Genomic DNA, 56,558 nt, shown 5'->3' with positions numbered 1-56,558 from the left:
CCAATACCAGCCACCATATCCAGCTGGCTGGCGAAACCACGCGCAAGCTCGGGCCGGCGCCGTCAACTTAACGCCAACAGGTCAAACGTCCACTCTCCGTCCTCCTCGCGGCTTCTAGGAACTCGGATCGGGCCGTAGTGCATCGCTTCGGCCCGATCGGCGATCGACAGCAGCAGCGCTTTTTGTATGCCGTCCTTTCCTCTGCCTCGACGCCTCACCCTCAGAAAAAGCGGGAAGACCCTAGGATCGACCTCTGTTGAGCCCTCTTGAGCCACCCGGTCGATGGTCGCGGGATAGTCCAGAAGCACCTGGGCAGCGAGCGCCAACTGTATCGCGGCGACCTCAGCTGACACCGCCGCCTCTTTGTTGTCTGGCGTCAATGACCTGACCAGGATGTGAAGCAACCCTCGGCAAGCAGTCTCGCGCTACTCTTCGAGCCGTTCCGTTATGGGCGACCGGAGCGAACGGTCTCCATCCAACTGGAGACCGCGCACACACTTGTCTTCGACGATCGGGCGCAGATTGATGCGCTGCTCGCCGAGTTCACAACAGCCCATCCGGCGGCAGACGCGCGCCTCTTCGAGAAATACCTCCGGGTCCGAATCCGAATTATTCAAGCGATCGCCGCCTTCGTCGCCGCGCACATCGACTTCAACGCGGCTTCATTTATCGACGACGCGGCGCTGATTTGCTCGAACACGCTTGCATTCCATTTGGCCGACAACGACGAGCGCGCTGCACTTCAAATTCTATTCCGAAACATCGCCACCTATGTTGCCGAGCAAGCGCCGAGCGAAGAGTTGCGCGTTAGTATTCGTCGGTCCGCTCTCTCGCCGATCTCCGTCCGCGCACTGTCTGAGTGGCTAGCCAATAACCTCACGATTGTTCGCCAAGCGTCGCAGGATAACACTCTCTTCGCCGCGTTGTCGGGGCAACTCCTCACTCACACGAGAAGTGACGAGTTGCTCTCCCTCTCGCTCCCCGACGTTGTTGTCCCGCTCGCCGCACTATGGATGGACGCCACGCCCTTCTGGCAGTTGAACGACTACCTGGCTGGCCAAGAAATCAAGATCGGTGCTCGTAACCCTTGGGTCGAGGGCTTGGTCGGGCTCTGCGAGTCGGGCTTTGGCTTTGACGGCGCGATGCTGTTCAGCACCATCGCTGACTTGGTGGAGCCGACAGATGCGGATTTGGCCGGCGATATCGCGCTCGTGGGCAAGCGTCTAAAATATGGCCTGCCAGGTCGAGCGGCGATTACCTTCTACGAAATCGGCTTCGCCGACCGCGTCGTCTCGATGGCACTCGCCGCGCTATTCCCGCACGTGGTTGATCGCTCAACTGCGATCCTTGGATTGCGGGCGCGAGCCGCCGAAACACGCGATGCCCTCGCGGGCTTCCCGAGTTACTTCGCTGGTGTCCTCAATGAACTCATCGCTTAGCGGCCAGCGACATGCTGAATTCTCGCGAATAGATTTCGCCGAACGCCGCTATGCGATCGATTTGCAAAGCTGACAATGCAAACTTGAATCAGGGTCACCTCTAACCTGAACCAACAATTCCGCAGCCCCTTGCCGGCCGTCCAAACCCGCGCCACTCTCTGCCTTAACAACGATAACATTCCAGGGAGGCGACGTCGGAGCCATGGACAGCACGCGCTACGACTACGTCATCATCGGCGCCGGTTCGGCCGGCTGCGTCCTGGCGGCGCGGCTGACCGAAGATCCGGCCGTCAAGGTCCTGCTGCTGGAAGCGGGCGGCAAGAACAGCTCGATCCTGGTGCGGATGCCGGCCGGGGTGGGCGAGCTGATCAAGGCCAAGGGCGAGCAGAACTGGGGGTTCTGGACCGAGGCCGAGCCGCACCTGAACGATCGCAAGCTGTGGTGGCCGCGCGGCAAGGGCCTGGGCGGCAGCTCGGCGATCAATGGCATGATCTATGTTCGCGGCCACGCCCGCGACTACGACCAGTGGCGGCAGATGGGGCTGGCGGGCTGGTCCTATGCCGAGGTCCTGCCCTACTTCAAGCGGTCGGAACGCCATCATGGCGGCGGCGACGCCTATCACGGCGACGCCGGCCCGCTGCACGTGTCGCGCGGCGAGTCCAAGAGCCCGTTCTACGCCGCCCTGATCGAGGCCGGCCGCCAGGCGGGGCACGCGGTGACCCAGGACTTCAACGGCTTTCGCCAGGAGGGCTTTGGCCCCTACGACCTGACGATCCGCGACGGCAAGCGCTGCAGCGCGGCGGCGGCCTATCTGCTGCCGGTGCTGGCCCGGCCGAACCTGACCTGCGTGACCGGGGCCCGCACCACCCGCGTCCTGGTCGAGAACGGCCGGGCGATCGGGGTCGAATATGTCGTGGGGACCAGCCCGGAGCGCCTCGTCGCCCATGCCGACGCCGAGGTGCTGCTCAGCGCCGGAGCCGTGCAGTCGCCGCACGTCCTGCAGCTGTCGGGGATCGGCGATCCGGACGACCTGAAGGCGCAGGGAATCTCGGTGGTCCACGAGTCCAGGGGCGTCGGCGCCAACCTGCAGGACCACCTGGACGTCTGCCTGTCGTGGACGACGCGGAACCTGGTCACCGCCTATTCGGCCAACAAGGGACTGAACAAGCTGGGGGTGGGCCTGTCCTACATGCTGCTGGGCAAGGGGCTGGGACGGCAACAGTTCCTGGAGAGCGGCGCGTTCCTGAAGTCGCGCCCCGACCTCGACCGGCCCGACCTCCAGATCCACGGCGTGCTGGCCATCATGCAGGACCACGGCAAGGTGCAGGTCGAGAAGGACGGCTTCACCCTGCACGTCTGCCAGCTGCGGCCGGAGAGCCGGGGCAAGGTGGGCCTGCGCTCGGCCGATCCGTTCGACGACCCGACCATCCTGGCCAACTACCTGGCGACCGAGGAGGACCGCCGCGCCATCCGCGAAGGGGTGAAGATCGCCCGCGAGGTGGTGGCCCAATCGGCCCTGGATCCCTATCGCGAAGCCGAATACGCGCCCGGCGGCGACGTGAGGACCGACCAGCAGATCGACGCCTGGGTCCGGGCCAAGGCCGAGACCATCTACCACCCGGTCGGAACCTGCCGGATGGGCGCGGCGGGCGACCCGCTGGCGGTGGTCGACGACCAGCTGCGCGTGCAGGGGATCGCCGGCCTGCGGGTGGTCGACGCCTCGGTCATGCCCACCCTGATCGGCGGCAACACCAACGCCCCGACCCTGATGATCGCCGAGCGCGCCGCCGACCTGATCCGCGGCAGGACAGCGCCGGCGGCGTTGGACGTCCCGGTGTTCGAGGACGGACGGGCGGCGGCGGCTTAGCACCTGCGAAACCCTCCCGTGGGGAGAAGGAGGGGCCCATTGCGAAGCAATGGGAGGGTGAGGGCGTAAGATGTCCGACGGCGTGCCGGCACTCCGTTGACGGCGTAACCCCTCACCTTCCCACCGCTTCGCGGCGGGCCCCTTCCTCTCCCTCTGGGAGAGGATATCTAAGGGGCGCCTCAACCGAAGGACCCATGACATGACCCACCGCCCCCTGGGCCGCTCAGGCCTGTCGACCGCCCCGCTGATCTTCGGCGGCAACGTGTTCGGATGGACCGCCGACGAAGCGACGTCGCACCGCCTGCTCGACGCCTTCGTCGACGGCGGCTTCAACGCCATCGACACCGCCGACGTCTATTCCGCCTGGGTCCCCGGCCACGTCGGCGGCGAGTCCGAGAGCGTGATCGGCCGCTGGCTGAAGGCGCGGGGGCGGCGCGACGACGTACTGATCCTGACCAAGGTCGCCATGTGGCCGGCCCAGCCGGGCCTGTCGGCGGCCAATATCGCCGCGGCGGTCGAGGGCTCGCTGAAGCGGCTGCAGACCGACTATATCGACCTCTACCAAGCCCACCAGGACGACGCCGCCACCCCGATCGAGGAGACGCTGGAGGCGTTCGACCGGCTGGTGAAGGCGGGCAAGGTGCGGGCGATCGGGGCGTCGAACTTCTCGCCCGAGCGGCTGTCGGCCTCGCTGAAGGCCTCGCAGGCCCTGGGCCTGGCGCGCTACGAGACCATCCAGCCGAAGTTCAACCTGCATGACCGCGACGAGGTCGAGGGGCCGCTGGCCGAGCTGGCGGCGCGGGAAGGCCTGGGGATCATTCCCTATTATGGCCTGGCCGCCGGCTTCCTGACCGGCAAGTACCGCACCGAGGCGGACCTGGAGGGGCGTTCGCGCGGGCGCACGGTCAAGCCATACCTGACCACGCGCGGCCTGAAGATCCTGGCCGCCCTCGACGCCGCCGCCCAGGCGGTGGGCGCCTCCCCGGCCCAGGTCGCCCTGGCCTGGATCATGGCCCATCCGGCGATCACCGCCCCGCTGGCCAGCGCCACCAGCGTCGAACAGCTGGACGAGCTGATGGCTGCGGCCCGGCTGGCCCTGCCGGCGGCGGTGATCGACGCCCTGAACGCGGCGGGATGATGGGATGTTGAAATGGGGAGGGGTCGCCGTGCGGCGCCCCCTCCCCATCCGCGGCGCGCCCCTGCGCCCCGCGCCGCTCTTTCCGCCCCCCGACGGAAAGCTCGTGATGTTCCTCAGGCGATCCGCCGCCCGTGCAGCGTCGCCAGCCGCAGGCGCGGCGCTTCCTCATTGGCCGGTCCCAGAGCCTGGATCCGGCGCACGCCCAGGTCCGAGGCCGGGCGGCCCATCAGGCGCTGGATCATGGCGATGGGCTGGTAAAGACCCAGGAAACGGTCGGCTTGGCCGTCGGCGCCGGTCATCGGCGCCAGCAGCACCTCCATGCCCACCGACGGCGCCCCGATGGCGCGGATGTCGGCGGTGATCACCACCGGCTCGCCCCGGCGACGGGCGACCTCCAGGGCGGACTTGACCTCCAGGCGGTGCGACAGGGCCCAGAAGCCCAGGGCGTCCTCGCCGCGCAGGTCGCGAGCATGCAGGTCGGCGACGAATCCGCCGGCCAGCCGCACCGGATAGCGGCCCTTGGCGTCGCGGCCGAGGATGAACACCTGCGGCAGGAGATCCAGGAAATCGGCCGGATTGACGGCGGCGCGCGCGGGCATGGCGGCGTTAACGGCCTTGCTACGCCAATAGTCTATCAACCGTTCCGTGCTTGGATGGAACATCGTCGTTCCCCTGGCGGGCTCGCACGCGGTCGTTCTCGACCGCATCGGGCTTGCAGGGAGAACCGGGCCAGCCCCAGGACCGTGCCGTCCTGGGACAGTTTCCCGGTGGAGCGGCGGACATGGCGTGAAACTTGCTTGGCCGTTGGCCGAGCGGCACGCTGGCGTGTTGTGAAGGGAAGAGGCCGATGAAGGCGCCGAAAATGACCTTGCCCAGGCTGTGGCTCAGCCTAGCCGCTGGACTCGGTGGGCTGTTGCTGGGCGGGGTCGCGTACGCCCAGTGCGGCAGCTGCACGCCGCCGCCGCCGCCCTGCTGCGCGCCGCCGCCGGCGCCGCCGCGTCCGCCCACCCCGCCCGGCTGCAACACCTGCGGCGGCGGCGGTCACAACGTCTATGTGCCCGGCATCAACATCCACGTCGGCGGCTCGGTGGTGGTCAACGCCAACGCCTCGGCCACCAGCACGGCCACGGCCGGGTCCAGCGCCGGAGCCGGCGCGGGCGCGGGGGCCTCGGCCGGCTCGACCGTCTATTACGGCGGCGGCACCCACGGCGGCTACTATTCCGGCCCGATGTCGACCGGCTACATCCAGGGCCTGAACGTCGAGGGCGGCGAAGCCCGCCGTCGCGCGTCCTACGAGGCCACCCGCACCAAGTTCAAGCGCGTGGTCATCCGCGCCGTCTGCCTGGACGACCGCGACATCCCCCACCCGGCCTCGCAGGTCACCCCCGACCGCGACATCGACAGCGGCTATGACGGCGAGCTCTATCGCTGCATCGCCGGGTCGCGCATGCAGTACGTGGTCGGCGCCTACGAAGGCTACAGCGCGGCCAATTTCGGCGGCGAGACCTATGTCTGCGGCAAGAACGAAGCCCTCTATTACGGCGGCGGCGGCGGCGGTGGTCGCGGCGGCGCGGGCGGCGGCTACCTGGCCGGCGGTCCCGACGGCGGCCGCGGCGGCGCCCTCTCGTGCCGGCCGCAACGTCCGGCCCGCGACTGCAACGAGCGCTCGCTGCTGCGCCGCTACGGCGCCGGCGTGAAGGTCCTGACCATCCTGACCACCGAGAAATACACCGCCTATCGCGAGGAAACGGTGCGCGAGCAGTCCAGCTCGGGCCTGAGCCTCAGCCTGGACGGCGGCGTCGGCGGGGTGGTGTACTAACCCTGCTCCGGCTTCCGAAACAGAAAGGGCCGCTCCCCGGGGAGCGGCCCTTTTTCTTTAGCGCACTATTCGCATCTACGACTTTATCGCGAAAACTGCCTCGGCGGTTGCTATCCTGGGTTAGGAATCATTCCCGATAGACCCACAGTCAGGAAGACCGATGCTTCGTACGCTTTTCGCCGTCGTCGCCGTTTCAGGATCGCTGCAGGCCGCCGGCGCGGCGGCGGAACCGTTCTACGACGCCGCCCTCTGCAAGCCGGCCTATACGATGGACTCCGCCACGGCGCTGTACGAAGCGGCCGAGAAGCTGGCCAAGCCCGACACCTCGCTGCTGACGGCCTATGTCTACAAGCTGCCGCAAGACCTCGGCCAGGACGGCTTCAAGACCAACGAAGTGGTGTTCGCCGGCACGTCGGTCGGCGTCCTGGTCCAAGGCCAGCAGGCCGAGGCCCTGGCTCAGCGCTACCAGCTGCAACGCGAGCGCTCCAGCCTGATGGGCGCCTCCACCAAGGGCTATGCGCGCGAACTGCCGCCGAGCGAACAGCCGCAGCCCGACGCCGGAACCGTCTCGATCGTCGCCCGCGAGAGCGCCGCCTTGCCCGGCAAGACGCTGCTGGCCTGCGAGTTCGTCACGAAGGAAGACCGGGCGGCCCTGGAAGCCTACGAAAAGTCCAAAAGCCAGTAACGCGCGCACGCGCCCTTCATCGGACGGCCCTCATGGCGCCCCTGTCGGCGATCCTGTACTTCCTCGCCCACCACCCGTTCTGGTCGTGGCCTGTCCTGGTGCTCGTTGGCGCCACGCTGGGACGGGCGATGGCGACGTGGCGGCGTCAGCCCGGCTGGTACGCGCTGATGGCGCCGTTCTTCTTTTTCGGCATCGCCAACTTCTTCACCGGCCACATCTTCAACGCGCTGTTCCTCAACGCCTTCGGGGAAACCGGCGCGGCGGTGGTGACCCATTCACGGGAGACCAGCTCCACGCTCAACGACCAGCCCATATGGGCCTATGACGCGGTGCTGAAGACAGCGGACGGCCGCGACGTGGTGACGAGGTTCACCACCATGTCCGCCAGCATCTATCCGATCACCAACGAGATCCTGATCCCGCCCGAGGGCGAGACCTTCGTCGCCAAGTACATCCCCGGGTTCCCGCGCAACATTGCCATCATGCGCGACCTGTCGCCCTACGGAAAAGTCTACCGGATCGGCATGGACCGCGGGCCGGTCGACAAGGCGGCCAACCAGTTCGCGGCCAGCCCGGGCAACGCCGCGTTCATCGCGGAATATCGCAAGGCCTTGACCGTCTTCCTCGAAAAGCACCGCCACGACGCCGATCCGAACCTGGTCCGGGACTTCGAGGCCAGGCTGGCGGCGCTGCCGCCAGCCGAGTGAGCTTCGCGATCGCTTCGTGCTGGAGGGGATCGACGTTCAGCTCTCGGGGGGCCGAAAACCTCGTCCTTCGACACGCTCAGGATGAGGTTTTCTACAGCCGGGCTTCGTGAATGGTCCTCATCCTGAGCTTGTCGAAGGACGAGGACCACGCACGGCGTTGAACGCCGATCGGCCTCAGATCACGTAGTCATAGACCACGTCGGCCAGCGTGTGGTCCATCGTCCGGGCCGGCTCTTCGCAGGTCGGGCAGTTGACGATGCGGGCCGGCACGCCGGCGGCCGTGCAGTGCGGCGGGATCGGCTTGAGCACCACCGAGCCGGACGCCACCTTGGCGTAGTCGCCGACCGTGATGTTGCCCAGCACCTTGGAGCCCGCGCCCAGCAGCACGCCCTTGCCGATCTTGGGGTGGCGGTCGCCGCGCTCGGCGCCGGTGCCGCCCAGCGTGACGCCATGGAGCATCGAGACGTCGTCCCCGACCACCGCGGTCTCGCCGATGACGATCCCGGTGCCGTGGTCGATGAACACGCCCTGGCCGATGCGGGCGGCGGGGTTGATATCGACCTGGAAGACCTCGCTGGCCCGGCTCTGCAGGTAGAAGGCCAGGGTCTCACGGCCCTGGCTCCACAGCCAGTGCGACACGCGGTGCGTCTGCAGGGCCAGGAAGCCCTTGAAGAACAGGAACGGCTGGACATAGCCCTTGGTGGCCGGGTCGCGCTCGAACACCGCCATCAGGTCGGCCTCGGCGGCGGCGATCAGGGCCGGATCGGAGTTGAAGGCGTCGGCGGCGAACTCGCGCGCCGTCATCGCCCGCATTTCCTGGTCACCCAGCTTGCGGGCCAGCTGGAAGGTCAGGGCGTCGGCGATATTGTCGTGACTGAGGATCACGGCGTTGAGCAGCGAGGCCAGGGCCGGCTCGGCCTTGGCGGCGTGTTCGGCCTGGTTGCGCAGGGCGGCCCAGACGGGCGGCGTCGTTTCCTGCGTCACGACCTCGAGATGTTTGGCCACCGGGATCTCCCTCGCCCACGCCGACACTAGAGCATCTTTTTTGGAAATGCTCCAGGACGGCCTTCGGATCCGACGGCCATGCCGCCGATCCGTTCGCCACTTAAGACCGCGCGTCGGCCAGCACAAGTCGCGCCAGGTCGGCCGGCAACTGGCCCTTCACCGCCATATGGTGCACCCGCAGCAGTAAAGCCACCGTCAAGGAGTCCGGCATGTGGCCGGACACCGCCGCGTCGAGGGCCTGGCCGAACGGCACGCGGGCTATGGCTAGGTCCTCGGTGTCGTCGGGCGCTGTGGCCGTCGGCGTCAGGTCCATCGCCAGGTAGCCGTGGCAGATCTCGTCGGTGATCGAGTTGGACAGCTCCATGGTCAGGATCAGCCGCCAGTCGGCGGCCTGCAGCCCGACCTCCTCGGCCAGTTCGCGCTTGGCGCCGTCCAGCGGATCCTCGTCCAGCGGCGCGCCGCCCTCGGGGATCTCCCAGCTGTAGTTGGCGTGGGGAAAGCGGTTCTGGCCCACCAGGGTGACCGTGCCGTCGGCGTGCAGCGGCACGACGCCGATCGCCCGGTTCTTGAACGTCACCTTGCCGTACAGGGCCGGCCGGCCGGTGGGCGCGACGGCGTCGTACTCGGTCAGGGTGATCCAGGGATTGTCGTAGACGACGGTTTCCCGCGTGACGCCCCACGGCGCTCCGTGCGCTTTGAGCCAAGAGGGTTTTTCAGACATGCGAACGACTCGCGACTTGTGGCGGCCGGGGCTCGGCCATAGGTGTGCTGCTTATCGTGCTTCCCGGAGGTCGTCTTGGCCGGTTCTGTTCCCCCTGCCCCAGAATTCGGCGAAGTGCTGCCGATCGCGCCGTCGCTGGCCGTGCTGGACTTCCTGGCCCGGCGGCGGTCGGCCTCGGCCATGAGCCTGACGGCGCCGGGACCGGACGACGCCCAGCTGGCCGACCTGCTGCGCCTGGCCGCCCGGGTGCCCGACCATGGCAAGCTGGCGCCCTGGCGGTTCGTGATCCTGCGCGGCCCGGCCAAGGACGTCTTCGCCGAGAAGATCACCGCCCTCGCCGACAGCCAGGCCAATCCCGCCAAGGCCAACGCCGCCCTGCGCAAGCTGACCCGCCCGCCGGTCGCCGTCGCGGTCATTTCCCGCCACATCCCCGGCGAGATCCCCGAATGGGAGCAGCGCCAGAGCGCTTCGGCCGTCTGCCAGCAGATGCTGCTGGCCGCCGCCGCCATGGGCTGGGGGGCCAACTGGATCACCGACTGGTACGCCTATGACCCGCGCGCCCAGGCCATTCTCGGCCTGGCGGACGAGGAACGGGTGGCCGGCTTCCTCTATCTGGGAACCTCGACAGAGGCCCCGCAGGAGCGGGTGCGGCCGGACGTGGCGGCGATCACCACCGAATGGTCCGCCGATTGAGCGCCGCGCCGGACGCCTGTGGCGTTTTCGCATCGGTCCGAGGCGTTCGGACAGGAGAGCGCGGCTGGAATAGCGGCCACACGCCATAGAATCGCCACCTGACTAGTCTCAAATCCCAAGGCGTGGGACTTGCGGGGCGCAGGCTTCGCCGTGCATCAGGCGCGACATCTTGTGTAACAGTCCTGCATCAAATCGACCTTAAGCATCGGTAACTTGTGATGTGGCCTTGCGTTGCCTAAGGCCAAGCTCGACGATGTCTGCGTACCTACACGCCGACCAATTTTTTACGGCCGACGGGGTTTATGACGCTCTCTCTCCTGATTCTTGGCATGGCCGCCGCCCTTGACGGCGCGCCCGAAGCCGCGCCCGCGCAGCAGGAACCTGCAACCCAGGTGCAGCAGACGCCGCAACAGGCCGCGCGGGCCGACGCGGACCCGTACGCCGCCGAGGTCGACGCGGTGGAGGTGGTGGCCGGCAAGCCGCGCGGCTCGGTCGAGGGCGACATCAAGCCCGAACTGACCCTGAACCCGGCCCAGATCCGCGCCTACGGGGCCGGCAGCATTTCGGAGCTGATGGCCTTCCTGGAGCCACAGCTGCGCACCAGCCAGAGCCGCGGCGACGGCCAGCCGGTGATGCTGGTCAACGGCCGCCGCATCTCGGGCTTCCAGGAGATCCGCGACATCCCGCCCGAAGCCATCGAGCGCTTCGAGATCCTGCCCGAGGAAGTGTCGCTGACCTATGGCTACCGCGCCGACCAGCGGGTGGTGAACATCGTCCTGCGCCGCCGCTTCCGCGCCCTGACCACCGAGGCGGGGGTCAAGGTCCCGACCGCCGGCGACCGCACCTCGACCGACCTGCAGAGCACCTTCTTCCGGGTCCAGGGCGACAATCGCTGGCTGTTCAACGGCAAGGTCACGCACGACACCGCCCTGTTGGAGGACGACCGGAACATCGTGCGCACGCCGTCGGGCCAGCCCTACGACCTGACCGGCAACGTCACGGGCATGCCCCAGCTCGACCCGTTGACCGGCAAGCCCACCCGGGGCGTGACGCCGATCGACCCGAACCTGACCGCCCTGGTCGGCGCGCCGGTCACCGTCGCGCCCGTGCCGACCTCGGCCCTCGGCGGCCGGCCCACCCTGGCCGATTTCGCGACCGGCGCCGGGACCGCCGCCAGCGACGACCTGACCGCTTGGCGCAGCCTGGCGCCCCGGAGCACCACCGCCAGCCTGACCGGCGCGGTCACCCGCCCGCTGGGCAAGTCCTCCATGGTCACGATCAGCGGCGGCTTCGACGACAGCAGCACACTCAGCTATCTGGGCCTGCCCGGCCTCCGCGGCCTGCCGAAGGACCCCGACGATCCCGACGTCCACGTGGTCGTGCCGGCCGGCAGCCCGTTCTCGCCGTTCAGCCAGAACGTCGAGCTCTATCGCTACGCCGACGACTACGTCTCGATGACCCGCAAGGTCGACACCCAGAAGGCGACGGTGTCGGCCGCGGCCAACGGCCGGATCAAGGACTGGCGCTGGAGCGCCACCGGCGGCTACGTCTATTCGACCAGCGACACCACCACCGGCCGCGGCCTGGACGCGGCGGCGTTCATCGCCGCCGTCGCCGCCGGCGACCCGGCGGTCAACCCGTTCGGCAACATCCCCTCCAACCTGCTGGCCCGGGTCTCGCCCGACACCGCCAAGTCGACCTCGAACACCGCCAACGCCGAGGTGGTGTTCGTCGGCAACCTGCTGCAGGCCCCGGCCGGCGGCGTCTCGACCACGTTCAAGGTCGGCGCCGACACCCAGACGCTGGACTCGCGCAGCGTGCGCCGGGGGACAGCGGTCGACCGCGACATCTCGCGCACCAGCGGCAACCTGCAGGGCAGTCTCAACGTGCCGATCGCCGACCGCGACAAGGGCGTGCTGCCGGCGCTGGGCGACCTATCGATCAACTTCAACGGCCAGTACGAGCAGCTGTCGGACTTCGGCGGACTGACCACCCTGGGCGCCGGCGCCAACTGGTCGCCGATCAATCCGCTCAGCTTCCTGGTCAGCTACACCAGCGAGGACGGCGCCCCTACGCCGTCGCAGCTGAACGACCCGATCCTGTCGACGCCGAACGTCTCGATCTACGACTTCAGGACCGGTCAGTCGGTGCTGGCGACGCGGGTCGAGGGCGGCAATCCGAACCTGGTGTCCGACAGCCGCCAGGTGATGAAGCTGAGCGTCAACATCCGGCCGCTGCCCAAGGACGCCAAGACCAACCTGCAGATCAGCGCCAACTACACGGCCACGCGGATCGACGACTCGATCAATAGCTTCCCAGCCATCACCGCCGACATCGAGCAGGCCTTCCCCGATCGGATCGTCCGCGACGCCAACGGCCGGCTGATCTCGGTCGACTCGCGTCCGGTGAACTACGCCAAGTCGGAGCAGGAACAGATTCGGTGGGGGTTCAACCTGTCACGGCCGTTCGGCAAGCCGCGCGCCGGCCTGCCGGGCTTCGGCGGCGGACCGCCCGGCGGCGGCGGCCGCGGGCCTGACGGCGGCCGTGGACCCGACGGCGGTCCCGGTGGAGGCCCAGGCGCGGGCGGAAGCGGCGGAGGCGGCGGTTTCCGTGGCGGCGGCGGCGGTTTCCGTGGCGGCGGCGGCGGTTTCCGTGGCGGCCCGCGCCCCGGCCAGGGGCAATTCCAGGTCTCGCTCTACCACACCTGGAAACTGAAGGACGAGGTGACCATCCGCGACGGCCTGCCGGTCATCGACCGCCTGGACGGCGGCTCGGGCGCCGGGCCCGAGCACGAGGTCCAGTTGCAGGTCGGCGTCTTCAAGAGCGGCATGGGCGCGTTCCTGAACGGCAGCTGGCGCAGCGGCTATCGCCTGAACGGCGCGACCACCCAGCAGGACCTGTTCTTCAGCGACCAGTCGACGTTCAGCCTGAACCTGTTCGCCGACCTGTCGTCGCGCCCGGACCTGCTGCGCGCTCACCCGTGGCTGCGCGGCTCGCGGGTGCAGCTGCAGGCCCAGAACCTGTTCGACACCCGCCAGGACGTGCACGACCGCCTGGGCCTGACGCCCCAGGCCTACCAGCCGGACTTTCGCGACCCGATCGGCCGGACCGTGCGCATCAGCTTCCGCAAGCTGATCGGCCCTTCGCGCCCCGTCCAGCCCCCCGGCCAGCGGCCGCCGGCGGTCCCCACGCCGCCGCCGGCGCAGCAGCCGGCGCCGTCACCGCGCTAGGAAAAGCCTTGCGCGGCGAAGCGCCCTACAACACTCTATCTGGCGTTGTCATTTGGAGTTGACGCTCGATGATGCTCGCCGCGCTTTTCGCCGCTCTCGCCCTCTCCGGGACGTCTCAACCCGCCGCAACGCTCGATGAGGTCGGCCTGACCTGGGCGGACGCGCCGACGCGGTACGACCTGGAAAGGGCGGCCCCCCTGTTCCCGGCCAAGGTCGGCGCGTGGACGCCGGACGTCCATCTGACCTGCACGGCGCGCCGCAACGGTCGCGTGGATTGCGTGAGCCTGGAGCGCGGCGACGCCACCCTTGCCGCTTCCGCCCATCGCCTGATGAGCGGAACCCGGGTCAAAGCCGTTGACGGCGGCTCGCCCGAGGGACGGACGTTCGCCTTCACCGTGCGGTTTGGTGAGTCCCGCCGGGCTTCGCGACTGACCACGGCCTCGATCCAGTAGGCTGGCCCAGGAGGCGGGCGAGGGCCGAAGCGCCGGGGCTCAGCCCCGGCCGCGATAGGCCGCCACGCCCTGGTCGGGGACCCACAAACCCTCCGGCGCCGGACCGGTCTGCCAGAACACGTCGATCGGAATGCCGCCGCGCGGGTACCAGTAGCCGCCGATGCGCAGCCAGCGCGGGGCCGCGATCTCGACGATCTTGCGGCCGATCTTGACCGTGCAGTCCTCGTGGAACGAGCCGTGGTTGCGGAAGCTGGTCAGGTACAGCTTCAGCGACTTGCTCTCGATCAGCCAGTCGCCCGGCGCGTAGTCGATCACCAGGTGCGCGAAGTCGGGCTGGCCGGTCACCGGGCACAGCGAGGTGAATTCGGGAGCCACGAAGCGCGCCAGGTAGGTCACGTCGCTCTGCGGATTGGGCACGCGCTCGAGGACGGCCTGGTCGGGGCTGGCGGCGGGCTCGACCACCTGGCCCAGCTGGGTCACATGAAGTTCGGTCATGGGCGGTCATCTAGGCCCCGCGCCCGCGCGAGACAAGCACGCGCGGCGTCGCTATCGTGGCGTCAAACAGATGTTGGGACGGAAACAGGCGATGAACGGACGCGATTTCGACGGCTTCACGGTGGTGGTCACCGGGGCCTCCACGGGCCTGGGCCGGGCCATGGCGGTCGAGACCGCGCGGCGCGGCGCCGGCCTGGTCGTGGTCAATTTCGCCCGCAGCTCGGAGGAGGCCGAGGAGACCGCCCGCCTGGTCGAGGCCGAGGGCTCCAAGGCCGTCCTGGTGCAGGGCGACGTGGCCCAGGACGCCGACTGCCGCCGGATCGCCGAGGCGGCGGCGGGCTCGGGCCGGATCGACGCCCTGTTCAACAACGCCGGGATCACCAAGTTCGCCCCCGACCACGCCGACCTCGACGCGGTCGACGCCGAGGACTTCCTGCGGCTCTACGCGGTCAACGTGGTCGGCGCCTTCCAGATGGTCCGCGCGGCCCGCAGCCTGCTGGAAGCCGCGCCGCAGCCGGGCGCCGTGGTCAACACCGCCTCGATCGCCGGGGTGGTGGGTAACGGTTCATCGGTGCCCTACGCCGCGTCCAAGGGCGCCCTGACGACCATGACCTTGTCGCTGGCCCGGGCGCTGGCCCCGCGTATCCGGGTCAACGCCGTCTGTCCGGGCTTCATCGACACCCCGTGGTTCAGCAAGGTCATGGACGAGGAGCGCACCGACCGCTTGCGCGCCCGATCGGCCGCCGCGACGCCGCTGAAGGTCGCCTCCACCGCGGAGGACATCGCCGGCGCCGCCGTGTTCCTGGCCTCGCCCGCCTCGCGCCACGTCACCGGCGAGACCCTGCTGGTCGACGCCGGCCTGCACCTGGGCGGAGCGAGTCTGGCGATGCGCTAAAGCCGCAGGTAAAGCCGAAACAATCGTTCTTTTGACACTGTGGCGCCCGACGCCACTTCTGAAGCAAAATCGTCACACTCCGCCCAAACTTTGTGCCTGCGGCATGCTTTCTGCTGGTGATTTGACCAGCAAGATTGCAACAAAGGCTTGGCCGACAACTACTGCTGTCGTGTTCAACGCGCTTGCAGGCGTCGCTGATCGGCGAGGGCTCCATACCCTCCCGCCGACAAAACAGAATAAAAGGGGATAGACACATGAAGTTTCTGAAACTGGCGCTGGTCGCCGCTGCTGCTTCGGTCGCCATGGGCGGCGCCGCGATGGCGCAGGACGAAAGCGGCTTGAAGCTGTCGTACAACGTCGGCGTGGCCAGCGACTACATCTTCCGCGGCGTCAGCAACACCAACACCAAGGGCCAGGTGTTCGGCGGCGTCGACGCCACCTACGGCATCGGCTATGCGGGCGTCTGGACGTCGAACGTCGACTTCGGCACCCCGAACCCCGACCAGGAAATCGACGTCTACGCCGGTGTGAAGCCGACCGTCGGCGCCTTCAACCTCGACCTGGGCGTGATCTACTACGGCTACACCAAGGACAAGAACGGCGCTCCGGGCTCGTACAGCTATACCGAAGTCAAGGCCGCGGCCTCGACCGCCGTCGGCCCGGCCACCGTCGGCGCGGCCGTCTACTACTCGCCGGAATTCCCGGGCGACGGCGGCGAAGCGCTGTACTATGAACTGAACGGCTCGGCCCCGGTCGGCGAGAAGCTGACCCTGAGCGGCGCCGTCGGCCGTCAGGAAGTCGACGCCTCGACCTACTTCGGCGGCGCGACCGACAGCTACGTGACCTGGAACGCCGGCGTCACCGCCGCGATCACCGACCACGTCAGCGCCGACATCCGCTACTCGGACACCAACAAGAGCGACTACGGCTCGATCTATCACGCGGCGGTCACCGCCTCGCTGAAGGTCGCGTTCTAAGCGTCTCGACACGATCTGATGAAGCCGCCCCGACTTCGGTCGGGGCGGCTTTTTCTTTGCCGGTGGATCAGGCGACGGCCTTCGGCCGCGGCGGCCGCATGAACAGCGCCGCCAGGAACACTACCGCGGTCAGGGCGGCGAACAGCTGGAACGCCGGGGTGAATGAACCGACCCGATCGCGGATCGCGCCGCCGATGAACGGCCCCGCCGCCGACACCGCCCCGATCAGGCAGGTCAGGGAGAACAGCTCGACATTGTTGCGGCGTCCGAAATAGTTCAGCAGCAGCAGGCTCACGGCCAGCACCGTCAGGCCAAAGCCGATCCCCACCCCGACCGCGTACAGCGTCAGCAGCAGCGGCGTCGTCGCCCGCGACAGGGCCAGCAACCCGACCACCAGCAGCCCCTGGGCGAACACCAGCAGCCAGCGCGGATCGAGCCGGTCGCCGATCGCGCCGCCGCCCAGCCGCGCGACCACCTGCATGCCGCCTTCCAGGCTGAGCATGCCCGCCGCCACCGCCCCGGCGACGCCCATCTGCGTCAGGTGGGCCTGGGTCAGGCTGGCGGCGCTGATTCCCGCCAGCAGGTGGCTGAAATAGGCGGCCAGCAGCACGTAGAACTGGGGCGTGCGCACCGCGTCGCGGACACTCCATTCGTGGTCGGTATGGTAGACGTGGCTGGGCGTCTCGCCCGCCGCGGCCTGGGCGTCCAACTCCCGGTCCAGGGCCGCCCCGGCCTGCTCCAGCCAGTGCGGCCCGCCCACGGCGACCGCGCAGACCAGGCCGACCAGGCCCACCGCGATCGCCTGCAGCACCCAGTAGAGCCGCCAGTCGTTGTGGGTCGCCGACAGGGCGCTCACCACCATCCACGGCCCGGCCACCCCGCCCAGGGCGCCGAAGGTGAAATAGATCCCGAACGGCAGGGCCCGCTCCTTGAAGATCGCCGACAGCACGTGGGTGCCGGGGATCAGGGCGGCCATCTGGAAGCCGATCCCGCACAGGGCCGTCCCGACGTAGTAGATCGGCAGGGCGTGAACCCGCGACAGGCAGAACAGCCCGCCCGCCATCACCGCCACACCGGCCAGGACCGTCCCCCTCACGCCCATTCGCCGGATCAGCAGGGCGGGCAGCCAGGACGACAGGCCGGTGAACACCCCCAGGATCGTGAATCCGAGGAAGGCGTGCTCCCAGCTCCAGCCCAGTTCCGGAACCATGGCCGGGATCACCACGCCCAGCGACGAATAGGTCGCCGCCGTGATCAGGAACAGCAGCAGGCTGAACACGCCGACCAGAAGCCAGGGCCGAAATGGGGTGGAGGTCATCAGAACGTCCGCTTCAGGGTCACGCGCCATTCCCGCCCCTTGCCGGGCAAGGCCCCGAGATTGGCATAGGTGTCGGCGTCCGGGGTGAAATAGAGCTCGTCGAACAGATTATCGATGTTGAGCTCGGCGGTGTACGGCCCGCGCGTCAGATAGGCCGACGCGTTGACCACGGCGTAGGCGGGATAGGTCACCGCATCCTGCACCGTGCCCGAGGTCTTGGTCACGTGGGTGACGCCCAGGGTCGCCCCGGCCTGACCCCAGTCGTGCTGGTCGCTGGTATAGGCGCCGTAGAGGCTGACCACCGACTTGGGGATCAGCGTGTAGTCGTAGTCGCCGCCGCGCCCCGGCAGGCCGCTGAACGTCCAGACGACATAGCTGCCGCCATAGCCCTGGGCCCCGGGCACGCCCGCGGTATAGGCGGGGATGTACTGGAACGAGGTGTCCGGCCCCTTGACCGTGGTGTGCTGGGCGTTGCCCGTGGCGGTGAAGCTGAAGTGCTCCGAGGCCAGCCAGCGGACCTCCAGCTCGACACCCTTGGCGCGCGTGCCCTGGACGACGGACGTCAGGCCCGACAGCTGGGTGCGGTTCTGGCGGTAGGCCGCCAGCGAGCCGACCAGGGTTCCGCGCAGCAGCTGGAACTTGACGCCGGCCTCGGCCAGGTCGCTGTCCGACAGCCACGAACCGTCGGCGACCAGGCCCGGGGCGATCTCGCCGGCCTGGCTGACCTCGAGCGCCGAAGCCTTGGCGTAGCTGATATAAGGCATCAGGCCGACGGGCGTCTGATAGGTCAGGCTGGCGCCGTAGGTCCCCTTCCCCCGGTCGTCGGTCTGGCGGCCCGTGACGGTGAAGGGCAGGACGCCGGTGTCGTGCGCGGCCACGTCGTACCAATCATAGCGACCGCCCAGGGTCAGGGTCAGGCGGGGCGTCAGCTTGACGTCGCTGGTGAAAAACAGCCCCGTCTGGCTCCACGTACCCCGATTGTCGTTCTCCCAGTCCAGGCCCTGGACGCCGGCCGGCTCGCGGCTGAACGGGCTGTCGATGATGTCGTTGGGCTGGGCGCCGACCGAGATGTCGCGGCGGTCGATGGCGATCAGGCCGCTGTTGAAGCTCTCGCGCCGGCGGCCCTGGAATTCGCGATAACTCGCGCCGACGATCGTGCTGGCGCTGACCGCCCCGAACTCGCGCTTGAAGGCGTAGCTGGCCCGCGCCTCCCAGACCGAGCTCTTGAACCAGGCGGGATAGCCGTACGAGACGAAGCGCTTGTTGTCCTGGTCGTCATAGAACAACTGCAGCTTCAGCACGCTGTCGTCGTCGAACCGCTTGGCCAGGTCGAAATAGAGCGTGTTGGTCCAGGTCTTGGAAAAGTCGGCGGCGCTGACATAGACGGTGCGCGGGTCGAGCTTCGTGGTCCCTAGGCCCGTGTCCAGCGTGTGGTTGGCGTCGCTGGCCGGCGCTCCGAAATAGGGGATGTAGAGCGCGCTGCCGAACGGGTAGAAGCCCACCTCGCCGGGCGTGATCCGGCCGTTGCCGTCCGCGTCGACCAGGCTGGTGTCGCGGCCGGTGACATAGGTCCCGTGGTCGATCAGGTCCTGGGTCAGGCGGTTCCAGCCCGGCGTCTGGATGTCGCCGGTCGAGTGGTAGACCATGCCGCCGAAGGCCGTGCTCCAGCCGTTGTTCAAGTCGAAGTCCGCCGACACCTCCGCCAGTTGCCGCTTGGGATGCAGGCCGCGATAGAAGCTCTTGGAATCGTCGATCTCGCCATAGGCGTAGATCCCGCCATCGGCCGCCGCCAGCCTGACCGGCAGGGCGACCTGGCCGGTCAGGTTCTTCTTGTCATAGGCCCCGAACGTGGCGGTGATCTCGCCCTTGGGGTTGGTCAGGAACCGCCCCTCGTCCCGGGCGGACTTGGGAATGAAGTTCAGCAGGCCGCCGACCTTGCCCGCGCCGTAGATCGGCGTCGGGGGGCCGCGCACGATCTCGATCTGGGCCGCCCCGCCGATCGGCGTCGAATAGGTGCCGCGGTTCTCGACCCGCTTGAAGCCGCGGAAATAGTTCTCGGCCAGGGTGCCGCGAATGTTGAGGGCGCCCGGCACGCCGTAGAAGCTGGCCGTGTAGGTTCCCGGCGAGACGGCGGTCAGGCCGTCGAGCGTCTCGATGCCGTAGCGGGTCAGGGTGGTGTCGCTGACGAAGCTGGCAGAGCGCGGCGTCTCCAGCAGCGGCTTCTCCAGGCCGAACACCGTGGTGCTGGGCCGCTTCTCCAGCAGGCCGGCCTTGTCGCGCGCCAGGACGATCACCGCATCGACGGCGTCGGCCTGGGGAGCCTCCCCCGCCCCGTCCCGCGCAAAGGCCTGGCCCGAAGCAAGAACGCCGACAGCCATGGCGGAGGCGAGCAGGCAAGCGCGGATCGACATCGTCAGAGCTCCAGGTCCGCCGCAGGAAGGCGGTGAAGCTAGCCATTGCGACCTTACGCAACGTTCGTCAAAACGTTATCTGACATTTCAGAAAGAATTATATTAAAGGCGCGATTAGGAAAACCATGGCGGCGGATACCGATGGGAGCGGGCGCATGCGCCTGCTCCCATCGTAGCCTAGCCCTGGACCATCGGCCGGGTCGCCTCGGGCATGATGTTGAGCACGCGCATCATGGCCAGTCGGGCGCCCTCCACATCGCCGCGGGCGATCACCTCGGCCACGGCGCGATGCTGCTCGACGTCGGCGATCAGTTCGGCCTCGGTGGCCGCGCCGAACGAGAACACCCAGTAGCGGGCGGCCTTGTGCTGCAGGGGGATGAGGATGCGGGCCAAGGCCATGTTGCCGCCAGCCCGGGCCACGGCGGCGTGGAAGCGCTGGTCCATGGCCACCAGGGCCGGCAGGTCGCGGTCGCGCGCGGCCTGCTCGCCGCCGTCGAAGGCCGCGCGGATGCCGTCGGCCTCGGCCTTGCTGGCGTGCTTGGCGGCCAGGCTCGCGCAATGCGGCTCGATCAGGGCCCGGGCCTCGTAGCCCTGGCGCAGTTCGACAAGGTCCAGCGGCGCGACGGTGGTGCCCSAACGGGCGCGGCGGATCACCAGCCCTTCCAGGGCCAGGCGCCCCAGGGCGTCGCGCACCCCGGCCAGGCCCGCGTCGTAGCGCGCCGCCAGCGACTGCTCGTCCAACCGCGCGCCCGGCGCCAGGCGCCCCAGGATCAGGTCCAGCAGGATGCGCTCGTAGACCTTGGCCTTCTGCAGATCGGGCGACCAGTCCTCCAGCCCCGAGGACGAACAGACGTCCAGCACCAGCATCCGCTCGCGGCCGCCAGCGGTTTGGCCGCCGGCCAGGGCGTCGTCAGGGGCCATCAACTGTCGCAAGGCGGGGCTCCGAAGGTCATCGCGCCCTGATATGTAGTGTGAAATGTCAGGCGAGGCCAGGACGCGATTTGGCAAGAGCCAACGGGCGACCGGCATTCGTGCTACCCTGGCGCGCTCCGTCTTCGCCAAGGTCTACGCGGCCCCCGCACAGGGACGCTGTCGGCGAGCGGCCAGGAGACGCCAATGCAATCGACAGATATCAACGCCGAAGCCCTCAAGGAAACCGTGCTGAGGATCCTCTCGGAAAACCGCGTCATGGCCGTGGCCACCCTGCGCCCTGACGGCTGGCCGCAGGCGACCTTGGTCGGCTACATGTATGACGGCCTGACGCTGTATTTCGCCATCGCCCGCGACGGACAGAAGCTCGCCAACATGCAGCGAGATCCCCGGATCTCGATCGCGATCGGGCGGCACGACGGCGACGGCCCCGATCTTCGCGGCTTATCCCTGGCGGCCAAGGCCGTCGAGGTCACCGACTCCGACGAGGTCCGCCGGCTCAACACCATGCTCGTGGCGCGCTATCCCGAACAGGAGGTCTTCACGCCGCAAGGAGCCTCGGTGGCCGTGATGAGGGCCACGCCGCTGGTGATGTCGGTGATTGATCCCCACAGCGGCCTGGACCGGCCCGTGCTGCTCCGGGTGGATCCGTCGACCGGCGCGCTTCAGCCGGCCGAAGTGACGCCCTAGAACGCCGGCACCACCGCGCCGCGGTACTTCTGCTCCATGAACGCCTTCACCTCGGGCGAGGTCAGGGCCTTGGCCAGCTTCTGGACGCGGGGATCGTCCTTGTTGTCCGGGCGGCCGACCAGGTAGTTCACATAGGGGCTGTTCTTGTCCTCGATCAGCAGGGCGTCCTTGGACGGGTCCAGCTTGGCGTCGAGGGCGTAGTTGGTGTTGATCACCGCCAGGTCGACCTGGTCGAGCACGCGCGGCAGGGTCGCACCTTCCAGTTCCTTGAACTTCAGGTTCTTGGGGTTGGCGGTGATGTCCTTGAGGGTCGACAGCGCCTTGTTGGGGTCGCCCAGGGTGATCACGCCGTTGCGGGCCAGCAGCAGCAGGGCCCGGCCCTCGTTGCTGCCCTCGTTGGGGATGGCCACGACGGCGCCGTCAGGCAGCGCGCCGATCGCCTTGACCTTGCGCGAATAGGCGCCCAGCGGCTCGATGTGCACGCCGATCACCGGGATCAGGGTGGTGCCCTTGTCGGCGTTGAAGGTCTCCAGGTACGGCAGGGTCTGGAAGTAGTTCACGTCCAGGCGCTTCTCGGCCACCTGGATGTTGGGCTGGACGTAGTCGTTGAAGACCTTGATGTCGATCTTCAGCCCCTGCGCCGCCAGCTTCGGCTTGATGAACTCCAGCACCTCGGCATGGGGCACGGCGGTGGCGGCCACGGTCAGGGTGTCGCCGGCGCCGCTGGCGGCGGGCTTCTGGCCGCAGGCCGCGAGGGACAGGACGGCGAGGCTGGCGAGAAGGGCGCGGCGGGCGAGCATGAACGGCTCCGTTAAGACGACTGGACGGGTCGGGTATTGCCCGCTTCCCGGCGGGTCGGGAAATCAGTTTTCCTGAACCGGTGCGCAGAGTCTTGAACCATTTGCCTTGGGATGGTTTTCCGCCGCGCCTTGACCCCGGCGGCGAACCGGTCGCCTGGATAGGGATGGCCAGAGAAACCGTCTACATCGTCCAAGCCTACAAGGCCGGCCGCGGCAAGGGGCTGAAGGCCGAGCAGCAGGTCGGCTGCAAGGACGCCGAGGAAGCCCGCCGCAAAGCCGAGCGCCTGGCGCCCCTGCGCGAAGGCGTCGTCGCCTTCGCCGCCTCGGCCGACGTCGAGATGGGCGATTACGACGAGAACCCGCTGATCCTGTTCAAGGCCGGCCGGCTGCCGTTCCCGTTCGACCAGGCTTAAGAAGACTCTCCCAGAGGGAGAGGGTTCACTCCTCGTCGTTCGCCGGCTCTTCCGGCCCATGGATGGTCCAGTTGGACAGGAAGTCCGGGTTCTCCACCGTCTCGCCGTCGGTCAGCGGATAGAGCCCGGGCTCTGCGGCCCGGATGTTCGAGGTCTGGGGCGGCAGGGTGGTGGTGTCGCCGTCCTGCGGGCCCAGCAGGTCGAGCAGGATCCCCGCCTCCGCGTCGGCGGTGATCACCACGCCGTAGAAGGCCTCGCGCCCCTCCAGCTCGCCGTCGGCGTCCAGGAACGTCAGGTTCACCAGCATGGTCTTGCCGACCAGGCCCCGGGCGAAGCTTTCGTCCCAGTGCTCGGGCGGCGGGGCGGAGAGGATGGGGATGTCGTTGTCGGTCATGGACGCGTTCTAGCCATCGCCCGGCGCAATGGGAACGCCTTGCGTCCTTCGAGGCTCGGCTGCGCCTCGCACCTCAGGATGAGGAAGCCAGCACAAAGGTCCTCATCCTGAGGCGCCCGCGCAGCGGGCCTCGAAGGACGCAGGGCGCTACCGGTGCGAGACGCGGCGCACCACCGCGTCGCCGACCATCTGCAGCGCCTGGACCAGCACCAGCAGCAGCACCACGGTCACCACCATCACGTCGGTCTGAAAGCGCTGGTAGCCGAAGCGGATGGCCAGGTCGCCCAGGCCGCCCGCGCCGACCACGCCGGCCATGGCGGTGTAGGACACCAGGGCGATGGCCGTCACCGTCGCCGCGGCGATCAGGCCCGGCATGGCCTCTGGCAGCAGGGCGCCCAGCACCACCTGCCGGCGCTTGGCGCCCATGGCGAAGCTGGCCTCGATCACGCCCTTGTCCACCTCGCGCAGGGCGGTCTCCACCAGGCGGGCGAAGAACGGCGCGGCGCCGACCACTAGCGGCGGGATCGCCCCCGCCACGCCCAGCGAGGTGCCGACCAAGGCCACGGTCAGCGGGATCATCACGATCAGCAGGATCACGAACGGCACCGAGCGCAGGATGTTGATCACCAGCGACAGCACGCCGTTGGCCAGCCGGTTTCGCAGCATCTGGCCCGGTCCCGTCAAGAACAGGATCACGCCCAGCGGCAGGCCCAGGATCACGGTCAGCACCATCGAGCCGCCCAGCATGGACAGCGTGTCGATGGTCGCCTGGCCGATCTCGGACCAGTCGATGTTGCTCAGGGCGCTGTTCATCGGCCGGCCTCCGCGACCAGGTCGACCCGGACGCCGTCGGCCTGGAACCGGGCGATGGCGGCCTCGACGTCGCCCCCGGTCAGGGACAGGGTCAGCTGGCCGTAGGGGGTCTCGCGCAGGCGGTGGATGCGCCCGCCCAGGATCGAATAGTCGACCCCGGTCTCGCGGGCCACCGCGCCCAGGATCGGCCTGTAGGTCGCCTCGCCGCGGAAGGTCAGGCGCACAACGCGGCCGTCGACCGCGGCGCCGGACTCGCCGGGAACACCGTCCGCCTCCATCACGAACCGCCGCGCCGTGGCGCTGGCCGGATGCAGGAACACCTGCTCGACGAGGCCGGTCTCGACGACCTTGCCGGCCTCCAGCACCGCCACCCGGTCGCAGACCCGGCGCACCACGTCCATCTCGTGGGTGATCAGCACGATCGTCAGGCCCAGCTCGCGATTGAGGCCCGAGACCAGCTCCAGGATCTGTTCGGTGGTCTCCGGATCCAGAGCGCTGGTGGCCTCGTCGCACAGCAGCACCTTGGGCCCGGTGGCCAGGGCCCGGGCGATGCCGACCCGCTGCTTCTGACCGCCGGACAGCTGGGCCGGATACTTGCCGGCGAAGTCGCTCAGCCCCACCCGCGCCAGCAGCTCGGCGGTGCGCGCCTTGACCTCGGCGTCCGGACGGCCGGCCAGCTTCAGCGGGAAGGCGACGTTGCCGGCCACGGTCTTGGACGACAGCAGGTTGAAGTGCTGGAAGATCATGCCGACCCGGCGGCGCAAGGACCTCAGCCCTTCCACGCCCAAGGCCGCCACGTCGTCGCCGTCGACGATCACCTTGCCGCCCGACGGCGTCTCCAGGCCGTTGATCAGCCGGATCAGGGTGGACTTGCCCGCCCCCGAGGCCCCAATCACCCCGAACACCTCGCCCGGCGCGACCGACAGGCTGACCCCCGCCAGGGCGGCGCGGTCGCCCGCCTGCCCGCCAGGCCCGGCATAGGTCTTGGAGACGTCTTCGAAGGTGATCACGGCGCGGCCTTGAGCGGAGGGTCGGTCGGCGCGAACGCCGCGAGCCGCACGATTTAGGCGCTGCCGGGCCAAAGGTGAAGCCGGACCGCCCGTTTTCAGCCCGCGCGACGCTCGCGTTCGTCCAGCGCCTGGCCAATTCCGCCGATCAGGTCGGCCGCGGTGACCGGCTTGGCCAGGTGCAGGTCGGCGCCGGCCAGCAGGGCGTCCTGGCGGTGATGGGCCATGGCGTTGGCGCTGAGCATGATGATCGGGATCGGTGCGCCCGCGGGGTCATGCTGTTCCAGCCGCCGGATGGCCCGGGTGGCGGCCAGGCCGTCCATGACCGGCATCTGCATGTCCATCAGCACCAGGTCATAGCCGCCCGTCCTGAACGCTTCGACGGCAAGGGCGCCGTTGTCGACGACAGTGACCTCGACCCCATGCGGCTCCAGGATTAGCTGCACGACCTTCTGGTTGACAGGGTGGTCCTCGGCCAGCAGCACGCGGAGCCCCTCGGGCCTGGCGGCCGGCGCCGGGCCGGCCCCGGCTTCGCCGGCCAGGGCGAGGTCCGCGGCCTCGATCCGCTGCAGCGGCAGAACCACCCGGAACAGGCTGCCGCTCCCCGGCCGCGACCGGGCCGAGATCTCCCCGCCCATCATCTCGACCAGGGTCCTGCTGATCGCCAGGCCCAGGCCCGTGCCGCCGAAGCGCCGGGTGATCGTCGAGTCGGCTTGGCTGAAGCGCTGGAAGATCATCTCGCCCTGCGCCGCGTCGAAGCCGACGCCCGTGTCCTCGACCTCCAGGACCAGGCGTACGCCCGTCTGGCCGTCGACCGTCTGGTCCCCCTCGGCCTCGACCTCGATCCGGGCGACGATCTCGCCCCGGTCGGTGAACTTCAGGGCGTTGGACAGCAGGTTGCCCAGCACCTGGCCGATGCGGACGCTGTCGCCCAGGAAGGTCCCGCGGGCGTCCTCACCGCGCTCGATCCGGAAGGCCAGGCCCTTGTCCTCGGCGCGCAGGCGGGTGACGTCCAGCGGGCCGTCGATGGCGGCGTCGAGGTCGAAAACGCCGGTCTCGATGGTCATCTGGCCCGCCTCGATCTTGGAGACGTCGAGGATGTCGGAGACCAGGCGCTCCAGCGTGGCGCCGGAGCAGCGGATCAGGTCGACCATCTCGCGCTGGGCGGGGGTCAGCGGCGTGTCGCTCAGCGTCGCGGCGATGCCGATGACGCCGTTCAGCGGCGTGCGGATCTCATGGCTCATATTGGCCAGGAAGTCGCTCTTGGCCTGGTTGGCGGCTTCGGCGGCGCGGCGGGCCGCGGCCATCTCGGCCTCGTCGCGCAACCGCTCGGTGACGTCGCGGGCCACGCCGAAGATCAGCTCGCCCGACCGCCGCGCGCGCCATTCCAGCTGGCGATACTCGCCATCGCGGCGGCGATAGCGGTTCACGAATCCGGCCACCTCCCCCGAGTCGTTGGCCAGGGCCATGTGCGCCTGGGTGGCGGCGACGTCGTCGGGATGCAACAGGGGCAGCAGCGGCGCGCCCAGCAGTTCCTCGACCGAATAGCCCAGCACCGTCTCCCAGGCCCGACTCAGCTTGACGAACCGTCCCTCCAGGTCGCGGATGCACAGCATGTCCAGCGACACCTCGAAGAAGGTCGTGAGGTTGCTGGCCGTCTCCAGGGCGCTCTGGGCGGCGCGCAGGGCGCGGGCCTCGCTGGCGATCAGAGTGTCCTCGGCCCGTTGGCGGTCGATGGCGATGGCGGCCAGTTCCGCCGCCGCCTCGATGAACGCTATGTCGTCCTCGCTCGGCCTGGCCAACTGGCGGTGATAGAGGGCGAAGGTGCCGACCACCTTGCCGCTGGCGCTGCGGATCGGCTCGGACCAGCAGGCGGCGACGCCGGCCTCGGCGGCCAGCGCCTTGTAGTCAAGCCACAGGGGATCGGTCTGGATATCCTCGACGATCACCCGGCGCCCCGTGAAGGCGGCCGTGCCGCACGAACCGGCCGACGGGCCGATCTGGACGCCGTGAATGGCCTGGTTATAGAAATCGGGAAGACCGGGGGCCGCGCCGACCAGCAGGTGCTCGCCCTCGGCGTCCAGCAGCAGGATGCTGCAGACGGTGCTCGGGTCCTCGGCCTCCACCGCCTGGACGATCGCCAGCAGCGCCGTGCCCAGCGAATTGCCGCCCGCGATCAGGGTCATGGTGCGGCGGAAGGCGCGGTGCGCGGAGGTCAGCCTCATGGTCCGCAGCGGCTCCAGGAACGACAGGACACTGGCCTAGCATCACCACAAAACCTTGGCGTTAACTCCCCGCCGCGGTCGCCGCGGCATTGTGTAGCAGCGTGACAATCTAGGGACGTACGACCACCGCCCCGCCCTTCATCACGAACACCGGCTCCTCCAGCGTCGTGATGTCCTCCAGCGGGTCGCCGAACACCCCGATCAGGTCGCCGTAGCGACCGACGGCCACCTGGCCGACGTCCTTGTCGCGGCCCAGGGCCTGGGCCGCGGTCAGGGTCGCGGCCTGGATCGCCTGCAGCGGCGTCGCGCCGTAGCGGACCATGACCGCGAACTGCTTGCCGTTGGTCCCGTGCGGATAGACCCCGGCGTCGGTGCCGTAGATCATCTTCACCCCGGCCTTCAGGGCCTTGCGGAAGTTCTCGCGCTGCACCTCGCCGATGTCGCGGTCCTTGCGCAGGTTGTCCTCCAGCACGCCGTTCCGGGCGCCCTCGGCCTGGGTGTAGTCGGTGTTGTAGATGTCCATCGAGAAGTAGGCGCCCTTCTGGACCGCAAGCTTGATCCCCTCGTCGTCGACCAGGCTGGCGTGCTCGATGGTGTCGACCCCGGCGCGGATGGCGTCCTTGATCCCGGCCGCGCCGTGGGCGTGGGCGGCGACCTTCAGCCCGGCCATGTGGGCCTCGTCGACGATCGCCTGCATCTCGGCCAGGGTCAGCTGCTGCTGGCCCGGCTCGTCGCCGTGCGAGAACACCCCGCCCGTCGCGCAGATCTTGATCACCTGAGCGCCGTACTTCTTCAGCGTGCGCACCACCTTGCGGCCCTCGTCGGGGCTGTCGACGTTGTAGGGGCTCTTCTGGTTCATCGACGGCGGGAAGAAGGTCTGGTCGCAGTGGCCGCCCGTCGCGCCGATGGCGTAGGTGGCGGTGACGATGCGCGGACCGGGCACGTAGCCCTCGTCGATCGCCTCGCGCAGACCCACGTCGTCGAAGTTTTCCGACCCGACATTGCGCACGGTCGTGAAGCCGGCCTCCAGCGTGCGCTTGGCGTTGGCGGTCTGGACCACGCTCCAGAAGGCGTCGCTGTATTGCAGGCCGTTGTAGCCGCCGATCTCGGCGACGCTGTCCAGGTGCACGTGCATGTCGATCAGGCCCGGCAGCAGGGTGGCGTCGGGCAGGTCGACCACCGTGGCCCCGGCCGGGACCGCGTCGCCCGCCTTGCCCACCGCCGAGATCCGCCCGTCGGTGATCACCACCTGCGGCCGGTCGACATACTTGCCGGTGGCCACGTCCAGCAGCCGGGCGGCGCGCACCACCTCGACCTCGGCGGCCTGGGCCGTGACGGGAAACAGGGGCGCGGCGCAGGCCGTCGCCACGAAAGCCAGAGCGGCCAGTTCACGCTGCATGATCACCTTTCCCCGTCCTCGAACGATCGAGGATGGCGACGCTATCATGCGTCGGCCGCGCGTCGAGCCGTAACGGCCGCGTTTACCTCCGGCGCCGCGAAGGCGGGCGCCTCGGTCGGTGGCTAGCGGTCTTTCTCGTCGCCCTGCACCCCGGCGGACCGGGTCACGCGCTCGGCCATGGCGGTGGCGCCGGCGTCGTCGGCGGCGATGTCGCCCTGGTCGTCCAGCTTGGGCTTGGGATCGGCCTTGAGCGCCTCGTCCAGGTCGTCGGTCTTCTTGTCGGTCATGGGGGATCCTCCTGCGTGGAGAAGTCCTCACGTGCGACGGCGTTCCGACCGCCCGCCCGACATCAGGCGCCTCGACGCCGGAATCGACCTGCTGTAGGGGTCGTCGGACCCGTGCGGGCGTGGCGAAACTGGTAGACGCAACAGACTTAAAATCTGTCAGCCGCAAGGCTATGCCGGTTCGATCCCGGCCGCCCGCACCATCAGGCCTTCCGGGCCTTCCATCGCCCCCATCCCGCCTGGACCACGCCGACCGCGAACGCCGCCAGCTGGGCGTCGCTCCAGAGGTAGTAGGCCGAGAAGAAGCCCCACTGCATCAGGGTGTGGTCGATCAGGAAGGCCACGTGGGTCAGCACCACCAGCAGCTGGAAGGCGGTCATGAACAGGATCCAGACCCGGCGCTCGAAAGAGCACAGTCCGATCAGGACCAGCAGGTAGACGATGTCGACCGTGAAGATCCCCCACTGCACCGCGGCGGGGTCGGGGGACTGGACGGCGGCGGAGAGGAACCAGGCCACGACGGTGACCACGGCTAGGCCGCGCTCCAAGCGTCGGCCGACCAGCAGGGCCAGGGCGCAGACCGCCAGCATGACCATGGCGGCGATCTGGGTCGGCAGGATCGAGAAGAAGTTCGAAAAGAAAAACATGCCGCCCCCGCGCCAGGAGCGACATGTGTCTCACGAATCGCGGCTGGGCCAAGGCCTCCGACGGCGGCTCAGGCGCTCTTGACCTCATGCAGGTGGCCGGTGCGCGGCACGTCGCCGGCCTTGTCACCGCCGCCGACCAGGGTGATCCGGCGCAGCCCGACCTGGTCCTTGGCTTCCGCCAGCGCCTCGTGGGCGGCGATCAGCGAACGGCGGGCGCTGGCCATGCCCGAGGCGGCTTCCAGCACGCGGTCGACGGCCTGCTGGCCGACGCGGGCGGCCAGGCCCGCCTCCAGGCGGGCCCGCGGCATGGCCGCGATCAGGTCGCCCATCAGGGCCAGGGTGGTGTCCACGGCCTCCTCGGTGGTGAACAGGTGGTTGGCCAGTCGCTCGGCGACGATGCGGCGTTTCATGTGATGGTGCTCCCCCAGCGCCCGAGGGCGCGTTGCTGATGACGGGCGCCGCGGCGCCCGTCGCAGGATTTCAGCCCCGAGGGTTCAGCCGTGGCGCAGGACTTGGAAGAAATGGGCGACTTGCCGGGTCCCCAGGAGGCCGCCGATCAGCAGGCTGCAGGCGGCGGCGATGGCGAGGACGAACAGCAGGCGAACGGCGGGGCTCAGGACATGGTCGTACCCTCCGCCCAGGCTTCGTGCCACTTCGTGTGAAAGGCCTCGTCCAGCAACGTGGCCGTGATGATCAGGATCTCGCGCAGCACCATCTCCGGCGGCTTGGGGCCCGCCTCCTTGCGGACCGCCGAGATCAGGTCCCGGACCATCGGCGACAGGGCGTCCGGGGCCAGGTCCTGCAGCTGGCGCTCCAGCTCCGTCCAGGCGAAGCCCGGCATCGGCGGCCGGTTCGCCAGCCGCGGCCAGTCGTGCTCGAACTGGACCGCCGCCTCGCGGAGCTGCAGCGCCCGGCGCACCAGCAGGCCCAGGCGGGTCGCCCCCAGGCTGGTCACTTCGTTGTCGTTCACCACGCTCATGTTCACGGTCTTGGTCCGTCTCTCGGAATGTCGAGACGGCATCGGACGGCTTTGGCGGGACCAGCGACAGTCCCATTGAGTCGCTGTGGGATTCAGTCCCATAGCCGGGAGGGCCGCCGTTCGGGGTCGCGCGGGCGGCGGAAGGCGGGGCGGGGTCGTGGGCGGCCAGCACCCGGGCCGCGGCGCGCCGGCCGCTGACGCCCAGCTTGCGGCAGGCGCTTTCGACCAGGGCGTCGGCGCGCGACTTGGAAACCCCCATCAGCGGGCCGATTTCTTTGGACAACCTGTGTTCGGCCACCCAGCGCAGGGCTTCCCGCTCTCGTTGAGTGAGCAGCTGAATATTGGGCGCCGGAGGGGTCGAAGGCCTGTCCATCACGCTCGAAAACGTTTGTCGCCGGCGCCCGACGCGCCGCATACGGTGCAAGAATGCATTGCGGTCGGCCAAGGCCAAGCCGATAGTTCTGAAATCGCCATTTCAGCGGGGGACGGCTTTTGGAAACGCCGACGGGTCCAGATCCTATCGACGTCGCGGTGGGCACCCGCATCCGGGTTCAGCGACGCCACATGAAGATCAGCCAGGATGAACTGGCCCAGGTGCTGGGACTGACCTTCCAGCAGGTTCAGAAATACGAGCGGGGCACCAACCGGGTCTCGGCCTCGATGCTGGTGCGCATCGCCGCCAAGCTGCAGACCACGGTCGGCAGCCTGGTGGGCGAGGACGTCGTGGCCGAGCAGGACGTGGCCATGCTGACGGCCCTGTCGACACCCGGCGCCATCGACCTGCTGCGCGCCTATGGCCAGGCCACGCCCAAGGGCCGCAAGGCGATCCTCAACGTCGCCAGGACCCTGGTCGAGCCGGACGAGACGGCCGACGTGGCCTGAAGGTGACACGTCTCGACAGCTCTACCGGAAAGCTCTTGCTTGGCCTCTGACATCTACTGGATCGCACATGATGGCGCGCCTCGGCTGGCCATTATGGCCCGCCCTCGTGCCGGTGACTGGCTTGAAGACGAGGTCTCGCACTGGCGCGACGAAGGCGTCTCCGTGGTCGTAAGCCTGCTGGAACTCCATGAAACGAACGAGTTGGGCCTCGAAGCGGAACAGGCCGCCTGCGAAAACCTTGGACTACGTTTCTGGACGTTCCCTATTCCGGATCGCGGTGCGCCCACTGATTTCGATGTCGCGCGAAAATTCGCCGAAGCCATCGCCCAGCATAACGGCGCTGTGGCCATTCACTGCCGAGCCGGCATTGGACGGTCATCCCTGATCGCCGCGCTGGTGCTGGTAGTGCTCGGCTTGCATGCGACCGACGCCTTCACACGCATCGCCGAAACCCGCCGACTCGCCGTACCCGACACCGACGATCAGCGTCGCTGGGTCGAGGCTTTCGAAGCGCGCTTGCGGGCCTAGGCTGCCCCAGCCACCCGCTCGATCCCCTTGACGCCAACACTTTCCAGCGCGGCCACTAACTCCTCGACCGCCACATCGACCTCGGCCGGATCGCGGCCGCGGATCACCAGGCTGGCGCCGTAGACGTCGGGCGGGGCGAAGAACGGATAGCTGCCGATCGACAGGTCCGGATGGGCCTTGGCCACCGCCTCCAGCGGCGCGGCGATCGTGCCCTCGCCGGTGCCGGTGACGCGGACGGTCTTACTGATCACCACCGCCCCGGTGCGCAGGCGCGGGCCGACGTCGTCGAGCATGCCGCGCATGATCGCCGGCACCCCGGCCAGCACGAAGACATTGCCGATCTGAAAGCCCGGCGGCCCCTGCACGGGGTTCTTCACCAGAGTCCCGCCCTCGGGCACGTGGGCCATGCGCCGGCGGGCGGCGTTGGGCTCGCCCCAGCGCTCGCGCAGCATGGCCATGATCTCGGGATGCTCGGGCGCCGCGACGCCGAACGCCTTGGCCACCGAATCGGCGGTGATGTCGTCATGGGTGGGGCCGATGCCGCCGGTGGTGACGACATAGTCGTACTTGGTTCTCAGCGCGTTGACCGCGTCGACGATCTCCTGCTCGACGTCGGGCACCACCCGCGCCTCGCACAGGTCGACGCCATAGGTGGCCAGGTACTTGGCGATGGCGTTGAGGTTCACGTCCTGGGTGCGGCCCGACAGGATCTCGTCGCCGATGATCAGGACGGCCGCCGTCACGCGCTCGCCACTCTTGGCCTGGGTGGTGGTCATGGCCGTGATCCCCTACATCCGCACATCTTTGCCGTCCGACTTAAGGCCCCCATGCTTCTCCCGCAACCGATGGCGCGCGGCGTGATCGTCCAGCGCTACAAGCGCTTCTTCGTCGACATGGTGCTGGACGACGGACGCGAGATCACCGCGCACTGCCCCAATCCCGGCGCCATGCTGGGCCTGAAGGATCCTGGCCTGCCCGCCTGGGTCTCCTGGTCGGGCGATCCCAAGCGCAAGCTGGCCTGGACGCTGCAATTGGTGGAAGCGGATGGCGGGCTGGTGGGCGTCAACACCATGAACCCCAACCGCCTTGTCGCCGAGGCGCTGGCGGCGGACGCCATCCCGGAACTGGCCGGCTACACGACCATTCGCCCCGAGGTGAAGTACAGCGAGGCCAGCCGGGTCGACTTCCTGCTGACCCACCCTGACCGGCCGGCCTGCTGGCTGGAGGTCAAGAACTGCCACTACCGCCGCGACGGGACCCTGGCCGAGTTCCCCGACTGCGTGGCCGCCCGCAGCGCCAAGCACCTGAAGGACCTGGCCGCCGAGGTCGCCAAGGGCGCGCGAGCCGTGCAGCTGTTCGTGATCCAGCGCACCGACTGCGACAGCTTCGCCGCCTGCGGGGACCTGGATCCGGTCTACGCCAGAGGCCTGAGAGACGCGGCGGAGGCGGGCGTTGAAGTTCTGTGCTATCGTTGCGACATAAGCCCTGACGAAATCCGTATTTCCCGGCGCATTCCCTGGCGGGACGCGCCGGCAGCCAAAACATCTTGAGTGACCACCGCCATGACCCTTGAAGACACGGCCGAGATCGAAGCCGAGACCCGCACCGGCGCGATCAAGATCCACAAGCCCGCCGATTTCGAGGGCATGCGCCGCGCCGGCAAGCTGGCGGCCGAGTGCCTGGACATGCTGATCCCGCACGTCCAGCCGGGCGTGTCGTCGGACCACCTGGACGCCCTGGCCCGCGAGTTCATCCTCGACCACGGCGCCCTGCCCGCCTGCCTGTTCTATCGCGGCTATCCCAAGACGGTCTGCATCTCGCGCAACCACGTGGTCTGCCATGGCATTCCCGGCGAATGGGCGCTGCGCGAGGGCGACATCGTCAATATCGACGTCACCGTGATCGTCGACGGCTGGCACGGCGACACCTCGCGGATGTACGGCGTCGGCGAGGTGGGCCCCCGCGCCCGCCGCCTGGTGGAGATCACCTACGAAGGCATGAAGCGCGGCCTGGACGCGGTGAAGCCGGGCGCGACCCTGGGCGATATCGGCTACGCCATCCAGTCCTATGTCGAGGCCCAGCGCTGCAGCGTGGTGCGCGACTTCTGCGGCCACGGCCTGGGCAAGGTGTTCCACGACGCGCCCAACATCCTGCACTTCGGCCGCCCCGGCCAGGGCGCGGTGCTGAAGCCGGGCATGTTCTTCACCGTCGAGCCGATGGTGAACCTGGGCAAGCCGGCCGTGAAGGTGCTGGGCGACGGCTGGACGGCCGTGACCCGCGACAAGTCGCTGTCGGCCCAGTGCGAGCACTCGATCGGCGTCACCGAGGATGGCTACGAGGTGTTCACCGCCTCGCCCGCCGGCCTGTTCCAGCCGGCCATCCTGGGCGGCTGAAGGCTCCCCTTTTGGGCGAGCTGTCGCGAAGCGACCGAGGGGGTCTCGACAACCCTCAATTGATCTGACCTAATTCGCTCTCGCAAGGCGGGGGTGCGATGGTCAGCGGCAGATCACTGAAAGCGACCCCGCCGGGCGTGGCCGACGCCGCCCCGGCCGACCCGCCGGCCAGGAGCCCGGCCGCCCACCAGTTGGGCCATCGCGAGCGCCTGCGCGAGCGGGCCAAGGCCGGTGGACTGGCGGCCCTGCCCGACTACGAACTGCTGGAGCTGTACCTGTTCCGCACCTTCGCGCGCGGCGACGTCAAGCCGAAGGCCAAGGCGCTGCTGGCCCGGTTCGGCTCGTTCGGGGCGACGATCTCGGCCTCGATCGAAGAGCTGAAGACCGTGCCCGGCGTCGGCGAGACCGCCGCGATCGACCTGAAGCTGCTGCACGAGGCCGCCCTGCGGGCCGGCCGCGACAAGATCGCCAAGCGGACGGTGATCTCGTCCTGGACGGCGCTGCTGGGCTATGTCCGCGTCGCCCTGGCCAACGAGCCGCGCGAGCAGTTCGCGCTTTTATCCTGACAGTCTACCTCTTTTTGCGCGGCGCGGCCTTCCAACCCGCGCGCGCCGCGCATCTTTCTTTCAAGATGAGGATGAGGGGGGCGGGGGGAGAAGGAGAAGATCGGCCCTGCAGTAGCCGTCCGCAGGCTGGTGTTCTTTTTCGAGAGCCGATGTCTACTTGACGCCGCTTCTGCAACGACCGGTCCGCCCTGGTTCTAACGATGGGCGGAAGCGCCGGGGTCATCATCAGCCAAGGCGTTTACCCGGCCATGCAGCTGGCGTCGGAAATGTTGAGCTTAGCAGTCGGACCGGCCGGCATGGTTTGCATGAAAGTTGCCGATCGCGGCGAGCAGCGCTGTACGCTCTGGCTCGAGAGGCAGTTTAGAGCGGCGGAGTTCGGCGGGCGGGTTCAACGTAGGCACTCACGGCCGGAGGGTCCCCACCGTTCAACCGGTTTCAATCCGATGCTTCCGTCGTCGCTTGTGACCTGAACCGCTGAACCGCTCAATGTTTGGACGACCAGAGCGTGGTCTTCGATTGTCGCGTCCCGATCTGAGCAATAGCTGACAACTGGTGAAGTACAGCCTGGCTGCGCCCATACGACGACGGAATAGCCCCGCGACCTGGTCGGCTTCGCTCCTGTCTCCCGAAACCTGCTGACAAGCCAGCGCGCTGCTTCAATCGCCTTTTTCACCGGCAAATTCCGTCTTTCCGCCTAAAGTGAGCCAATCGATCTCGGTCATGAGCACGTGCGTGTCATGCCCCCGAGTGGTGATAACCACAGGCCCCGCGTGACAAAGCTTGAACGTCTTTCGGATATGCCGGAGCATCCAGCGTCGGGGAATGCGCGCAACAAATTCGACCATCACCAGGCCGCTTCGCCGGCCGAGGTGAACCGTGGTCCGGCCAACGTTACCATTCGCCTTGCGAACGCTTGTGCATCTTCCGCCGCCGGCATGCCCCGCACCGGGTCACCGCGCACGACCTGCTTTGCCAAGGCCAGCAAGGCTTCCTCGATGATCGCGGCCTTATCGAAGAAGGCGCCGGCGAGCATCCGGACGAAGACGAGCTGATATCCAGGCAGGAAGAACTGCACGGGATAGATATTGCCACGGCCGGGCTCTCGGCGGATTTGACTCGCGCCCATGACCGGCGAGACAGCATAGGATCGCCCCTCCCGCGCAACGACCGCCATCGGCTTACAGATCGAGTTGGAAAGCACCGTAGCCACCACGACATCACGGTCGTAGCCCCACGTCTCAGCGCAGTGGTCGAGCTCGTCGCGGACCGCAGCCGGGACGCTTACCACAAGCGTCCCGGAATCCCGGTGGATCGGCCGCCAAACCAACTCTTTGGCACCCATGACGATCGCCATGAGCAGACCCTCAGCCAGGCGGCGTTGCACGGTTTGCTCGATGTCGCAGTCACCCATCAACTCGCCCTCTTGGTGGAGTGCGGCCATCGTTTCGTCATCAAGTCGAACTGACAGTTGGACTTGTTTGTCGCCACCGCCCTTGGAATCCACCTCTGCCGAGCCCCCCATCGGTTCACCACTCCCTGGCTACACATCCAATCAATCGGGGACTTACATATTATAGTTGATAAACCAAGCCCTACCGGAACGCCGATGTTCCGGCCATGGACATGCGCCGCCTCGTCGGCTCGAACGTTCGCGAATTGAGACTGGAAAAGAACCTGACCCAGGAGCAGTTCGCGGAGTTGTCGGGCCTTTCACAGCAATACATCAGCGGCCTGGAAAGGGGTCTCAGAAACCCAACGGTGGTAACGCTGTACGAGATTGCGACCGCGCTGAATGTTCAACCTACCGATTTGTTGAAGCCGATCTGAGGTCGGTGAGGCACGTAGCCAGCGGCGCGATCGGAAAACGGCCCCGACGCTGCGGGTTCAGTCCAACCTTGACTCTTAGGCGACCATGGGTATGTCCGCTCTGAGCTTGGAGGCCGGGGACGTACAGGGCGTAGTTTTTGTTTTCGTTGGCCATGGCTGAAGCGCCACACCGCCGCGAACTTGGATCTCAGGAGCCCTTCGGCTCTTTAGATCCCCAGAACGATTTCGTCGCGCTCGAACCAGCCGGTCGCCTCTAACTGCCTCGCTAGGTTCCTAGGTTCGGCGGCGTAGCCAACGATGGCAAGGCTTTCCCTGGCACGACTGCATGTCACATAGAACAGGCGACGCGTGCGATCCGCCGTGGACTCTTTGTCTCCGATGCCGTCGTTGCCAACATGCGGAGCGCTGAATAATTTGTCGTAGCTGAACATGAAGCCGCGCGCGTCGGTATCATCGATAACTACTAACACACGCGGAAACTCCAGACCCTTGACGCCCTGATGGGTATCGAACGCGGAATTCCCTGACACGTACTCTGCATACGGTCCGATCTCAGAAAACGGACACTCCAGGAATACTTCAATCGCCGCGACGCGCTCCGGGAGAGGGTCGGCCGCTTCATCTTCGGCATCGGCGACAGGGGTCCCATTCGCCTTCTTTGCTATGACGTTGGCGATGATTTCGGGCATTGCGAACAAGCCCGTCTCCGCGATCACGCTGGCAATTTCTCGCAGCGTGGGGTCCTTCCCGTCGAACTGTTGGGCCAGTAGATCGGCGGCCTTTCGCGCAAGATCGAGTTGCGCCTTTTGTTCAGGGGCCGCTTTCAGCGCATCTTTGCGCAGCAGCGGCGACGCATCGCGCACGATTTTTCCAAGCGCAAATTTGTCACCCGCCCGGTGCGCGTTGATGAAGGGTAATACCGTCTTCGCAAACAGAGACGTTGCGGGCAGCGTACCGTCCAAAAGCCCAGTTCGAAAATCACCGACGCCAGCGAGAGCGCCGAAAATACCCGTGAAACCCATCCTTGTGGCCGCCATGTGATGCTCAAGGATGAGGGTTTTCCGGTCCGTCGGATTTTTCCACGCCTCGTCGCCGGTAATCTCAGCCATAAGCGCCGCCGCCTTGGCCTCCGCCTCGGGCTTACTGGGCGTGTCGGCAGGAAGACAGAAAAACCGGACAATACCCTCCGGACTGTCAGTGCGGGGCGTTTGTTCCTGCCGATCAACGCTGCTGCGCACGCGATTGATGAGCTGGACGACACGCTTTGGACAGCGGTGGTTCAACTGTTTGGCGGGTTTGGCCCATTCCCCCGGAAGATTGCCCTCGATGTTCGCTTTGCCGTCGCTATAGATGCGCTGCATCGTATCGCCGAGCAGACCCAGGCCGAATGAACCGCGATGGGCCTGCTCAAGGGCGAACATGGCATCGACCAGCGCCTTGTTGGTGTCCTGGCACTCGTCGATGAAAATGAATGGAAAGCGGCTGACGACCACTTTCCGTAACGTTGGCTTGTCGGTCAGAAATGCTGCCGTGATGCCGAGCACTTCCGCATGGTTCAGCGAGTCTCGCGTACGGTTGTCGCCAGTCGGGCTATAGATGAATTTCCGGATCGTCGGGAGCGTTTGTAAGCGGCGCTCCTTGGATGCGATGCTTGCTAGGCGCGTTGCTGAAGCCTTTGTGCCGGGCCGCCCCTTTGCCTCCTCCGCCCTTAGTTCGGCGATTGATCGGGCAAGATCATTGGCGAGCCAGCGGCGAATATCCTCGTCAAACCCCTGGATAAGCGCCCACGCGAAGCTGTGGATTGTAGACACTTGCACAACGGGGTCGAACTCGGCTCGACGCACGATCTCATCACACGCCGCATTAGTATAAGTGACGATGCCGATTTTCTGACCGCGACGGCGGAGGACATCGCCACTCTTCTCGCGGACGACGTTGATCGCGTTGATCAACGACCGCGTTTTCCCTGAACCGGCCCCAGCGAAGAGGAAGAAGCTACGAGGCTGTGTGAGATCAACGCACCGTGCGATCTGCTCGTCCGTGCCGTCGTCGAGGTGCGAATTGTCGGCAACAAGCGCGTCAGACACCGGCAACCTCCGGAATGGGTGGCCCGCCAAGTAGAGCGTCCTGTCGGATTTTCACCTGCTCCGTAAGCCAGGTCAGGCCCCCGTCGATGTAGCGCGGAGGCTTCAGCGCCAAATCGCCCTCGACTTCCAGCATGTCCATCGCGAATGCAGCCTTTCCGCCGCTTTTTAGGATGGTGTGAAGCTTGGTCGAAAGCTCGGCGACGCTGGCCGCGTCGTTAACAGCGCCCTTGAATTTGGCAACGAGGCCCGCGCCTTTGATGTTCTTAAATAGGTCGAGATTTTCGTAAACAAGCGCGTCCTCGAATGTATAGGGAAGCGCCTCGACCGCTGCCTGTTCTTTAAATTCGACCTTCATTGCATGTTGATAAGCGACCCGGACGGAGAAGTTCTCGGCGTCGTACTTTTTACATTTCGTTGGCTCTGCAAGGTCGATCAAAGTGTCTAGTTCTTCGATTTCCGGGCACCACTTTCTTAATGTCGTATTGCGTGTGCTTTGCTTGGCGCCACGCACTGGCGAAACGCTCTTGCCGTCCTCGTCTCCGGCGTCGAGATCAGTAATAACCAAAGTCGGAATGCCGAGGCGCTCGATGAGGGTTCGCATGCGATGAGCATGGCTTCCGCCAATCTCCAGCCAAGTCACGTAGGCTTCGTTCAAACGTTCAAAACGCTTTTCTTTTCGAATGAAGTGAGGAACAAGAATTCGCTCCGCAGGTCCCTCAATGAGGACCGCTGCATCTGCGAATAGAAGGTCGGCGTGAGTGGTTCTAAGATATCGCGTGACGAACCGCTTCGTCTCGTCTTCTTCTCCAAAAACCGTTGTCAAATTGACTACGCAAGAAGTCGGAATGCCAGAGCTAGGCGGTAGCCGCCTGAAATACCTGAGCGATGAAAACTCACATTCGTGGGCCACATGGCTTGAATGCGTGCTAACGATGAGTTGAGTGTTGAGCGCTCTGTCTGCTCCCAATGCTGCATTATTCCGAAGTATTTTATACGCTTGCCGAATAAACACCTGCTGAACCTGGGCATGAAGGTGCGCCTCTGGCTCCTCGACAAGGACAATATGAAGTGGCGGGATTGTCGTTTCCGCGTTCTCGTCCTGGGGAAGCTTGGCCGCCTTGGAAGCTGCCTTTTTCACTTTCATCCAGCCGTCGCGGAAGCTCATCAGCCTGAAGACCATGGAGATGAGGTTCTGATAACCGAGACCATTATAGTACTCGGGCAGCGCCAGCGCCTTTACGCCCGCTGCGCCCTTGGCAACGACGTATTGAACGGCTGATTCATGGTTGAGGCCGTCGATTGGCCGCACACGCGTGGCGATCTCAATGTGAGGGTCCGTGACGCCCGGGTAGCCCAGCGTTTCCATCTCCTTGATAGCGTCGGCGAAGCCCTCTTTCAGGCGGCCATCAAACGCTCGCTGAGCGGTTTCAATCGCTTCTAGCGCGTGAAGATCTTTTGCGTCTGGCAACTCGAAGGGGTCGAGGTGGGCGCTGTAGTATTTCTTTAGCTGGTCAGAAAGGCGTCGATTTCCAGTCTGGGAGGGGCCGCCCGCATCATCATCTTCATCGCGGTCGTCGTCGGCCTGGCCGAAACCGCGCTGGGCGCCAATCTCATTGACGCGGATCAGACCCTTGAGCGGATTGCTGTCCAGCGGCTCCGCTTCGTCAGCTAACGCCTGCAACGCGGCGATGCCTACTTCCGTCGGCTTGCATTTGTCCGGGTCTAGTACATATGCGTTGATCTTGAAGAGTTGCCCCAGGCGCTTCGCCAGAAAGTCGGTAAGGCATTCCGGCCAGAGCTGGACCGCCTTTTCGACGTTCTGAGCTCCCTCGGGCTTGGCGGCTGCTGCCTGCGACTGAACCTTCCTGTTGGCTGCGCGGACCGTCACGTACTCCTGCTGGAGCGCAGCAGCTTCCTTCGGCTCCAGCACGAGACGAACGCCGAGTTGGCCGCCGTCCCAATCGAGGTTGGGCAGAATGCCGCGTACATAGTGGAACTCGGTATCGGCAACGGATAGCCAGATATCGAGTGTGGGGACCAGCTCCCGCCATTGGCTAGCTGGAAGGGGCTGCTTGGCTTCGTAAGCCGCATCCCATGCTTCGCCCCATTCATTGATCTTATGCCAATTGATTAGGGTGAAGTCGTTGATCGAGAATCGGGCGCGCTCCATAAGAAAGAACCTCAGAGCAACCATGGCCGAGGTCTTTCCAGAATTATTCGCGCCGACGAATATCGTCCGCTCTTCTGCTAGGTCGATACGAACTGATTGCAGCTTCCGGAAGTTCCCAATCTCGATGAAGTCGATCTTCATTAGCGCCCCCTCGAACTGACTATAGGCTTCAAGGGCAAATTCGCAACCGTTGGGGGTGGTTGACTGATCTTGCACTCATGCGGATGGCGGCAGGGCCGATAGCGCGTGCGATGTCGGCGATCAGTGCATAGCGGGTGCGGCCCCGGGCAAGCGATGGGAGAGAGCGAAAGCCACCAACGCAGCAGAAAGCATGACGCGACGCACGATCCTCGACGAGGCGACAAAAGGCATATGGGCTTGATGGAGGCCTCGGCACGCCAGGGCAGCCTCCGAGTACACTTAGGCCTATGGAAGCTTGGCCGGAATGACGCGATATTTGGCCGGCATGGATAGGCCGCTTGATTCTGATCAGCTGGGGAAAAAGGGCGAAAAGGCGTTCGAGGGCTACTGCATCGACGCTGGCTTGGTGCCCAACCCTTCGACCTGGGACCGCAAGGGCTGGGATCTCGTCGTCGACTGGCGTGAGGCCGGCAGCGCCGGTTCCCACGACAAGCAACCCAGCCCCAAATCCTGCCTGGTGCAGGTCAAGACGGTGTGGACCGAGAGCCGGTCCATCCGCGTGCGGCTATCGTCGATCGCGCACCTGGCCCAGGACCTAAAGCCGGCTTTTGTCGTGGTGTTGAAGGTCCGCCAGGATCTCACCATCGCCAAGGCCGGTATCGCCCACCTCGAAGGTGATTTTCTGGCTCATGTCCTCAAGGCCCTGCGCGAGGCCAGCGTGACGGAGAAGGCGACCAACACCATCGAGGTGAGCTTCGGCATCGCCAAGTGGTTCTCGCCCTTGGCGCCGGACGCTGCGGCGGTGCGCCAGACGCTGGAGACCGCGATCGGCCCGTCGATGGAAACCTACGCGATGCGCAAGCAGACGCAACTTCGTGACCTCGGGTTCGACGACGTCCGCCTTGTCCTGAAAGGCAAGCTGATCGCGCCCGACAACGAGGCGATAATCGATGGATTTCTTGGTCTTCGCACGCTCGACTTCACCGACGTGGCCGCTATCGAAACGCGGTTTGGCATCGCCTTGCCCATCGAGGATTTCGGCGAGGCGGGGACCTTCGAGTTCGCGATGGAACCCGCCGACTCCTGCAGGCTATTGATCCGACATCCCGACCGGCCAAGCCCCTTCAGCCTGCCGGGACAGATGGTCATCCCGCCTAAGCAGCTTTTTGCGCCCGGGCGCGGCAAGATGCTGATCCGGACAGACCATTTCGCCCTGACCTTGGATGGCCAAATCGGCGCCGACGCTGAGAAGATCGACTTTAAGGTCGGCTTGACCGTTGAGGCCGGGTTGCCCGACAAGCTGCTGAGCGTCGCCGACTGGCCCGAAATCTATGGATTCTTGGCCGCGCTGACCGGGCAGGCGCCCCGCCGTCTGGAGATCCACCCCGACACCCTGCCGGGGTCGGTCGGCGGGACTGTCGGTCTCGACGTCGGCGAGGCCGCGGCGGGGCGGTTGGGCCGCGCAGCCGCCCTGGCGATCGCCGCACGGGAGGTGTTCTCTCGGGCCGGCCGTCCCTCGACGATCCTGCCCTTCCGGGCCCTGGACGCCGCCCGACGTCCGATCCAGGACCTTGGTAACCTCCTGTGCGATCCGGGCCGGATCATCCCACTGAAGATCGAGACCGACCTTGCGACGGGCTTTGATCCAACCGAGGTGGTGGCGCTCCATTGCTGCCACCATTTTAAGGTCGCCGAGCATCTGGTCGCTTATGTCGTGCTCGCCGAAATGGTCGGAACGCAAAGTGGGGACCGCATCGAATGGCGTAGCCGCGACTTGAAGGTCATCGACGTCAGCTGCCTGAGGCCTTCGCGCGAGACCTTTGAGGCCTATGTCGAGGGCGCCCTTAATCGCCTGGCCGCCGTCAGCTACTATATCGCGCCCTACGACGAGACGGCCGACCTGCTTGGGGCGGAGGCGAGCGAGCGCGGGCCGCATGTCCCTGATCCGCCGGCGGACACCTGAACCTGACATGATCACAAGGTCCGGCAACTCTCCACGATCCCTGACCCCATTCGCGGGCGGAGAGGCTCATGGCTCCTGACCCTAGTGAAGAGCAAGAAGCGGCCGAGGCGCCGAAGCCGACCTCTTCTGTGGCGAGGTCCCGGCCTTGGAGCGCTGTGCGGCGAGCGGGACGGCGCGCCTGGGACTGGCTAGGGCGCGTATCGGGCGACCGGATCCAAAGACCTTATGCGAAGACGATCCTGGCCCATCAGGTTCCGCGTGACGCCGAGGAGAACCTGGAACTGACGCCCCCCGCCGACAGCCATCTGGCCGTCGAGGGCATCTGGGCCTTCGAGGCCTTCACGCCCTCCAATATCGAGGGCGCGCTCAAACAAATGCGCAAGAAGGGATGGGCCCAGCAGCACCGACGCGGCGCTGAGCGGAGCCTGGTGGCCTGGCTGTCTTCCGTGCGCAAGGAGGGCGGTCGCGGGAACCACAATGTGTGGTTCAACCGACCTGCCGATGGGCGTTACTCCACCGTCAGCCACCATGCCGACTTGCCGGACTTCGCGGCCTCGGCGGTGGGGGAGATGGTGGCGCTGACCCCGTCGATCAGCGGCCTGGCCGTGTTCTTCGTCCTCAAGCCGCAGGGGCGTGGGGAGATCGAGGCGGCGCTGCGCGCCAACTATGTCAGCCATGTCCGCAGCAAGGGTGATTTCTTCACCACGATCGATCCGCGCGCGGCCCGTATGGAGGCCATTAACGCCATCCGGCGTCGTTGGCGCGCGCAGATCGCCGCCTGGTTCGAGGCCCATGCGCCGGGCGTGTTCTGTGAAGGCAACGCCGGTGGCCTTCCGACCTGCGAGCTGTTGATCGGCGACAACTTTCCGCTCTTCGAGCGCGGCGATGAGGCCATGTCGAAGATCAGCGAGGTTGCCGGCGCGGTGTTCTCCCACTGGATTTTCGAACAGGAGGACACGGAGGACGCGGTCATGTTCGCGCCGCATCCGGTCCACCTGGAGGATCTCGGAACCCACGCGATCCTGGCCGCCAGTCGCCAGCGCCTGGAGGGCAGCGTTCACCGCCTCAACAAGGGCGCTGGTGAGGATCGTTTCATTCTGGGGGCTGACGAGGATTTTCGCGAGAGCTTCACGCGCTGGGCCCTCCTGGATGTCGTCAATGTCTACGCCCAGCGGGTCAACCAGGCCCGTGACCAGGCCGCGCGGCTCTTCTCGTCGCCCTTTCCGCTGCGGGTGCTGAAGCGACTTCAGCGCCTGACGACGATCCTGGGCGACACCGCCACCCTCACCCGCGAACTGAAGACCTTCGCCGAGCAGGACATGCGCGCGCGACGCAGCGGCTACGATCTTGTCATCCGCCGCTTTCGGGCCAAGGAGACCCGCTGGGTCCTGCAGAACTGGGTCCAGGAGAACCTGAAAGGGCGGATCGAGGCTTTGGCCAGCGCCAGCGGCGAGCTGGACACCTTCATCGCCGCTCAAGGCAACCTGACCAACGCCCGCGCCAATCTGGAACTGCAGGTCATCGTCTTCGTCTTCGCGATCATCGGCCTGGTGTTCGGCGCGGTCAGCGGGTTCGAGGCGGGCTACACCTTGTGGAAGGACTCCAAGGAAGCCGCCATCAAAAAGGCCGCCGCATCTGATCTGCCGATCACGGTTATCATCAACACCCCGAAGTAACTGCCGACAGCTCGACCTTTTTTGCTAAGCTCGGCCCAACCTTGCAAGGGCGCCGCCCAAGGGCGTCTTGCTCCCCACCGCGTGTCATGGCCCATCCCGTTATCCCTTCATCATCCCGGGGATTCGATCCGGCCGACTACGGCTTTGATCTCAACAGCCGAGAATGGGCGACCCTGATCTATCTGGGCCTGTTCCTGGCCTGGGGGCTCTGTCGCCGCGACGTCCGCCAGAGCCTAGTTAACGTCCTGAAGATCGTGCTGGGGCCGAAACTTGGATCTCTGTTCGCGATCATGACCGTCTACGTGGTGGGCATGGTCACGGCGTTGTGGGCTTTAGGAGCCTGGGAGGCGGCCAATCTGAAGACCACTCTGGTCTGGTGGATCACGGTTGGTTTCACCGCCGTCTCCAAGGCCTTGGAGATTCCGAAAGATCCCAAGGTCGTGGGCAAGATGGCTGGCGAGGCGATCGCCTGGACCGAAATCATCATCTTCCTGGGCGAGGTCCACACGCTGCCGCTCTGGGGCGAGCTGATCCTGATCCCGGTATTGACCTTGGCCGGCATGCTGCTGGTCCTGGCCAAGAGCCAGTCCGAGCATGGCATCCTAATCAGACCCCTGACCCGGCTACAGATCTGGGCGGGCCTAGGCATCCTGGGTTTCAGCCTGATCGGCATCCTTAAAGATCCCACGGATTTCCTGACCTGGAATAACCTGCGTGAGTTTGCCGATCCGATCGTCCTCTCCCTTACCTTTATCCCGTTTCTGGTGGGTCTGGCCATGATGATGACCGCCGAGACTGAGGCGACCAACCTCGCCATCCGCGGCCTAGACCGGCGTCTCGTCGGTTATGTGCAACGCCGGGCGCTGTCGGCCTTCGGCTTGGACTTCGACGGCGCCCGCCGCCTGGTTCGCGACATCAAGCTTCGTGACATCAACGATCGGGCCGGCGTGCGCGCCGCCATCGCCGAGATCAAGGCCGTGCGGCGCAAGGCGCGGCATCCGCCGCCGGTCGACCCCAAGGCGGGTTGGTCGCCGTTCTTGGCCGCGGCCGCTTTGGCCAACAGGGGTCTTAAGCCGGGCGACTATCATCGCGCCTTTGGGTCCTGGTCGGCGGAAGCCGAGACCTACAGGCCCGGCAAGGGGATGCGGCGCCCCTCGATCTCCTACATCGTGAGCGGGCACGAGGCGGGGGTCACTCGGCTACGCCTGCAGCTGACGGTCAACTACCAGGAGCCCGACGTGACGATCGACGCGCTCTGGCAGGGCTTGGCCGAGCATCTGGTCGGTTGGGCGCTGGGCGAGACCGCGCTCGCCCGGGTGACACCCCGGCTGCTCGATCAGCACCAGCGCACCCTCGAGATCAACGGTGCGAGCGTGACCTTGTCCTGGTCGAGCTGGGGTTCGGGCAAGCTGGGCGGTTTCGACCGCATCCTCGCCATCAACCACCCCGCCCATGTCGAGACCGCTTTCGAAGACTAGGTGTCACGCCACGGCCGCCAGCGCGGCGACCACGGCCGAAAGGGTGGCGTCGATCTCGCCGCACAGGGCCAGGAAGTGGGCCCGAAACGTGCCGTGTCCGGCCAGGGCCTCGCGTTCCAAGGCCTTGCCCTCGTTGGACGCGTGGCCCTTCACCTTGCTTCGGAGGTGATGCAGCCGGCGTAACGGCGCCACGATCGCCTTGGCCTCGTCAGATGAGCGGTCCTGACCCTCGAGGATGGCCTCGATCACCCGCAGGCTCGCCCATGTCACGTCGATCGTGACGCCCAGCTTGGTCGCCGTGGCGACGAGTGGCGTCTTGATGAAGCCCTCCACGGTCAGCTGATCGAGCGCCAGGATCTCGTCGGCCCATTCCTTGGCGGCGGTTGTCGCCGGCGGCAGGACGCGTTCGGCCAGCTCCGATCCGCGTGGCTTCCACCAGGCCGGCCGTTGGCGATCAAGAGCGGCAACCCTTTGCTTGATCGCGGCCAGTGGATCGTGGTCGCTGGCGACTTGGCCCAGAAGATCGTTTTCGACCGCGCGCTTGGACAAGCCGGCCTTGGGCCACTCGTTATAGAGCTTCCAGTACTGCTGCTCTTCGTAGGGTAGGCTCGCCAGGTAGCCGATATAGGTGTGAACCTGCCCAGCCTCGTTGATGTCGTAGGTCTTCAAGTACCAGGCATTGCGGCAGCCAATGGTGCGTTCGGTCAGCTCGTACTTCTCGGGATCGGCCTTGAAGCGGGCCAGCACCTCGGGCCGGAAATAGGCCGGGGAGATTTCCCAGGGCTTGTCCGACTGCGTGAAATAGTTGGAGAGGCTGTCGGGGTCGCAGGACACCTCGGCCAGGACCTGGTTCTTGCGATCCTCGATTTTGAAGATTTCGTAGCGCCGCGTGGCCGGGTTGGCCTTCGCTTCGGCGCGGCGCACCATCTCTTCCACGGTCAGGCCGGTCCTGACGACCATGCCGCCATTGGCGTAGCTGGCGCGGCCCGGGCCGATCTTGAGGTGATAGAAAAGGTCCGGCGCGTCGCGTCGCTTGGGCAGGCCGTCGCCCCAGTGGGTGAAGTTGGCCTGATCCAGACGCGTGAAGTCGAACTTGAAGAACAGCGCCTGGCCGCTGACGGCCATGTATTCGGCCAGGGGCTCAGCCTTGATCAGCACGATGGACTCGAACGGACGATCCTCCTCCTCATCCTGGTCAACGATGATGACCACGTCCTCCAGGTCGCCGCGCTCGTCGAGCCGACACCAGGCGCTCCGTTCGGGGAGGAAGAAGAGGTCGAGCGCGTGGACCAGCCGCTGGTTGATTTCCGTCGTGGTCCGGTGCTGGCCGTAGCCTGAGAAGGATCGGCGAAAGACCAAGGCCTCGCCCTGGCTCAGGGACGAAAGGCCCGGGCCGCGTACAGGGCCGTCCAAGAAGATCCGGCAACCATCGCCGCCCCATTCGTGCTGGATGATCCAGGTGCGGTCGGGCCGCAGATCCGCGCCGATCAGGGCCTTGGCGTCCGGTGGGGTCAGGGCGTCGGTCGGGGCCAGTACGGCGTTGACGAATACGCAGCCGAGGCTGGCGCGCAGCACGACATAGTCGGCACCAGCGTTTGATTTGAGCCATTCCACCCCGTCCTCGGCCGAGGCGTACCAGCCCTCGGAATCCTGGGTTGGGGGATAGGCGACCTGCCTTAGGACCTTGAGCGCCCGCTGATGGGACATCGGCGACTCCACGGAATCGGCTGCATCCGGGAAGTCTAGCACCGCTTGATCGGGCGCCGTGGGTGTGTCCGAGCTGCGAAACGGCCGGGAAACCTCAGATCGATAGCTAGTAGCTATCGTCTCTACGAAGTCAGTAGATGCGGCCGTCCTTGATGGTCACCCCATCCTCGAAGATGGGAATGCGGAGCGTGCCATCGTTCATGACTACCTTCACCGCGTCGCCTTGTCTGCGAACATACCCGACGCCGGTCATCCGGCAGCCGGGACAGGCAACGTGAAACCCCAGGGCATAAATCTGGCCCTCTTCGAGCCGAACAAGCTCTTCCAATAGCTTCACCGGCCGCTCCTTGTAGCAGGGCGGATCAGCGGGGACAGCGCACTGGGCATAAAGGCGAGTGCACACATACTCTTTGCCCCGGCGATCGACGAAAACGAACGTCGGACCATCGCCTGCCGAGAGCCCCCGAATGGCGGTGTCGTAGAACAGGTCGTAAGCGTAGTAGAGAGCGGGCTCGTCGCTGGTGTTCCAGAGGTGCGCCTGCACTAACCAGAGCGCCGGATCCCCCGCTTCTCCGAAGGAGAACCGGACCTCCAACGACGGCTTGGTCCGGCGGGCCATAATGTCCCGGATCTGAAAGTCGAGGAGGGGTTTGGCTTCCCGGCCCTGCCTCTGGAAGTACCGATACTCCTGCTGAACCTGATAGGGCGCGTGCGGACCATCGCCAGGCACGTCGATCGCATAGGCAAAGCGGCCCTGGCCGAGGTCAATCGGCCGGATTGTGAGGCCCGCGAGGTGCGGGAGGATGCCGGCGTTAAGCGCTTGGCCGAGTTGATCTGGGCTAACCTGATCAAGAGCGAGGCCTTCATCGACCGAGCCGGCCACGCTCCGATTGGTCGCGTCTTCGGCCAGGCCGATCACAAGGACGCCACCGACGGCGTTCGCCATCGCCGACACGCTCTTGGCCAGCTCCGACTTCCACTTGCCGCCAAGCAGCTTGGCAGACTGCTTGAATTCAAGGCGCTGGTCCTCTTCCTGACCGATCAGCGCCTCGAGGTCCTTGATTGTCCAGTCACCGACGTTGCGCATGGTGGGCTCCTTTGCATCAGCCGACAGGAGCCGCTCGACAACCTCCAACGTTGGCAAAAGGTCGGATGTGGCCCTCCGCGAGTTTGATCGCGAAGGTCTAGTTTATGGAGCAAGGCCAGCTTCCGCTACTGGCGCAGATCGGCGCTGGTGCCCCGTGAGAGGCGCGGCCTCAGCTGCCCCCGGCGCGGATCTGCGCAACGATACTCTCGTCGGTGATCTTGTCGTCGCGCGCCAGCATCAGCGCCTTGGACAGGATGATGGATAACATGCGGTCTCCTTCGAACGGCAGGTAGACGTCGTCGGCGGCGCTGGCGGCCGGGCCGGCCGGCACGATGCAGAGATAACGGCCCGACGGGTCCATCATGATGTTCCCCGACCCCAGGTGGATCCGGTAGGCCGACAGCTTGCCCTGGACGCGCAAGGCTTGGCCGTCGAGCGAGAAGCGGTCGGCGAAGGCCAGGGACGGCAGGATCTGGGCCAGGACCTCGGCTCGCACCTTGGAGCCGACATCGGGCGGCGCGTTGGCATGAGTGGTCCAATAGTCGTCGGCCCGGCGACGCCAATCGTTGGGCGCCGCGGCGTCGCGGCCGCCATCGGCCCAGGTCGGGTCGTTACCGATCGAGGCAACAGCCACACACAGGTCGACCTCCCGCATGATCTCCGAGAACACCAACGGATCGATGGTCTCCAGCGCGATCTCGTCGGCGCGTTGGCCCGTCTCGGTCAGCCGGCCAAACAGCACCCGATCGCTGTGGACGTAGACGAAGGCCTGGCTGTCTGTCACCGGCGGCTCGTCGTCCTGCGGCGAGGTGATCCACCATTGGGCGTAGAGGCCGTGGGCAGGCAGGGGCTTGTAGGTCGGATCGTCATTGGGCGTGTCTGCCCAGATCTTGTGACGCGCGCTCCACCCCCTCGACTTGGCCAGGGTCATGTACTGATGCTGGCGCAGGATGTGGCCGGCGAAGCGATTGGAATAGACCTCAGTCTCGCGTTCGGCCGGGGTCAGCGGGTAAAGCTGGCGATGGGCCTGGGCGAAGGGCTGGACGATGCGCCGATCCATCAGGAAGCCGCGCCAGTGGGCGATCTCGTCGTCCTGACTCATCAGTGGGTGCCATAGGCGCACGCGGGTGTCCGGCGGCTCTGCGACGATCGCGCCATGGCCGTCGCGAAGGGCCTCGCCGTCCCAGGCGACCTGCCGGGGCTCGCCCGCGCTCTCCAGTCGCCAGACCAGCCGGCGCGCCAGGGCGCCGGCTAGCGGATGGTCCAGCCAGCGCGAGCGCCAGTCGTCCCACGACCAGTTGCGCCCGGAGAGATAGCTGTCTTCAAGCCGCTGCTTGAGCAGCGGCAGGGTCTTGTCGATCTCGACAACGGCCTGCTTGAGGGCCTTGATCTCCTCGGCCGCCGCCTCGTCGCCCTTCAAGGCCGCCGGCTGCGACTTTAGCGGCTTGCCGGCAGCGGTGGCGAAGCCCAGGCGCGCCCGACCGCCCTCGACCTTCAACGAGACAACATGGTCGCCCAGCACGTGCTCGACCCGGCCCGGCTCCTCCAACCCGCAGGTCGGGGTGGCCAACTCCTCCAAGTCGACCACCGGCAGGCCGGCGACCTGGGCGGCCTCACTCATGGCTTTGTCGATCTGGGCGGCCAGGCGTTCGTCGCGCACGGCCCGCTTGATGCGGCCCAGCGCCACTACCGCCCTGACCGAGCCGATCTGGCCCAGCGACCAGACGCAGGCGTTTGCGACCGCCAGAGAACGGTACCGCGGACCGTAGTATTCGCCTGGAACCTTGGTCAGCACGCTTTGGGCTGCGCGCTCCAACGCATCGACCACTTCGTCGTCGGGCCAAGCGGCCAGCATCCAGGCCGCGCCCTTTGCGAAGGTCGTATCGGTATCCGCCAGTTGCAGTGGTGGGGGCGGCAGGCTGCCCTCGGTCGTCGTCCGGCCATCCAGCAGCCAGAACATATAGGCCTCGTAGTAGGCGATGCGGGTGAGCACGCTGGCCGGGTGCGAGCCGACCGCCGGCGGGACGCGTCGCCGCAGCGCTTCGTACTCGCTGGGCAGCCGCCAGGCCGCGAGCGCCTTGCGCAGATGCTGGGGCGTGCGCAAACCCGCCAGGGTCTCAAGCAGCAGGGTCCGCGTGCGGTCGCGACCGATTTCGCCAGCCAGGGCCTCGGCGGCCTTCAGCCACTTGCCGCTAGGCCGTGCGCCCTGGGCGGCTTCGGCCAGAAGCCAGAGACGCTCCAGGTCGGAGCCCGACATGGGAAGCGCAAGTTCCGGCTCGCCGGCCTCCAACGGATTGGCCGCTTTCCAAGCCTGCCACGCCTGGGCTCGCTCCTGGAACCAGTCAACCGTGATGAGGCGATAGCGAGCGTCGCCGAAATAGCGCTGGAACCGCCACTGGACGACGAGTTCTGGTTCGAGCGGCAGAGACGGTGGGTGCTTGAAGGTCGCCGCCATCAACGCCTCGATTCCGTCTGGCGGATTAAGAGCCATCACCTGGGCGACGGTCGGCTTCCAGAACTCGATCGGCGGCCGTCCGTCCGGCGTCGACGTCAGCAGGCGATCGCGCCAGGCCTCTAGCGTACGCCCCCAGGTCAGCGCCTCGACCATGATCGCGTCCAGCGCGGCCAAATCCTCGGCCGGGGCAGGCGCGGCGAGGCCGGCGATCTGGTACAAGTTCGCCCGCGCGGACAGGTATTGTGCCATCGTCTGGGGACGCAGGGCCAAGCTCGCCTCGCATGCCTCGATCAGGCCCCGATCCGGAGGCGGATCCAGCACGAGGCCCGACTGGGCAAGGCGCTCGAGGATCTGTTCGGCGCCGGTGTCGTAGTAGTAACTGCCGATGAAGAGGCCCGCAGCCACCGCGCGCAGGAACAGCAGTGCGCGATCGGGTGAGGTGTAGGCGAAGTGGGAAATGTGGTTGAGCACTTGGTGAAGGTGGTTTTCCGGCGAGTTCGTGATCTCCCGGCCCTCGTAGGTCAGGGCGAAGGTGCGCACGTCGTCCCACCAGCTTTCGAGGGTGTCGTAGAGAACGGCCTTCTCCAGGTCCGACAGCGCCGTTAGCGCCTGATGCATCGCGAATTCGCCGCCTCCGGGCTTGCGGGCTTCTGCGATCATCGCCTTCAAACGCGCGCCAGGGTTCGACGCCTTGGCGGCGAGGTTGAACAGGGCCTTGAACATGGTTCAGCCCCCGCGCAGCGGGGTCAGGCGCAGGAAGGTCACCGTCGCGTCTGGCGCGAAGGCGATGACCTCGTCCAGGGTCTCGATCTGACGATTGTCGGCCAGCAGCAAGAAGCGGCCGCGCTCGAACGCTTCCAAGGCGCGGGCGACGACGGCGTCGCGGCTGTCGGTCAGGGCCACGCCCAGCGCCGACTGCGGACGCTCTCCATCGACGGCCGCCCGGTTTTCCCACTCGAGGATCACCCGCTCTGCGATCAAGTCGCGGGCCCGGATCTCGATGCGGTCGGCCCAGGGCAGGGTGCCGACGGGCGTCGGTACGCCCAGATCCTGCTGATCGAACAAGGCAATGGTCTGCACGCGAAGCTCCGACTGTGGCCGAGCGCCAATCTAGACGCTAACGCCAAGCTTGCAACTTACGGTGCGCGGCTAGCAGGATAGACGCGCATGGTTCCGCTCGGGGCCGTTCATCGCCGTTGGAGCGTCTGCCTGAACGTCGTGTTCCTGGAGCGATCCGAGAGTCTGCTGTTGGCGCGCCCCGGCCGCCGAGGCAGACCTTCCGAACTTCTGAGAATGATGCTGTGGACGGCTCTCACCATCCACGGGAGCATAGCTGCTCCAGAGAAGGAGGAGAGCCATGGGTCAGGTGATTACGATAGGTCTGGATCTCGCCAAGTCGGTGTTCCAGGTTCACGGGGTAGATGCGACCGGAGAGGTCGTGGTTCGGCGCCAGATCCGGCGCTCGCAGTTGCTGGCGTTCTTCGCCAAACAACCAGCGTGCCTGGTCGGCATTGAGGCCTGCGCCTCGTCGCACCACTGGGCTCGCGAGCTGGTCGCGCTTGGCCACGAAGTGAAGCTGATGCCGGCGCAGTACGTGAAGCCCTATGTCAAACGCAGCAAGAACGACGCGGCTGATGCGGAGGCAATCTGCGAGGCGGTGACCCGCCCGACGATGCGGTTCGTCGCGATCAAGACCCCCGACCAGCAGAGCGCGATGATGTTGCATCGGGTGCGGCTGATCCTGAGTCGCCAGCGCACCCAGCTTTCGAACGCGCTGCGGGCTCATTTGGCTGAGTTCGGGATAGTCGCGCCGATAGGCCGTTTGGGGCTGGAGCAACTGCTAGAGGTCGTCGCGGACGTTGAAGATCACCGCCTGCCGACCGGCGCGCGGACCTGCCTGAAAATGCTTGTCGCTCAATTGACCGTCGTGAAGGCGCAGATCCTAGAGAACGATCGCAGGATCCTGGCCGATGCTCGAAGCACAGACCTCGGGCGAAGGCTGATGACGATCCCCGGCGTTGGCCCGCTGCTCGCCAGCGCCCTGGTCGCCACAGTCGCCGATCCAGACATCTTCCGATCGGGCCGGGACCTGGCCGCCTGGATCGGCTTGGTCCCACGACAAAACTCTAGCGGCGGAAAGGAGCGATTGGGCTCAATCAGCAAGGCGGGCCATCGCTACCTGCGTCAGATGCTCGTCGTCGGCGCTATGTCGGTGATCCGCTACGCCAAGCAATCGGCAAGAGGGCGTCCCTGGCTGGAGCAGCTCCTGGCTCGCCGGAAGCCGAAGATCGCCGCCGTTGCGCTTGCCAATAAGACGGCCCGCACCGTCTGGGCCATGATGATGACCGGCGAGCGCTATCACGAGCCGCTCGCCGCCTAAGCCACGCGCGGGAGATCGCGCTCACGAAGTTGGAAAGGGCGAACTGGAGCTAATGCAGAAAGACGGTTGAAACCGCCGGATCGGGAGACCCCGCTTTACCACCCTGCACCTTGAGTGCGTGAGAATGGTTGGGACCCGGCACGCGCGATCAAGGCATTATGGCCCGCGGCCCTTCAGCGCCGCATCGACAGGCCGAACACATGGCCGCACCGACCAGCCCTGCAGGTAGCTCAAGAACATCCTTGCCGACAGGGAGCCGTCCACACAGGGTGGATTTCAGACATCGAACCATGGTTCGCTAGCGGCTCAGTTTCAGGGGCGAAGCCATGTTTAAGCGTCTATTCGGGCATCCTACGCCTTTGCAGAAAGCCGTCCCGCTAGCCGAGGCTGTCCGGCAACGCTATCCGTCACTCGTCCTCGACGTGCCCGCACCTGACATTGAAAGGGCGTTGACGGATTGGGAATGGCGTTCCCCGCCCCAAACAAAGGTCGCCCTCATAGGCGCATTTGGCGACCTCTTCTTCGGGACGTCTGATGGGATCGTGATGCTGGATATGCTTGAGGGCACGCTCCGGGTCGTCGCCAAGGACCATGAGACCTTTATTCAGGCCATCGGAGACGACGACTATCGGGATGAGCTTCTCGGCGATGTCTGGGTTCAGGCCGCTGGAAGGCGCGGATTGAACTTGGGACCGGGAGAATGCCTCGATTGGGCAGTTCCGCCCGCCCTTGGGGGGCAATGCTCAGCGGAGAACCTCGCCAAGACCCTGATCGTGGTGAAGATCAGTATTGCTGGCCAACTGCACCGGCAAATTAAGGACCTGCCCCCAGGAACTCCGATTACGGGCTTCACGGTCAGCGACTAGGCCCGGAAGCGGACCTTTCCGTCGTCCGGTCAGGGTGGCAAGCAGACGTTGGCATGGCTAGCCTCTCTGGAAGACTGGAGCGCGCCTTGAGATCTCACTTGCTCGACCCAACAGCCAATGACCCGCGCTTGTCGACAGCGCTCGCGTTAGGGCGCGAAATCTACGCTCTGTATGAGGCTGGGGCCGACTACGATGCGCCTCTCAGGCAGCTCGGCGTTCTTGTAGGCCGCCCCATCCACGGCTTCGCCGTCCGTGACGGGTTTGGCTCGGTTGGACCCGACATCTTTGCCAGGCGGCAGCTCGTCGCCTGGGATCAGCCACCATCGGATGTGACCGAAGAAGAGATGCTGGAGATGGTCGACGGCGTGTGTGGCGTCACAAGCGCGGACGAGCTGCAGCGGGACTATTGGCTCGCATGCCTGCAGGTGTGCACCGGAGACCGCAAAATCAGAGACCTGATCTTCTTTCCGGGCGACTATTTCGGCGACGGCGATGACGCTCGCCTGATGTCCTCGTCTGAGATTCTCGAAACGGCGCTGAGGGCTGGAGGACGCCCTCGATAGGCAAAGGGCAATACTCCCGGGTCCGCTTCGGGTCGGTCCGGAAATTGGCGCCGTGCCGGCAACCAGACCTTGGGAGCCATGCCCGGAAGCGGACTGGGTGAAGGTCAGCTAGGGGGTGGAGGGCGGACGTTGCCGTTGATGTCAGCTGCGACCGCCGCTGACATCGTACAGGCGTGGATCACCGGCCTTGTAGGCGTATCCGTAGACCGTAGCGCTTTCCTGACCCGGCAGCAGGATTGGCCTAACGCATCGTCCCGTGATGATGGACCGTATCGCATCGACGAAGGTCTCCCCGTCTAGCCACGGCGCCTCCATTAGATCGCACGCCCCAAAGCAGCGCCCCGAGTCTCCAATGTAGAGAATGGCGTAGTCCTGATGTGTTCGGGCGATCGCAACGAGCCGCTCGCCCGACAGCCGCTCGATCGCTCGGATTTCTGGCGTGGTAGAGGCCTTGGAAGTGAAAGCGACGTCTCCTGCCGCACACTCGATACCGGATTTCGACTCTCCAATCCGCAAGCCGGAAAAGCTCTGGAGAAGTTCGACGGCGGGATGGCCTGGCGGCGGCACGATCGCTGGCTCAACGCGTCGGCCAGGTTTCCATCCAGCCCGAATAAAGAGCTCCATCAAGTCGGGCGGGAGATCATTCATAGGCCAAGGCAATCCGCTGAGGCGTAGCAATTCCGTATAGCCCAACTGCGATGCGACACATCTACAGGCTTTTAACGCAGACGCGTCTGGTGGTCAGATGGCCTGCGAGTGAGACGGCAGCTGCGAGCCAAGAGTCCGCTCTGGGTCGGGTCCGGAAATGAGCCCGGCGCCAGAAACCGGACCTTGGCCACGATGCCCCTTAGCGGACAGGGCGACGGTCTGTTCGGGGTGGTTAGCGGATCTCAGCCGGCGCACTGCGCCGGCCCAGCGCACCGCCTGTTTGCAGAGCCAGAAATTCAGCGGTTCGCGTTGCGAGCGCCAAGTCATCCGATGCCACGCGCAATACGCTGCCCATCTCATCGATCATCGTCACTTCGACTACCGGTTCGCCCTGCCTAGGTCGAAGCTGCATGTATAGCCACGTCCATTCAGTTGAACTTGCCGGATCGCTGTCACCATCAGTATCGACGTTGGCGGCAGGCCCATAGACGTGATCGACGACACTGCCAAAAGGGGGGCGTGGCCCAGGCGAGTGAATGAAGAAGTCGTGGCGATAGTCGCTCGAATGATCGTTCATATCGATGACCGATATCGACAGACCCCAGCTTCCGCAACGGGTCGAGGCTGTGTGAAAACACCGCCAAATCGGCTAGAATCCTGATGCTGGAGTAGCAGTCGGGAGGTGGAGTTGAGCCGCTTCGTTGAGGG

At 66.4% G+C, this 56,558-nt stretch carries 52 protein-coding genes, 1 tRNA gene and 3 pseudogenes; 27 read left to right on the top strand and 29 right to left on the bottom strand.

Translation table 11 applies throughout. The annotated features are described in order from the left end of the window. Positions 1–62: 62 nt before the first annotated feature. Positions 63–380 carry a hypothetical protein gene (locus tag ASD47_RS07915; RefSeq protein ID WP_235525822.1) on the bottom strand — a complete coding sequence of 106 codons (318 nt, stop codon included), beginning with the start codon at positions 378–380 and terminating at the stop codon, positions 63–65. 15 nt (positions 381–395) lie between these two features. Between ASD47_RS07915 and ASD47_RS07910 the strand changes: the two genes are divergently transcribed. The 3 genes from ASD47_RS07910 to ASD47_RS07900 all read left to right on the top strand — a co-directional run bounded on the left by ASD47_RS07910 (position 396) and on the right by ASD47_RS07900 (position 4,444). After that, on the top strand, positions 396–1,439 hold the full coding sequence (locus ASD47_RS07910; RefSeq protein WP_056754077.1) for a hypothetical protein: 1,044 nt from the start codon (positions 396–398) through the stop codon (positions 1,437–1,439). Positions 1,440–1,641: 202 nt separating this feature from the next. Then, positions 1,642–3,306: a choline dehydrogenase gene (locus ASD47_RS07905; RefSeq protein ID WP_056754074.1), complete on the top strand. Its 1,665-nt coding sequence runs from the start codon at positions 1,642–1,644 to the stop codon at positions 3,304–3,306. 199 nt (positions 3,307–3,505) lie between these two features. After that, on the top strand, positions 3,506–4,444 hold the full coding sequence (locus ASD47_RS07900) for an aldo/keto reductase (protein ID WP_056754071.1): 939 nt from the start codon (positions 3,506–3,508) through the stop codon (positions 4,442–4,444). A 113-nt stretch (positions 4,445–4,557) separates the two neighbouring features. Here ASD47_RS07900 and ASD47_RS07895 read toward each other — a convergent pair whose 3' ends face one another. Next, positions 4,558–5,106, bottom strand: a complete 549-nt coding sequence (locus ASD47_RS07895; protein ID WP_056754067.1) for a PAS domain-containing protein — start codon at positions 5,104–5,106, stop codon at positions 4,558–4,560. Positions 5,107–5,291: 185 nt separating this feature from the next. Here ASD47_RS07895 and ASD47_RS07890 point away from each other — a divergent pair, with 185 nt between their 5' ends. From ASD47_RS07890 to ASD47_RS07880, 3 genes are all read left to right on the top strand, one after another. Beyond that, entirely contained in the window at positions 5,292–6,263 is a 972-nt protein-coding gene (locus ASD47_RS07890) for a hypothetical protein (RefSeq protein WP_056754065.1), read from the top strand. Positions 6,264–6,423: 160 nt separating this feature from the next. Then, positions 6,424–6,948, top strand: a complete 525-nt coding sequence (locus tag ASD47_RS07885; protein ID WP_056754062.1) for a hypothetical protein — start codon at positions 6,424–6,426, stop codon at positions 6,946–6,948. A 32-nt stretch (positions 6,949–6,980) separates the two neighbouring features. Next, positions 6,981–7,655: a hypothetical protein gene (locus ASD47_RS07880; RefSeq protein WP_056754058.1), complete on the top strand. Its 675-nt coding sequence runs from the start codon at positions 6,981–6,983 to the stop codon at positions 7,653–7,655. Between the two features lie 174 nt (positions 7,656–7,829). Here the strand turns inward: ASD47_RS07880 and cysE are convergent, their stop codons facing one another. Together cysE and ASD47_RS07870 are read right to left on the bottom strand one after the other, a co-directional pair. After that, entirely contained in the window at positions 7,830–8,660 is an 831-nt protein-coding gene (cysE, locus tag ASD47_RS07875) for a serine O-acetyltransferase (protein ID WP_056754055.1), read from the bottom strand. A gap of 100 nt (positions 8,661–8,760) precedes the next feature. Further along, on the bottom strand, positions 8,761–9,381 hold the full coding sequence (locus tag ASD47_RS07870) for an NUDIX hydrolase (protein ID WP_056754052.1): 621 nt from the start codon (positions 9,379–9,381) through the stop codon (positions 8,761–8,763). A 75-nt stretch (positions 9,382–9,456) separates the two neighbouring features. Between ASD47_RS07870 and ASD47_RS07865 the strand changes: the two genes are divergently transcribed. From ASD47_RS07865 to ASD47_RS07855, 3 genes are all read left to right on the top strand, one after another. Continuing rightward, a complete protein-coding gene (locus ASD47_RS07865; protein WP_056754047.1) occupies positions 9,457–10,074 on the top strand; it encodes a nitroreductase in 618 nt (205 codons plus the stop codon). 329 nt (positions 10,075–10,403) lie between these two features. Next, entirely contained in the window at positions 10,404–13,304 is a 2,901-nt protein-coding gene (locus ASD47_RS07860; RefSeq protein WP_082564524.1) for a TonB-dependent receptor, read from the top strand. Positions 13,305–13,372: 68 nt separating this feature from the next. Further along, positions 13,373–13,756, top strand: coding sequence for a hypothetical protein (locus ASD47_RS07855; protein ID WP_056754040.1), 384 nt, complete (start codon positions 13,373–13,375; stop codon positions 13,754–13,756). A gap of 39 nt (positions 13,757–13,795) precedes the next feature. On the opposite strand, the gene queF is transcribed toward ASD47_RS07855, so the two are convergent. Next, positions 13,796–14,251, bottom strand: a complete 456-nt coding sequence (gene queF, locus ASD47_RS07850) for a preQ(1) synthase (protein WP_056754037.1) — start codon at positions 14,249–14,251, stop codon at positions 13,796–13,798. 70 nt (positions 14,252–14,321) lie between these two features. On the opposite strand from queF, the gene ASD47_RS07845 reads away from it, so the two are divergent. Then, positions 14,322–15,146 (top strand): SDR family NAD(P)-dependent oxidoreductase, encoded by an 825-nt coding sequence (locus ASD47_RS07845; protein WP_162251628.1) that lies wholly within the window; start codon positions 14,322–14,324, stop codon positions 15,144–15,146. A 254-nt stretch (positions 15,147–15,400) separates the two neighbouring features. Further along, entirely contained in the window at positions 15,401–16,123 is a 723-nt protein-coding gene (locus tag ASD47_RS07840; RefSeq protein ID WP_056754033.1) for a TorF family putative porin, read from the top strand. A 67-nt stretch (positions 16,124–16,190) separates the two neighbouring features. Here ASD47_RS07840 and ASD47_RS07835 read toward each other — a convergent pair whose 3' ends face one another. The 3 genes from ASD47_RS07835 to ASD47_RS07825 form a co-directional block, all read right to left on the bottom strand. Further along, entirely contained in the window at positions 16,191–17,441 is a 1,251-nt protein-coding gene (locus ASD47_RS07835) for a CynX/NimT family MFS transporter (protein WP_056754028.1), read from the bottom strand. Further along, a complete protein-coding gene (locus ASD47_RS07830) occupies positions 17,441–19,852 on the bottom strand; it encodes a TonB-dependent siderophore receptor (protein ID WP_056754025.1) in 2,412 nt (803 codons plus the stop codon). Before ASD47_RS07830 ends, ASD47_RS07835 begins: the two co-directional genes overlap by 1 nt. A 177-nt stretch (positions 19,853–20,029) precedes the next feature. Then, entirely contained in the window at positions 20,030–20,773 is a 744-nt protein-coding gene (locus tag ASD47_RS07825; protein WP_056754022.1) for a GntR family transcriptional regulator, read from the bottom strand. Positions 20,774–20,968: 195 nt separating this feature from the next. Between ASD47_RS07825 and ASD47_RS07820 the strand changes: the two genes are divergently transcribed. Then, the gene (locus ASD47_RS07820) at positions 20,969–21,472 is read left to right on the top strand and encodes a pyridoxamine 5'-phosphate oxidase family protein (protein WP_056754019.1); all 504 of its coding nucleotides are present in this window, start codon (positions 20,969–20,971) and stop codon (positions 21,470–21,472) included. Here ASD47_RS07820 and ASD47_RS07815 read toward each other — a convergent pair. Further along, complete coding sequence (locus ASD47_RS07815) at positions 21,469–22,272, bottom strand: MetQ/NlpA family ABC transporter substrate-binding protein (RefSeq protein ID WP_056754017.1); 804 nt, start codon at positions 22,270–22,272, stop codon at positions 21,469–21,471. The genes ASD47_RS07820 and ASD47_RS07815 overlap by 4 nt on opposite strands. A gap of 164 nt (positions 22,273–22,436) precedes the next feature. Between ASD47_RS07815 and ASD47_RS07810 the strand changes: the two genes are divergently transcribed. Beyond that, positions 22,437–22,685 carry a hypothetical protein gene (locus ASD47_RS07810; RefSeq protein ID WP_028041448.1) on the top strand — a complete coding sequence of 83 codons (249 nt, stop codon included), beginning with the start codon at positions 22,437–22,439 and terminating at the stop codon, positions 22,683–22,685. 25 nt (positions 22,686–22,710) lie between these two features. Here ASD47_RS07810 and ASD47_RS07805 read toward each other — a convergent pair whose 3' ends face one another. Next, positions 22,711–23,079 (bottom strand): hypothetical protein, encoded by a 369-nt coding sequence (locus ASD47_RS07805; RefSeq protein WP_056754013.1) that lies wholly within the window; start codon positions 23,077–23,079, stop codon positions 22,711–22,713. Between the two features lie 59 nt (positions 23,080–23,138). On the opposite strand from ASD47_RS07805, the pseudogene ASD47_RS27490 reads away from it, so the two are divergent. Then, positions 23,139–23,227 (top strand): annotated as a pseudogene (locus tag ASD47_RS27490) (hypothetical protein); the annotation flags it as partial. Here the strand turns inward: ASD47_RS27490 and ASD47_RS07800 are convergent. From ASD47_RS07800 to ASD47_RS26585, 5 genes are all read right to left on the bottom strand, one after another. After that, positions 23,227–23,892, bottom strand: a complete 666-nt coding sequence (locus ASD47_RS07800; RefSeq protein ID WP_056754010.1) for a methionine ABC transporter permease — start codon at positions 23,890–23,892, stop codon at positions 23,227–23,229. The pseudogene ASD47_RS27490 and the gene ASD47_RS07800 sit on opposite strands and share 1 nt — an antisense overlap. Continuing rightward, the gene (locus ASD47_RS07795; protein ID WP_056754007.1) at positions 23,889–24,902 is read right to left on the bottom strand and encodes a methionine ABC transporter ATP-binding protein; all 1,014 of its coding nucleotides are present in this window, start codon (positions 24,900–24,902) and stop codon (positions 23,889–23,891) included. Before ASD47_RS07795 ends, ASD47_RS07800 begins: the two co-directional genes overlap by 4 nt. A 95-nt stretch (positions 24,903–24,997) precedes the next feature. Then, on the bottom strand, positions 24,998–27,124 hold the full coding sequence (locus tag ASD47_RS07790) for an ATP-binding protein (RefSeq protein WP_056754004.1): 2,127 nt from the start codon (positions 27,122–27,124) through the stop codon (positions 24,998–25,000). A 109-nt stretch (positions 27,125–27,233) separates the two neighbouring features. Then, the gene (locus tag ASD47_RS07785) at positions 27,234–28,523 is read right to left on the bottom strand and encodes an amidohydrolase family protein (RefSeq protein WP_056754001.1); all 1,290 of its coding nucleotides are present in this window, start codon (positions 28,521–28,523) and stop codon (positions 27,234–27,236) included. Between the two features lie 122 nt (positions 28,524–28,645). Beyond that, the gene (locus ASD47_RS26585; RefSeq protein WP_156402163.1) at positions 28,646–28,810 is read right to left on the bottom strand and encodes a hypothetical protein; all 165 of its coding nucleotides are present in this window, start codon (positions 28,808–28,810) and stop codon (positions 28,646–28,648) included. A gap of 113 nt (positions 28,811–28,923) precedes the next feature. On the opposite strand from ASD47_RS26585, the gene ASD47_RS07780 reads away from it, so the two are divergent. Continuing rightward, a tRNA-Leu gene (locus ASD47_RS07780) sits at positions 28,924–29,010 on the top strand. Here ASD47_RS07780 and ASD47_RS07775 read toward each other — a convergent pair. The 4 genes and pseudogenes from ASD47_RS07775 to ASD47_RS28160 all read right to left on the bottom strand — a co-directional run. Then, a complete protein-coding gene (locus ASD47_RS07775; RefSeq protein ID WP_056753999.1) occupies positions 29,011–29,454 on the bottom strand; it encodes a hypothetical protein in 444 nt (147 codons plus the stop codon). It lies immediately after the preceding tRNA gene. A 68-nt stretch (positions 29,455–29,522) separates the two neighbouring features. Then, positions 29,523–29,864, bottom strand: a complete 342-nt coding sequence (locus tag ASD47_RS07770; RefSeq protein WP_056753996.1) for a hypothetical protein — start codon at positions 29,862–29,864, stop codon at positions 29,523–29,525. Positions 29,865–30,067: 203 nt separating this feature from the next. After that, the gene (locus ASD47_RS07765) at positions 30,068–30,433 is read right to left on the bottom strand and encodes a hypothetical protein (RefSeq protein ID WP_056753992.1); all 366 of its coding nucleotides are present in this window, start codon (positions 30,431–30,433) and stop codon (positions 30,068–30,070) included. Positions 30,434–30,662: 229 nt separating this feature from the next. Then, positions 30,663–30,806: pseudogene (locus tag ASD47_RS28160) on the bottom strand (hypothetical protein); the annotation flags it as partial. Between the two features lie 158 nt (positions 30,807–30,964). Between ASD47_RS28160 and ASD47_RS07760 the strand changes: the two are divergent. Together ASD47_RS07760 and ASD47_RS07755 are read left to right on the top strand one after the other, a co-directional pair. Beyond that, complete coding sequence (locus ASD47_RS07760; protein ID WP_243692243.1) at positions 30,965–31,315, top strand: helix-turn-helix domain-containing protein; 351 nt, start codon at positions 30,965–30,967, stop codon at positions 31,313–31,315. 39 nt (positions 31,316–31,354) lie between these two features. Continuing rightward, the gene (locus ASD47_RS07755) at positions 31,355–31,843 is read left to right on the top strand and encodes a dual specificity protein phosphatase family protein (protein WP_056753989.1); all 489 of its coding nucleotides are present in this window, start codon (positions 31,355–31,357) and stop codon (positions 31,841–31,843) included. Here ASD47_RS07755 and ASD47_RS07750 read toward each other — a convergent pair. Further along, positions 31,840–32,619, bottom strand: coding sequence for a competence/damage-inducible protein A (locus ASD47_RS07750; protein ID WP_056753986.1), 780 nt, complete (start codon positions 32,617–32,619; stop codon positions 31,840–31,842). The genes ASD47_RS07755 and ASD47_RS07750 overlap by 4 nt on opposite strands. Positions 32,620–32,670: 51 nt before the next feature. Between ASD47_RS07750 and sfsA the strand changes: the two genes are divergently transcribed. The 3 genes and pseudogenes from sfsA to ASD47_RS07735 form a co-directional block, all read left to right on the top strand. Beyond that, positions 32,671–33,393, top strand: a complete 723-nt coding sequence (sfsA, locus tag ASD47_RS07745) for a DNA/RNA nuclease SfsA (RefSeq protein ID WP_056753983.1) — start codon at positions 32,671–32,673, stop codon at positions 33,391–33,393. 12 nt (positions 33,394–33,405) lie between these two features. Further along, a complete protein-coding gene (gene map / locus ASD47_RS07740) occupies positions 33,406–34,236 on the top strand; it encodes a type I methionyl aminopeptidase (protein ID WP_056754195.1) in 831 nt (276 codons plus the stop codon). A 98-nt stretch (positions 34,237–34,334) separates the two neighbouring features. Beyond that, positions 34,335–34,796 (top strand): annotated as a pseudogene (locus ASD47_RS07735) (hypothetical protein); the annotation flags it as partial. Positions 34,797–35,646: 850 nt separating this feature from the next. Here the strand turns inward: ASD47_RS07735 and ASD47_RS07730 are convergent. After that, positions 35,647–36,306, bottom strand: coding sequence for a hypothetical protein (locus ASD47_RS07730; RefSeq protein ID WP_156402162.1), 660 nt, complete (start codon positions 36,304–36,306; stop codon positions 35,647–35,649). 113 nt (positions 36,307–36,419) lie between these two features. On the opposite strand from ASD47_RS07730, the gene ASD47_RS07725 reads away from it, so the two are divergent. Further along, complete coding sequence (locus ASD47_RS07725; RefSeq protein ID WP_056753978.1) at positions 36,420–36,629, top strand: helix-turn-helix domain-containing protein; 210 nt, start codon at positions 36,420–36,422, stop codon at positions 36,627–36,629. Between the two features lie 206 nt (positions 36,630–36,835). Here ASD47_RS07725 and ASD47_RS07720 read toward each other — a convergent pair whose 3' ends face one another. Together ASD47_RS07720 and ASD47_RS07715 are read right to left on the bottom strand one after the other, a co-directional pair. After that, positions 36,836–38,716, bottom strand: a complete 1,881-nt coding sequence (locus ASD47_RS07720; protein ID WP_056754192.1) for a UvrD-helicase domain-containing protein — start codon at positions 38,714–38,716, stop codon at positions 36,836–36,838. After that, on the bottom strand, positions 38,709–41,027 hold the full coding sequence (locus ASD47_RS07715) for an AAA family ATPase (protein WP_056753975.1): 2,319 nt from the start codon (positions 41,025–41,027) through the stop codon (positions 38,709–38,711). Before ASD47_RS07715 ends, ASD47_RS07720 begins: the two co-directional genes overlap by 8 nt. Before the next feature lie 316 nt (positions 41,028–41,343). On the opposite strand from ASD47_RS07715, the gene ASD47_RS07710 reads away from it, so the two are divergent. The 3 genes from ASD47_RS07710 (at position 41,344) to ASD47_RS07700 (ending at position 46,144) form a co-directional block, all read left to right on the top strand. After that, positions 41,344–42,990 (top strand): hypothetical protein, encoded by a 1,647-nt coding sequence (locus tag ASD47_RS07710; protein WP_156402161.1) that lies wholly within the window; start codon positions 41,344–41,346, stop codon positions 42,988–42,990. A gap of 155 nt (positions 42,991–43,145) precedes the next feature. Continuing rightward, positions 43,146–44,666: a hypothetical protein gene (locus ASD47_RS07705; protein ID WP_056753969.1), complete on the top strand. Its 1,521-nt coding sequence runs from the start codon at positions 43,146–43,148 to the stop codon at positions 44,664–44,666. A gap of 86 nt (positions 44,667–44,752) precedes the next feature. Next, positions 44,753–46,144, top strand: coding sequence for a hypothetical protein (locus ASD47_RS07700; protein ID WP_056753965.1), 1,392 nt, complete (start codon positions 44,753–44,755; stop codon positions 46,142–46,144). A 3-nt stretch (positions 46,145–46,147) separates the two neighbouring features. On the opposite strand, the gene ASD47_RS07695 is transcribed toward ASD47_RS07700, so the two are convergent. From ASD47_RS07695 to ASD47_RS07680, 4 genes are all read right to left on the bottom strand, one after another. After that, a complete protein-coding gene (locus ASD47_RS07695) occupies positions 46,148–47,851 on the bottom strand; it encodes a hypothetical protein (RefSeq protein ID WP_056753962.1) in 1,704 nt (567 codons plus the stop codon). Between the two features lie 130 nt (positions 47,852–47,981). After that, complete coding sequence (locus ASD47_RS07690) at positions 47,982–48,938, bottom strand: helix-turn-helix domain-containing protein (RefSeq protein WP_156402160.1); 957 nt, start codon at positions 48,936–48,938, stop codon at positions 47,982–47,984. A gap of 169 nt (positions 48,939–49,107) precedes the next feature. Then, positions 49,108–52,116 (bottom strand): DUF4132 domain-containing protein, encoded by a 3,009-nt coding sequence (locus ASD47_RS07685; RefSeq protein ID WP_056753956.1) that lies wholly within the window; start codon positions 52,114–52,116, stop codon positions 49,108–49,110. Between the two features lie 3 nt (positions 52,117–52,119). Then, positions 52,120–52,473 carry a hypothetical protein gene (locus ASD47_RS07680; RefSeq protein ID WP_056753953.1) on the bottom strand — a complete coding sequence of 118 codons (354 nt, stop codon included), beginning with the start codon at positions 52,471–52,473 and terminating at the stop codon, positions 52,120–52,122. Between the two features lie 277 nt (positions 52,474–52,750). On the opposite strand from ASD47_RS07680, the gene ASD47_RS07675 reads away from it, so the two are divergent. The 3 genes from ASD47_RS07675 to ASD47_RS07665 all read left to right on the top strand — a co-directional run bounded on the left by ASD47_RS07675 (position 52,751) and on the right by ASD47_RS07665 (position 55,202). Beyond that, positions 52,751–53,773 (top strand): IS110 family transposase, encoded by a 1,023-nt coding sequence (locus ASD47_RS07675; RefSeq protein WP_056753950.1) that lies wholly within the window; start codon positions 52,751–52,753, stop codon positions 53,771–53,773. A 326-nt stretch (positions 53,774–54,099) separates the two neighbouring features. After that, the gene (locus ASD47_RS07670) at positions 54,100–54,639 is read left to right on the top strand and encodes a T6SS immunity protein Tdi1 domain-containing protein (protein WP_156402159.1); all 540 of its coding nucleotides are present in this window, start codon (positions 54,100–54,102) and stop codon (positions 54,637–54,639) included. Positions 54,640–54,737: 98 nt separating this feature from the next. Beyond that, the gene (locus ASD47_RS07665) at positions 54,738–55,202 is read left to right on the top strand and encodes a hypothetical protein (RefSeq protein WP_056753945.1); all 465 of its coding nucleotides are present in this window, start codon (positions 54,738–54,740) and stop codon (positions 55,200–55,202) included. Positions 55,203–55,343: 141 nt separating this feature from the next. Here ASD47_RS07665 and ASD47_RS28155 read toward each other — a convergent pair whose 3' ends face one another. Further along, a complete protein-coding gene (locus tag ASD47_RS28155; protein ID WP_369800269.1) occupies positions 55,344–55,826 on the bottom strand; it encodes an SUKH-3 domain-containing protein in 483 nt (160 codons plus the stop codon). Between the two features lie 256 nt (positions 55,827–56,082). Then, positions 56,083–56,427: a hypothetical protein gene (locus tag ASD47_RS26580; protein ID WP_155856858.1), complete on the bottom strand. Its 345-nt coding sequence runs from the start codon at positions 56,425–56,427 to the stop codon at positions 56,083–56,085. Between the last annotated feature and the right edge of the window lie 131 nt (positions 56,428–56,558).

It is taken from the genome of Caulobacter sp. Root1472, assembly GCF_001426985.1.
Taxonomy (GTDB): Bacteria; Pseudomonadota; Alphaproteobacteria; order Caulobacterales; family Caulobacteraceae; genus Caulobacter; species Caulobacter rhizosphaerae.
Note: the sequence above shows the minus strand (reverse complement) of the source record. Positions and strands in the feature narration are given on the sequence as shown.

Bases quoted from the DNA above. Each gene is read 5' to 3' on its own strand.
- ASD47_RS07785 (WP_056754001.1), bottom strand. From the start codon at position 28,523: ATGCAGCGTGAACTGGCCGCTCTGGCTTTCGTGGCGACGGCCTGCGCC.
- ASD47_RS07690 (WP_156402160.1), bottom strand. From the start codon at position 48,938: ATGCGCAACGTCGGTGACTGGACAATCAAGGACCTCGAGGCGCTGATC.
- ASD47_RS07700 (WP_056753965.1), top strand. From the start codon at position 44,753: ATGGCCCATCCCGTTATCCCTTCATCATCCCGGGGATTCGATCCGGCC.
- ASD47_RS07895 (WP_056754067.1), bottom strand. From the start codon at position 5,106: ATGTTCCATCCAAGCACGGAACGGTTGATAGACTATTGGCGTAGCAAG.
- ASD47_RS07675 (WP_056753950.1), top strand. From the start codon at position 52,751: ATGGGTCAGGTGATTACGATAGGTCTGGATCTCGCCAAGTCGGTGTTC.
- ASD47_RS07800 (WP_056754010.1), bottom strand. From the start codon at position 23,892: ATGAACAGCGCCCTGAGCAACATCGACTGGTCCGAGATCGGCCAGGCG.
- ASD47_RS07815 (WP_056754017.1), bottom strand. From the start codon at position 22,272: ATGCTCGCCCGCCGCGCCCTTCTCGCCAGCCTCGCCGTCCTGTCCCTC.
- ASD47_RS28155 (WP_369800269.1), bottom strand. From the start codon at position 55,826: ATGGAGCTCTTTATTCGGGCTGGATGGAAACCTGGCCGACGCGTTGAG.
- ASD47_RS07840 (WP_056754033.1), top strand. From the start codon at position 15,401: ATGAAGTTTCTGAAACTGGCGCTGGTCGCCGCTGCTGCTTCGGTCGCC.
- ASD47_RS07770 (WP_056753996.1), bottom strand. From the start codon at position 29,864: ATGAAACGCCGCATCGTCGCCGAGCGACTGGCCAACCACCTGTTCACC.
- ASD47_RS07855 (WP_056754040.1), top strand. From the start codon at position 13,373: ATGATGCTCGCCGCGCTTTTCGCCGCTCTCGCCCTCTCCGGGACGTCT.
- ASD47_RS07790 (WP_056754004.1), bottom strand. From the start codon at position 27,124: ATGAGGCTGACCTCCGCGCACCGCGCCTTCCGCCGCACCATGACCCTG.
- ASD47_RS07670 (WP_156402159.1), top strand. From the start codon at position 54,100: ATGTTTAAGCGTCTATTCGGGCATCCTACGCCTTTGCAGAAAGCCGTC.
- ASD47_RS07890 (WP_056754065.1), top strand. From the start codon at position 5,292: ATGAAGGCGCCGAAAATGACCTTGCCCAGGCTGTGGCTCAGCCTAGCC.
- ASD47_RS26580 (WP_155856858.1), bottom strand. From the start codon at position 56,427: ATGAACGATCATTCGAGCGACTATCGCCACGACTTCTTCATTCACTCG.
- sfsA (WP_056753983.1), top strand. From the start codon at position 32,671: ATGCTTCTCCCGCAACCGATGGCGCGCGGCGTGATCGTCCAGCGCTAC.
- ASD47_RS07750 (WP_056753986.1), bottom strand. From the start codon at position 32,619: ATGACCACCACCCAGGCCAAGAGTGGCGAGCGCGTGACGGCGGCCGTC.
- ASD47_RS07695 (WP_056753962.1), bottom strand. From the start codon at position 47,851: ATGTCCCATCAGCGGGCGCTCAAGGTCCTAAGGCAGGTCGCCTATCCC.
- ASD47_RS07685 (WP_056753956.1), bottom strand. From the start codon at position 52,116: ATGTTCAAGGCCCTGTTCAACCTCGCCGCCAAGGCGTCGAACCCTGGC.
- ASD47_RS07810 (WP_028041448.1), top strand. From the start codon at position 22,437: ATGGCCAGAGAAACCGTCTACATCGTCCAAGCCTACAAGGCCGGCCGC.
- ASD47_RS07715 (WP_056753975.1), bottom strand. From the start codon at position 41,027: ATGAAGATCGACTTCATCGAGATTGGGAACTTCCGGAAGCTGCAATCA.
- ASD47_RS07820 (WP_056754019.1), top strand. From the start codon at position 20,969: ATGCAATCGACAGATATCAACGCCGAAGCCCTCAAGGAAACCGTGCTG.
- ASD47_RS07725 (WP_056753978.1), top strand. From the start codon at position 36,420: ATGGACATGCGCCGCCTCGTCGGCTCGAACGTTCGCGAATTGAGACTG.
- ASD47_RS07900 (WP_056754071.1), top strand. From the start codon at position 3,506: ATGACCCACCGCCCCCTGGGCCGCTCAGGCCTGTCGACCGCCCCGCTG.
- ASD47_RS07905 (WP_056754074.1), top strand. From the start codon at position 1,642: ATGGACAGCACGCGCTACGACTACGTCATCATCGGCGCCGGTTCGGCC.
- ASD47_RS07845 (WP_162251628.1), top strand. From the start codon at position 14,322: ATGTTGGGACGGAAACAGGCGATGAACGGACGCGATTTCGACGGCTTC.
- queF (WP_056754037.1), bottom strand. From the start codon at position 14,251: ATGACCGAACTTCATGTGACCCAGCTGGGCCAGGTGGTCGAGCCCGCC.
- ASD47_RS07860 (WP_082564524.1), top strand. From the start codon at position 10,404: ATGGCCGCCGCCCTTGACGGCGCGCCCGAAGCCGCGCCCGCGCAGCAG.
- ASD47_RS07775 (WP_056753999.1), bottom strand. From the start codon at position 29,454: ATGTTTTTCTTTTCGAACTTCTTCTCGATCCTGCCGACCCAGATCGCC.
- ASD47_RS26585 (WP_156402163.1), bottom strand. From the start codon at position 28,810: ATGACCGACAAGAAGACCGACGACCTGGACGAGGCGCTCAAGGCCGAT.
- ASD47_RS07805 (WP_056754013.1), bottom strand. From the start codon at position 23,079: ATGACCGACAACGACATCCCCATCCTCTCCGCCCCGCCGCCCGAGCAC.
- ASD47_RS07880 (WP_056754058.1), top strand. From the start codon at position 6,981: ATGGCGCCCCTGTCGGCGATCCTGTACTTCCTCGCCCACCACCCGTTC.
- map (WP_056754195.1), top strand. From the start codon at position 33,406: ATGACCCTTGAAGACACGGCCGAGATCGAAGCCGAGACCCGCACCGGC.
- ASD47_RS07870 (WP_056754052.1), bottom strand. From the start codon at position 9,381: ATGTCTGAAAAACCCTCTTGGCTCAAAGCGCACGGAGCGCCGTGGGGC.
- ASD47_RS07830 (WP_056754025.1), bottom strand. From the start codon at position 19,852: ATGTCGATCCGCGCTTGCCTGCTCGCCTCCGCCATGGCTGTCGGCGTT.
- ASD47_RS07835 (WP_056754028.1), bottom strand. From the start codon at position 17,441: ATGACCTCCACCCCATTTCGGCCCTGGCTTCTGGTCGGCGTGTTCAGC.
- ASD47_RS07765 (WP_056753992.1), bottom strand. From the start codon at position 30,433: ATGAGCGTGGTGAACGACAACGAAGTGACCAGCCTGGGGGCGACCCGC.
- ASD47_RS07885 (WP_056754062.1), top strand. From the start codon at position 6,424: ATGCTTCGTACGCTTTTCGCCGTCGTCGCCGTTTCAGGATCGCTGCAG.